Annotated in this window: 50 protein-coding genes and 2 tRNA genes (2 of these 52 cut by a window edge); 24 read left to right on the top strand and 28 right to left on the bottom strand. The window is 43.4% G+C overall.

The window, feature by feature from the left end; genetic code table 11:
• From folP to KZ793_RS08590, 15 genes are all read left to right on the top strand, one after another.
• Window positions 1-633 carry the 3' portion of a dihydropteroate synthase gene (folP, locus tag KZ793_RS08660; RefSeq protein WP_225814979.1) on the top strand. Its footprint begins 213 nt before the window's first position, so 633 of the gene's 846 nt are visible here — the last part of the coding sequence; the start codon falls outside the window, past its left edge; its stop codon occupies window positions 631-633.
• Window positions 630-1,967, top strand: coding sequence for a phosphoglucosamine mutase (gene glmM, locus KZ793_RS08655; protein ID WP_225814978.1), 1,338 nt, complete (start codon window positions 630-632; stop codon window positions 1,965-1,967). The genes folP and glmM overlap by 4 nt, the downstream gene beginning before the upstream one ends.
• A gap of 176 nt (window positions 1,968-2,143) precedes the next feature.
• Window positions 2,144-2,482, top strand: a complete 339-nt coding sequence (gene secG / locus KZ793_RS08650; RefSeq protein ID WP_225814977.1) for a preprotein translocase subunit SecG — start codon at window positions 2,144-2,146, stop codon at window positions 2,480-2,482.
• Window positions 2,483-2,539: 57 nt separating this feature from the next.
• Window positions 2,540-2,628 (top strand) — tRNA-Leu (locus tag KZ793_RS08645).
• A gap of 58 nt (window positions 2,629-2,686) precedes the next feature.
• Window positions 2,687-2,763: transfer RNA gene (locus tag KZ793_RS08640), tRNA-Met, on the top strand.
• 211 nt (window positions 2,764-2,974) lie between these two features.
• Window positions 2,975-3,427, top strand: coding sequence for a ribosome maturation factor RimP (gene rimP / locus KZ793_RS08635; RefSeq protein ID WP_023043415.1), 453 nt, complete (start codon window positions 2,975-2,977; stop codon window positions 3,425-3,427).
• Window positions 3,428-3,448: 21 nt separating this feature from the next.
• Window positions 3,449-4,957, top strand: coding sequence for a transcription termination factor NusA (gene nusA / locus KZ793_RS08630; protein ID WP_225814976.1), 1,509 nt, complete (start codon window positions 3,449-3,451; stop codon window positions 4,955-4,957).
• A 24-nt stretch (window positions 4,958-4,981) separates the two neighbouring features.
• The gene (gene infB / locus KZ793_RS08625) at window positions 4,982-7,711 is read left to right on the top strand and encodes a translation initiation factor IF-2 (RefSeq protein ID WP_225814975.1); all 2,730 of its coding nucleotides are present in this window, start codon (window positions 4,982-4,984) and stop codon (window positions 7,709-7,711) included.
• 65 nt (window positions 7,712-7,776) lie between these two features.
• Window positions 7,777-8,187, top strand: coding sequence for a 30S ribosome-binding factor RbfA (gene rbfA, locus KZ793_RS08620; RefSeq protein ID WP_118984596.1), 411 nt, complete (start codon window positions 7,777-7,779; stop codon window positions 8,185-8,187).
• Complete coding sequence (gene truB, locus KZ793_RS08615) at window positions 8,187-9,134, top strand: tRNA pseudouridine(55) synthase TruB (RefSeq protein WP_225814974.1); 948 nt, start codon at window positions 8,187-8,189, stop codon at window positions 9,132-9,134. The genes rbfA and truB overlap by 1 nt, the downstream gene beginning before the upstream one ends.
• 122 nt (window positions 9,135-9,256) lie before the next feature.
• Complete coding sequence (gene rpsO / locus KZ793_RS08610) at window positions 9,257-9,526, top strand: 30S ribosomal protein S15 (RefSeq protein ID WP_015836102.1); 270 nt, start codon at window positions 9,257-9,259, stop codon at window positions 9,524-9,526.
• Window positions 9,527-9,772: 246 nt separating this feature from the next.
• Window positions 9,773-11,902 (top strand): polyribonucleotide nucleotidyltransferase, encoded by a 2,130-nt coding sequence (gene pnp, locus KZ793_RS08605; RefSeq protein ID WP_225814973.1) that lies wholly within the window; start codon window positions 9,773-9,775, stop codon window positions 11,900-11,902.
• 122 nt (window positions 11,903-12,024) lie between these two features.
• On the top strand, window positions 12,025-12,909 hold the full coding sequence (nlpI, locus tag KZ793_RS08600) for a lipoprotein NlpI (RefSeq protein WP_021323312.1): 885 nt from the start codon (window positions 12,025-12,027) through the stop codon (window positions 12,907-12,909).
• Window positions 12,910-13,010: 101 nt separating this feature from the next.
• Window positions 13,011-13,091 (top strand): protein YrbN, encoded by an 81-nt coding sequence (yrbN, locus tag KZ793_RS22850; protein WP_110742800.1) that lies wholly within the window; start codon window positions 13,011-13,013, stop codon window positions 13,089-13,091.
• Complete coding sequence (locus KZ793_RS08590) at window positions 13,081-15,015, top strand: DEAD/DEAH family ATP-dependent RNA helicase (protein WP_225814972.1); 1,935 nt, start codon at window positions 13,081-13,083, stop codon at window positions 15,013-15,015. Before yrbN ends, KZ793_RS08590 begins: the two co-directional genes overlap by 11 nt.
• Before the next feature lie 84 nt (window positions 15,016-15,099).
• Here KZ793_RS08590 and KZ793_RS08585 read toward each other — a convergent pair whose 3' ends face one another.
• The 5 genes from KZ793_RS08585 to KZ793_RS08565 form a co-directional block, all read right to left on the bottom strand.
• On the bottom strand, window positions 15,100-15,477 hold the full coding sequence (locus tag KZ793_RS08585; protein ID WP_225814971.1) for a type II toxin-antitoxin system PemK/MazF family toxin: 378 nt from the start codon (window positions 15,475-15,477) through the stop codon (window positions 15,100-15,102).
• Window positions 15,467-15,751, bottom strand: a complete 285-nt coding sequence (locus KZ793_RS08580; protein ID WP_225814970.1) for an AbrB/MazE/SpoVT family DNA-binding domain-containing protein — start codon at window positions 15,749-15,751, stop codon at window positions 15,467-15,469. The genes KZ793_RS08585 and KZ793_RS08580 overlap by 11 nt, the downstream gene beginning before the upstream one ends.
• 120 nt (window positions 15,752-15,871) lie before the next feature.
• Complete coding sequence (locus KZ793_RS08575; RefSeq protein WP_225814969.1) at window positions 15,872-17,674, bottom strand: carbon starvation CstA family protein; 1,803 nt, start codon at window positions 17,672-17,674, stop codon at window positions 15,872-15,874.
• Window positions 17,675-17,844: 170 nt separating this feature from the next.
• Window positions 17,845-18,561, bottom strand: coding sequence for a two-component system response regulator BtsR (gene btsR / locus KZ793_RS08570; RefSeq protein ID WP_225814968.1), 717 nt, complete (start codon window positions 18,559-18,561; stop codon window positions 17,845-17,847).
• A gap of 2 nt (window positions 18,562-18,563) precedes the next feature.
• Window positions 18,564-20,261: a sensor histidine kinase gene (locus tag KZ793_RS08565; protein WP_225814967.1), complete on the bottom strand. Its 1,698-nt coding sequence runs from the start codon at window positions 20,259-20,261 to the stop codon at window positions 18,564-18,566.
• A gap of 235 nt (window positions 20,262-20,496) precedes the next feature.
• Here KZ793_RS08565 and KZ793_RS08560 point away from each other — a divergent pair, with 235 nt between their 5' ends.
• From KZ793_RS08560 to KZ793_RS08550, 3 genes are read left to right on the top strand one after another with little or no spacing between them, the layout of a single operon-like run.
• Window positions 20,497-21,468: an HlyD family secretion protein gene (locus KZ793_RS08560; RefSeq protein WP_225814966.1), complete on the top strand. Its 972-nt coding sequence runs from the start codon at window positions 20,497-20,499 to the stop codon at window positions 21,466-21,468.
• An 11-nt stretch (window positions 21,469-21,479) separates the two neighbouring features.
• Window positions 21,480-22,625 carry an ABC transporter permease gene (locus KZ793_RS08555; protein WP_225814965.1) on the top strand — a complete coding sequence of 382 codons (1,146 nt, stop codon included), beginning with the start codon at window positions 21,480-21,482 and terminating at the stop codon, window positions 22,623-22,625.
• On the top strand, window positions 22,625-23,749 hold the full coding sequence (locus KZ793_RS08550; protein WP_225815068.1) for an ABC transporter permease: 1,125 nt from the start codon (window positions 22,625-22,627) through the stop codon (window positions 23,747-23,749). Before KZ793_RS08555 ends, KZ793_RS08550 begins: the two co-directional genes overlap by 1 nt.
• 821 nt (window positions 23,750-24,570) lie before the next feature.
• Here KZ793_RS08550 and KZ793_RS08545 read toward each other — a convergent pair.
• The 8 genes from KZ793_RS08545 to KZ793_RS08510 form a co-directional block, all read right to left on the bottom strand.
• A complete protein-coding gene (locus tag KZ793_RS08545; RefSeq protein WP_225814964.1) occupies window positions 24,571-25,149 on the bottom strand; it encodes a KilA-N domain-containing protein in 579 nt (192 codons plus the stop codon).
• 333 nt (window positions 25,150-25,482) lie between these two features.
• Window positions 25,483-26,025 (bottom strand): CDP-archaeol synthase, encoded by a 543-nt coding sequence (locus KZ793_RS08540; protein ID WP_225814963.1) that lies wholly within the window; start codon window positions 26,023-26,025, stop codon window positions 25,483-25,485.
• Window positions 26,015-26,638, bottom strand: a complete 624-nt coding sequence (locus tag KZ793_RS08535; RefSeq protein WP_225814962.1) for a CDP-alcohol phosphatidyltransferase family protein — start codon at window positions 26,636-26,638, stop codon at window positions 26,015-26,017. Before KZ793_RS08535 ends, KZ793_RS08540 begins: the two co-directional genes overlap by 11 nt.
• A complete protein-coding gene (locus tag KZ793_RS08530; RefSeq protein WP_225814961.1) occupies window positions 26,635-28,221 on the bottom strand; it encodes a fatty acid CoA ligase family protein in 1,587 nt (528 codons plus the stop codon). Before KZ793_RS08530 ends, KZ793_RS08535 begins: the two co-directional genes overlap by 4 nt.
• The gene (locus KZ793_RS08525; RefSeq protein ID WP_225814960.1) at window positions 28,218-29,273 is read right to left on the bottom strand and encodes a hypothetical protein; all 1,056 of its coding nucleotides are present in this window, start codon (window positions 29,271-29,273) and stop codon (window positions 28,218-28,220) included. Before KZ793_RS08525 ends, KZ793_RS08530 begins: the two co-directional genes overlap by 4 nt.
• Window positions 29,266-32,010, bottom strand: coding sequence for a phosphoenolpyruvate synthase (locus KZ793_RS08520; RefSeq protein WP_255619243.1), 2,745 nt, complete (start codon window positions 32,008-32,010; stop codon window positions 29,266-29,268). Before KZ793_RS08520 ends, KZ793_RS08525 begins: the two co-directional genes overlap by 8 nt.
• 162 nt (window positions 32,011-32,172) lie before the next feature.
• On the bottom strand, window positions 32,173-34,701 hold the full coding sequence (locus KZ793_RS08515; RefSeq protein ID WP_225814958.1) for a phosphotransferase: 2,529 nt from the start codon (window positions 34,699-34,701) through the stop codon (window positions 32,173-32,175).
• A 20-nt stretch (window positions 34,702-34,721) separates the two neighbouring features.
• Window positions 34,722-35,666 carry a prenyltransferase gene (locus KZ793_RS08510; protein ID WP_225814957.1) on the bottom strand — a complete coding sequence of 315 codons (945 nt, stop codon included), beginning with the start codon at window positions 35,664-35,666 and terminating at the stop codon, window positions 34,722-34,724.
• A gap of 619 nt (window positions 35,667-36,285) precedes the next feature.
• Between KZ793_RS08510 and KZ793_RS08505 the strand changes: the two genes are divergently transcribed.
• Window positions 36,286-36,582 (top strand): hypothetical protein, encoded by a 297-nt coding sequence (locus tag KZ793_RS08505; RefSeq protein ID WP_225814956.1) that lies wholly within the window; start codon window positions 36,286-36,288, stop codon window positions 36,580-36,582.
• The gene (locus KZ793_RS08500; protein ID WP_225814955.1) at window positions 36,576-37,079 is read left to right on the top strand and encodes a GNAT family N-acetyltransferase; all 504 of its coding nucleotides are present in this window, start codon (window positions 36,576-36,578) and stop codon (window positions 37,077-37,079) included. Before KZ793_RS08505 ends, KZ793_RS08500 begins: the two co-directional genes overlap by 7 nt.
• On the opposite strand, the gene KZ793_RS08495 is transcribed toward KZ793_RS08500, so the two are convergent.
• Window positions 37,048-37,362 carry a GIY-YIG nuclease family protein gene (locus KZ793_RS08495; RefSeq protein ID WP_118984573.1) on the bottom strand — a complete coding sequence of 105 codons (315 nt, stop codon included), beginning with the start codon at window positions 37,360-37,362 and terminating at the stop codon, window positions 37,048-37,050. The genes KZ793_RS08500 and KZ793_RS08495 overlap by 32 nt on opposite strands.
• A gap of 274 nt (window positions 37,363-37,636) precedes the next feature.
• On the opposite strand from KZ793_RS08495, the gene bhsA reads away from it, so the two are divergent.
• Both bhsA and KZ793_RS08485 read left to right on the top strand, forming a co-directional pair.
• Window positions 37,637-37,888, top strand: a complete 252-nt coding sequence (gene bhsA / locus KZ793_RS08490; protein WP_118984572.1) for a multiple stress resistance protein BhsA — start codon at window positions 37,637-37,639, stop codon at window positions 37,886-37,888.
• 122 nt (window positions 37,889-38,010) lie between these two features.
• Window positions 38,011-38,442 (top strand): YhbP family protein, encoded by a 432-nt coding sequence (locus KZ793_RS08485; protein ID WP_225814954.1) that lies wholly within the window; start codon window positions 38,011-38,013, stop codon window positions 38,440-38,442.
• Window positions 38,443-38,444: 2 nt separating this feature from the next.
• Here KZ793_RS08485 and nrdG read toward each other — a convergent pair whose 3' ends face one another.
• The 4 genes from nrdG to pyrI form a co-directional block, all read right to left on the bottom strand.
• Complete coding sequence (nrdG, locus tag KZ793_RS08480) at window positions 38,445-38,909, bottom strand: anaerobic ribonucleoside-triphosphate reductase-activating protein (protein ID WP_225814953.1); 465 nt, start codon at window positions 38,907-38,909, stop codon at window positions 38,445-38,447.
• A gap of 19 nt (window positions 38,910-38,928) precedes the next feature.
• Window positions 38,929-41,067, bottom strand: a complete 2,139-nt coding sequence (gene nrdD / locus KZ793_RS08475; RefSeq protein WP_225814952.1) for an anaerobic ribonucleoside-triphosphate reductase — start codon at window positions 41,065-41,067, stop codon at window positions 38,929-38,931.
• Window positions 41,068-41,314: 247 nt separating this feature from the next.
• A complete protein-coding gene (ridA, locus tag KZ793_RS08470; RefSeq protein ID WP_118984568.1) occupies window positions 41,315-41,701 on the bottom strand; it encodes a 2-iminobutanoate/2-iminopropanoate deaminase in 387 nt (128 codons plus the stop codon).
• Between the two features lie 92 nt (window positions 41,702-41,793).
• Window positions 41,794-42,258, bottom strand: a complete 465-nt coding sequence (gene pyrI / locus KZ793_RS08465) for an aspartate carbamoyltransferase regulatory subunit (RefSeq protein WP_225814951.1) — start codon at window positions 42,256-42,258, stop codon at window positions 41,794-41,796.
• 708 nt (window positions 42,259-42,966) lie between these two features.
• Between pyrI and KZ793_RS08460 the strand changes: the two genes are divergently transcribed.
• Window positions 42,967-43,242 carry a DUF819 family protein gene (locus KZ793_RS08460; protein ID WP_225814950.1) on the top strand — a complete coding sequence of 92 codons (276 nt, stop codon included), beginning with the start codon at window positions 42,967-42,969 and terminating at the stop codon, window positions 43,240-43,242.
• A gap of 303 nt (window positions 43,243-43,545) precedes the next feature.
• Here KZ793_RS08460 and pyrB read toward each other — a convergent pair whose 3' ends face one another.
• The gene (gene pyrB, locus KZ793_RS08455; protein ID WP_225814949.1) at window positions 43,546-44,469 is read right to left on the bottom strand and encodes an aspartate carbamoyltransferase; all 924 of its coding nucleotides are present in this window, start codon (window positions 44,467-44,469) and stop codon (window positions 43,546-43,548) included.
• 309 nt (window positions 44,470-44,778) lie between these two features.
• Window positions 44,779-45,795 carry an ornithine carbamoyltransferase gene (argF, locus tag KZ793_RS08450; protein WP_225814948.1) on the bottom strand — a complete coding sequence of 339 codons (1,017 nt, stop codon included), beginning with the start codon at window positions 45,793-45,795 and terminating at the stop codon, window positions 44,779-44,781.
• Between the two features lie 164 nt (window positions 45,796-45,959).
• On the opposite strand from argF, the gene rraB reads away from it, so the two are divergent.
• Window positions 45,960-46,367, top strand: coding sequence for a ribonuclease E inhibitor RraB (rraB, locus tag KZ793_RS08445; protein ID WP_118984564.1), 408 nt, complete (start codon window positions 45,960-45,962; stop codon window positions 46,365-46,367).
• A gap of 115 nt (window positions 46,368-46,482) precedes the next feature.
• Here the strand turns inward: rraB and KZ793_RS08440 are convergent, their stop codons facing one another.
• The 8 genes from KZ793_RS08440 to pepA all read right to left on the bottom strand — a co-directional run.
• Window positions 46,483-49,293 (bottom strand): RHS repeat-associated core domain-containing protein, encoded by a 2,811-nt coding sequence (locus KZ793_RS08440; RefSeq protein WP_225814947.1) that lies wholly within the window; start codon window positions 49,291-49,293, stop codon window positions 46,483-46,485.
• 393 nt (window positions 49,294-49,686) lie between these two features.
• Complete coding sequence (locus KZ793_RS08435; protein ID WP_225814946.1) at window positions 49,687-50,460, bottom strand: amino acid ABC transporter substrate-binding protein; 774 nt, start codon at window positions 50,458-50,460, stop codon at window positions 49,687-49,689.
• An 87-nt stretch (window positions 50,461-50,547) separates the two neighbouring features.
• Window positions 50,548-51,312 (bottom strand): amino acid ABC transporter ATP-binding protein, encoded by a 765-nt coding sequence (locus KZ793_RS08430; protein ID WP_225814945.1) that lies wholly within the window; start codon window positions 51,310-51,312, stop codon window positions 50,548-50,550.
• Complete coding sequence (locus KZ793_RS08425) at window positions 51,290-51,991, bottom strand: amino acid ABC transporter permease (protein WP_225814944.1); 702 nt, start codon at window positions 51,989-51,991, stop codon at window positions 51,290-51,292. The genes KZ793_RS08430 and KZ793_RS08425 overlap by 23 nt, the downstream gene beginning before the upstream one ends.
• 272 nt (window positions 51,992-52,263) lie before the next feature.
• Window positions 52,264-53,037: an amino acid ABC transporter substrate-binding protein gene (locus KZ793_RS08420; protein WP_225814943.1), complete on the bottom strand. Its 774-nt coding sequence runs from the start codon at window positions 53,035-53,037 to the stop codon at window positions 52,264-52,266.
• Window positions 53,038-53,544: 507 nt separating this feature from the next.
• Window positions 53,545-56,442 (bottom strand): valine--tRNA ligase, encoded by a 2,898-nt coding sequence (locus KZ793_RS08415; protein WP_225814942.1) that lies wholly within the window; start codon window positions 56,440-56,442, stop codon window positions 53,545-53,547.
• Between the two features lie 13 nt (window positions 56,443-56,455).
• The gene (locus KZ793_RS08410; RefSeq protein WP_011148563.1) at window positions 56,456-56,905 is read right to left on the bottom strand and encodes a DNA polymerase III subunit chi; all 450 of its coding nucleotides are present in this window, start codon (window positions 56,903-56,905) and stop codon (window positions 56,456-56,458) included.
• Between the two features lie 61 nt (window positions 56,906-56,966).
• On the bottom strand, window positions 56,967-57,671 hold the 3' end of the coding sequence (pepA, locus tag KZ793_RS08405; protein WP_225814941.1) for a leucyl aminopeptidase. The gene runs 816 nt beyond the window's last position; only the last 705 of its 1,521 coding nucleotides appear in the window; its start codon lies off the right edge, out of view — the gene reads right to left on this strand; its stop codon occupies window positions 56,967-56,969.

Genomic DNA, 57,671 nt, shown 5'->3' with positions numbered 1-57,671 from the left:
CAAGAAGAAGTGGATCGTGTTGTTCCGGTTATTGAGGCTTTAGCTCAACGATTTAATATCTGGATTTCTGTTGATACCTCGAAAGCATTGGTGATGAGTGAGTCAGCAAAAGCTGGCGCCCATTTAATTAATGATATTCGTGCATTGCAAGAGCCTGGTGTTTTGGAAAGCGTAGCTAAATCTGGTTTGCCCGTTTGCTTGATGCATATGAAAGGCCAACCGAGGACGATGCAGGATGCACCGCATTATGAAAATTTGTTGGGTGAAGTGAAACAATTTTTTACTGAACAAATTGAACGTTGTATGGTGGCAGGGATAACAAAAGATAAACTTGTTCTTGATCCTGGCTTCGGGTTTGGCAAGAACTTGACGCATAATTATCAGTTACTAGCACATTTAAACCAATTTCATCAATTTGGTTTACCTGTGCTGGCAGGAATGTCACGTAAATCTATGATAGGTCAGTTGCTTCATGTGCCGCCACAAGAAAGGGTTGCCGGGAGTGTGGCTTGCGCTGTTATCGCAGCTATGCAAGGAGCGCAAATTATCCGGGTGCATGATGTCAAAGAAACCGTGCAGGCAATGCAAATTGTCGGAGCAACACTTTCAGCAAAGGAAGAAAAGAAATTATGAGTAACCGCAAATACTTTGGTACCGATGGTATCCGTGGCAAAGTGGGCGATAGCCCAATTACGCCAGATTTTGTGTTAAAGCTTGGCTGGGCTGCGGGTAAGGTACTGGCTCGTCATGGTTCTCGTAAGATCATTATCGGTAAGGATACCCGTATTTCTGGCTATATGCTGGAATCTTCTTTAGAAGCAGGTTTAGCTGCGGCTGGTTTATCTGCTTCGTTCACTGGTCCTATGCCAACACCTGCTGTTGCTTATCTGACCCGAACTTTCCGTGCTGAAGCTGGAATTGTTATCTCTGCTTCTCATAATCCTTATTATGATAATGGTATTAAATTCTTCTCTATTGATGGTACGAAACTGCCGGATGATGTGGAAGAAGCGATTGAGGCTGAAATGGAAAAGCCACTGACTTGTGTGGAATCCGCAGAGTTGGGACGCGCAAATCGTATTGTTGATGCTGCTGGTCGTTATATCGAATTCTGTAAAGGTACATTTCCAAGTGAGCAAAGTCTTAATGGTTTGAAAATTGTACTTGATTGCGCTAACGGTGCGACTTACCACATTGCTCCAAATGTACTCAGAGAACTAGGGGCTGATGTTGTGACGATTGGTTGTGAACCAAACGGTATCAATATTAATGAAAAGTGTGGTGCTACCGATGTTCGTTTGTTGCAGCAACGTGTTGTAGAAGAGAAAGCAGATGTTGGTTTGGCATTCGATGGTGATGGTGATCGCGTTATTATGGTTGACCATTTGGGGCAGAAAGTTGATGGCGACCAGATCCTTTATATTATTGCCCGTGAAGCACTGAGGCAGGGGCAACTGCGTGGTGGCGTTGTTGGTACACTGATGAGTAATATGGGATTGGAGTTAGCATTGAAGCAGCTTGGTATCCCATTTTTGCGTGCTAAAGTGGGTGACCGTTATGTGCTGGAAAAATTGCAGGAAGAAGGTTGGCGTTTAGGGGCCGAAAACTCTGGTCATGTTATTTTACTGGATAAAACAACTACGGGTGATGGCATTGTTGCTGGCCTTCAGATTCTGAGTGCTATGGTACGTAACCATATGAGTTTGCACGATCTGTGTAGTGGTATGAAACTTTTGCCGCAGGTGCTGGTAAATGTTCGTTTCTCCGGCTCACACGATCCACTTAAATCGGAAAGTGTAATTAATACTACTAAATCTGTTGAAGCTGAATTAAATGGCCGTGGACGGGTATTGTTACGTAAATCTGGTACTGAGCCATTGATTCGTGTCATGGTAGAGGGTGAAGATGATGTACAAGTCACTGCTTTGGCCCATCGTATTGCTGATGCAGTGAAATACGCTGGTTAATTTGTTGTTTTTTTCTTCAAGTGATTCTGATTATTGAAATTAACCTTGCGTATCAGATGTGGTTTGGTTAGTATTCAGACCCGCTCAGTTAGGTGATTAGCCTGTTTGAGTGGGTAGTGCGGTATAAGGTAACCATGTAAATCGTGGTAAACCCCACAAGGACATAGGTACGACATATGAATGAAGCTCTTTTAGTTGTTTTCTTGCTGGTTGCTATCGGGCTGATTGCCTTGGTTATGCTGCAGCAGGGTAAAGGTGCTGATATGGGTGCTTCCTTTGGTGCGGGTGCCTCTGCAACGCTGTTTGGTTCATCGGGCTCTGGTAACTTTATGACCCGTATGACTGCGCTTTTTGCTACTCTGTTTTTCATTATTAGTTTGGTGCTTGGCAATATGACGAGTAACCAGACTGGTACAAGCAGTAAATGGGAAAACATTGGCGAGCCGGCTAAAGTCGAGAAGTCAACGGAGATTCCGGCGGTGCCAGCAGTACCAAATAGTGATATTCCGCAGTAATCGTCACAAGAAAGAATTAAGATGAGGTTGTTTAATCAGCGATAACCTCATAGTAGTGCCGAGGTGGTGAAATTGGTAGACACGCTACCTTGAGGTGGTAGTGCCCACACTAGGGCTTACGGGTTCAAGTCCCGTCCTCGGTACCATTATTCGGATAGCTTGCGTTTTGGCAGTTATCGGCGTAATATTTGCCACGTTTTCGAACGCGGGATGGAGCAGCATGGTAGCTCGTCGGGCTCATAACCCGAAGGTCGTCGGTTCAAATCCGGCTCCCGCAACCACTTCTTAAATTAAGATGCACCTTTTTGAACGAAATAATTCAGCAATATTTGAAATATTGATTCTGAGTTAAAGGGGCATGAAGTGAGTGGTTGAAGCCACTGGCAGCAAATAGGGTCCAGTTGCATAAAGCCCCGAATTTCGGGGTTTTTTGTTATTTGACAACAGAACTACTGGGCTAATTAGCCCTTTTTTTATGTCTTGGGGGTGGGCTTGTCCACATTAGAGCAAAAATTAACAGCGATGATTTCAGCACCAGTTGAAGCTTTAGGCTTTGAATTAGTCGGCTTGGAGTTTATTCGTGCACGTGTTTCTACACTGCGGATTTATATTGATAGTGAAAATGGTATCACTGTTGATGATTGTGCTGATGTTAGCCACCAGGTCAGTGCGGTATTGGATGTCGAAGATCCTATCTCAGTGCTTTATAACCTGGAAATTTCTTCGCCTGGCTTAGAGCGTCCATTGTTCACGGCTGAACATTACCAGCGTTTTATTGGTGAGGAAGTCAGTCTGGTTTTACGTATAGCAATGCAAAACCGTCGGAAATGGCTGGGCATTATCAAAACTGTCGACGGCGAAATGATCACGGTTACGGTGGATGGAAAAGATGAAGTGTTCGCACTGAGCAACATCCAGAAAGCGAACCTGGTACCCCACTTTTAAAGTTCGGATGAGGCAACTAGGATGAATAAAGAAATTCTGGCTGTTGTGGAAGCGGTTTCCAACGAAAAATCCCTTCCACGCGAAAAGATCTTCGAGGCGCTGGAAACAGCATTGGCCACAGCCACCAAGAAAAAATATGAACAAGAGATTGATGTTCGTGTCAGCATTGACCGTAAATCTGGTGATTTTGACACTTTCCGTCGTTGGTTAGTTGTTGAAGAAGTGACCCAGCCAACTCGTGAAATTACGCTGGATGCGGCTAGATTTGAAGAGCCTGAAATTGATGTGGGTAGCTATACCGAAGATCAAATTGAATCAGTCACATTTGATCGTATTACAACGCAAACCGCTAAACAGGTTATTGTACAGAAAGTACGTGAGGCTGAGCGCGCTATGGTTGTTGACCAGTTCCGCGAACAGCAAGGTGAGATCATCACCAGTGTGGTTAAGAAAGTCAATCGTGAGAATATCACTCTTGATTTAGGCAATAATGCTGAAGCAGTTATCCTTCGCGAAGACATGTTACCAAGGGAAAATTTCCGCCCAGGTGACCGCGTGCGTGGTGTGCTGTATGATGTTCGCCCTGAAGCACGAGGTGCGCAACTGTTTGTCAGTCGTTCCCGCCCGGAAATGCTGGTTGAACTGTTCCGTATTGAGGTTCCGGAAATTGGTGAGGAGCTAATTGAAATTAAAGCTGCTGCCCGCGATCCGGGATCTCGCGCTAAGATTGCAGTAAAAACGAATGACAAGCGTATCGATCCGGTAGGTGCTTGCGTTGGCATGCGTGGTGCACGAGTACAGGCTGTTTCCAGTGAACTGGGCGGCGAACGAATTGATATTGTACTGTGGGATGATAATCCTGCTCAGTTTGTCATTAATGCTATGGCTCCGGCTGATGTTGCATCTATTGTTGTCGACGAAGACAAGTGTACGATGGATGTTGCCGTTGAAAGCAACAACTTAGCACAGGCTATCGGCCGTAATGGTCAAAATGTGCGCTTGGCTGCGCAGTTGTTGAAAAAACACCGTGGTGATGACAAATGGGAATTAAATGTCATGACTGCTGAAGAGCTACAAGCAAAACATCAGGCAGAAGCTCATGCTTCTATTGATACATTCACTAAGCATCTCGATATTGATGAAGAATTCGCTACTGTTCTAGTCGAAGAAGGGTTCTCAACTCTGGAAGAATTGGCCTATGTACCAATTAAGGAACTTCTGGAAATTGAAGGTCTTGATGAGGAAACTATCGAAGTCCTGCGTGAACGTGCGAAAGCTGCTTTAACTACTCGGGAACTGGCTCAGAAAGAAAGCCTCAGTGATAAACAACCAACTGAAGAGTTGTTAAATCTGACTGGTATGAACCGTACTCTGGCATTTGACCTGGCTGCCCGTGGCATCTGTACGCTGGAAGATCTTGCCGAGCAGGGTATCGACGACCTATCTGATATTGAAGGTTTGAATGATGAGAAAACAGGCGAGCTCATCATGGCTGCCCGAAATATCTGTTGGTTTGGCGATGATGCGTAATAAACCGTAGCAGGAAGGAACAGCATGACAGATGTAACCGTAAAATCACTGGCAGAAGAGATACAGACTTCGGTTGATCGCCTGGTACAGCAATTTGCTGATGCAGGGATTAAAAAAACCGAAACTGATTTTGTCTCCCAGAAAGAAAAAGAAGCTTTACTGGCACATTTGAACCGCGAACAAGGTGGTTCAGCTGGTAAACCCGATAAATTAACATTGCAGCGTAAGACACGTAGTACGCTGAATGTTTCAGGCACCGATGGTAAAAGCAAACCGGTAGCCGTTGAGGTCCGCAAAAAGCGTACATATGTGAACCGTGATGCCGTTGAACAGGCTAAAGCGGAAGAGCAGGCGAAGCGTGAAGCGGAAGAGCAAGCACGGCGCGAAGCAGAAGAAAAAGTGCAACGCGAAGCCGAAGCAGCAGCGAAGAAACTCGCTGAAGAGCAGGCTAAACGTGAGGCAGAAGAAAAAGCCAAACGTGAAGCAGCTGATAAAGCTAAGCGCCAGGCAGCGGAAAATGAAAAAGTGACCAATCAACATACCGAACATAAACAGAAACCAGCCCAGACTGATAAAACAGCTCAAAGTGAAAAAGCACGTCGTGAAGCAGAAGCTGCCGATCTTAAGCGTAAAGCAGAAGAAGAGATGCGTCGTAAGGTAGAGGAAGAAGCTAAACGCGTTGCTGAGGAAGCTCGTCGTATGGCTGAAGAGAATCAGGATAAGTGGTCAAGTGATTCAGATTCCATTGATAGCGACGATTATCATGTCACTACCTCCCGTCATGCCCGTGCAGCAGAAGACGAAAATGATGCTAAAGTTGAAGGTGATCGTCGAGCCCGCAGTCGTAGTGGTAAGGCGACTCGCCAGAAGAAAAATAATAAACATTCTGAATCTAAAGCAGATCGTGAAGAAGCCCGTGCAGTTGGTCGTACAAAAGGTAAGCAACGTAAAACCAGTACATTGCAGCAAAGTTTCAATAAGCCTGTAGCTGCTGTTAACCGTGATGTTGTGATCGGTGAAACTATTACTGTTGCTGAATTGGCGAATAAAATGGCTGTCAAAGGTTCTCAGGTCATCAAAGCCATGATGAAAATGGGTGCAATGGCAACCATCAACCAGGTGATTGATCAGGAAACTGCACAGCTGGTTGCTGAAGAAATGGGTCATAAAGTTATCCTGCGTCGTGAGAATGAACTGGAAGAAGCGCTGATGAGCGACCGCGATACAGGTGAAGCTGTTGCTGAGTCGCGTGCGCCGGTTGTGACTATCATGGGTCACGTTGACCACGGTAAAACTTCTCTTCTGGATTACATTCGTTCTACGAAAGTTGCTTCTGGTGAGGCGGGTGGTATTACCCAGCATATCGGTGCTTACCATGTTGAAACTGAAAGTGGCATGATTACTTTCCTGGATACCCCAGGGCATGCTGCATTTACTTCAATGCGTGCACGCGGTGCAAAAGCTACCGACATCGTGGTCCTGGTTGTTGCTGCTGATGATGGCGTGATGCCTCAGACTATCGAAGCTATTCAGCATGCAAAAGCAGCGAATGTGCCTGTAGTTGTTGCGGTTAACAAGATCGACAAACCAGAAGCTGATCCGGATCGCGTAAAGAGTGAGCTTTCTCAGCACGGTATTCAGCCTGAAGAGTGGGGTGGTGAAACTCAGTTTATCAATGTATCTGCTAAAGCGGGTATTGGTATCGATGAATTGCTGGACGCAATCTTACTTCAAGCTGAAGTTCTTGAACTAAAAGCAGTTCGTTCTGGTATGGCAAGCGGCGTTGTTATCGAATCATTCTTGGATAAAGGTCGTGGCCCGGTTGCGACAGTGTTGGTTCAGGAAGGTACTTTGAACAAAGGTGATATCGTACTTTGTGGCTTTGAATATGGACGAGTTCGTGCAATGCGTGACGAGCTAGGTCGTGAAGTGTTCTCTGCGGGGCCATCTATTCCAGTGGAAATCCTTGGCCTATCCAACGTACCGGCGGCTGGTGATGAAGCAACTGTTGTACGTGATGAGAAGAAAGCTCGTGAAGTTGCTCTGTATCGTCAGGGTAAATTCCGTGAGGTCAAATTGGCTCGTCAGCAGAAATCTAAACTGGAAAACATGTTTGCTAACATGGAAGAAGGCGAAGTTTCTGAATTGAATATTGTTCTGAAATCTGACGTTCAAGGGTCATGTGAAGCGATCCGCGAAGCATTGGAACAATTGTCTACCAATGAAGTGAAAGTGAAAATCATCGGCTCTGGCGTAGGTGGTATTACTGAAACTGACGCTACATTGGCTGCTGCTTCTAATGCAATTATTCTGGGTTTCAACGTTCGTGCCGATGCTTCTGCACGCCGGGTTGTTGAAAATGAAAGCCTGGATCTGCGTTATTACTCCGTTATCTATAGCCTGATTGATGAAGTTAAACAGGCAATGAGTGGTATGCTGGCACCTGAATATAAACAGCAGATCATGGGCCTTGCAGAAGTTCGTGATGTGTTTAAGTCACCGAAATTCGGTGCGATTGCAGGTTGTATGGTGACTGAAGGGACCATTAAGCGAAATAACCCAATCCGCGTACTGCGTGATAACGTAGTGATTTACGAAGGTGAGCTGGAATCCCTGCGCCGCTTTAAAGATGACGTTAACGAAGTCCGTAACGGTATGGAATGTGGTATTGGCGTTAAGAACTACAACGACGTTCGCGTCGGAGATATGATAGAAGTATTTGAAATTATTGAAATTAAACGTTCTATCGCTTAATTCCTACCGCTGGTTAATTTCATTGTTGGGGGGCTTATGCCCCCCAAATGTCAGGAGATATAGCAATGGCAAGAGAATTCAGCCGTACTCAGCGCGTTGCACAGGAAATGCAAAAAGAGATTGCCATCATTTTACAGAGAGAAGTAAAAGATCCTCGGATTGGTATGGCAACTGTTTCTGGTGTTGAAGTTTCCCGTGATTTGGCTTACGCCAAAGTATTTGTTACCTTTCTGAATGTGTTGACTGAAGAACATGATTCCGATGTGGTGAAAAAAGGTATTAAGGCATTGAATGAAGCTTCTGGTTTTATTCGTTCTCTGCTGGGTAAAGCAATGCGTTTGCGTGTCGTACCAGAACTGACTTTCTCCTATGATAATTCCCTGGTAGAGGGGATGCGGATGTCCAATCTGGTCACTAATGTCGTGAAGAATGATGAACAGCGCCGGGTTTCTGTGGATCACAAAGAGGAGAAGTAATGGGGCGTCGTCGTCGCGGTCGTGATATACATGGCGTGTTGTTACTGGATAAGCCGCAGGATATTTCTTCTAATGATGCGTTGCAAAAAGTAAAACGTATTTTCAACGCCAACAAAGCTGGTCACACTGGTGCGTTGGATCCACTGGCAACGGGTATGCTACCGGTTTGCTTGGGTGAAGCGACGAAGTTTTCCCAGTTCTTACTGGATTCTGACAAGCGTTATCGGGTGATAGCCCGTCTTGGTCAGCGAACTGACACATCTGATTCACATGGGCAGATCATCAGTGAAAGAGCAATCCGGATAAATCAGGCTCAGCTTAATGAAGCTTTGGATAAATTCCGTGGTGATACCATGCAAATTCCTTCCATGTATTCTGCACTGAAATATCAGGGAAAGCCATTGTATGAGTATGCTCGTCAGGGGATTGAGGTAGAACGCGAAGCACGACCAATTACAGTCTATGAATTACAGTTTATCCGTTGGGAAGATGATGAACTGGAATTGGAAATATACTGTTCGAAAGGAACTTATATTCGCACTATTATTGATGACTTAGGTGAATTATTAGGCTGTGGTGCTCATGTTATTTATTTAAGACGTTTACAGGTAGCGAATTATCCAAATGATCGCATGGTGACATTTGAGCAATTATATGAATTGCAAAAGCAGGCCAAAGCTCAGGAAATACCTGTGGGCGAATTAATTGATTCATTACTATTACCAATGGATAGCGCAATTGCTCATTTCCCAGAGGTTAATTTGATTCCAGTAGTTGCGGCTTATTTTAAACAAGGCCAGGCGGTGCGCAGTGCTAAATCCCCAGCTCTAGTTGAAAGTATGGTACGTGTAACTGAAGGTGATGACCGGAAATTCATTGGCATTGCTGTTATCAATGATGATGGGCTTGTTGCTCCTCGCCGTTTGGTTGTTGAAAGCCGGGATTAGGGTATTTGGGGCTATCTTGCGCTTAACTTATTTGCAGCGTAGAATGGCGCAGCTATATGTTGGGTGGCTGAATTAGAGATCGGCACCCGTAATTTTAATTTATGTATTTTTGGAGTTGTAATATGTCTCTAAGTACTGAAGCAAAAGCGCAAATTATTGCTGAATTTGGTCGTGATGCGAATGACAGTGGTTCTAGTGAAGTGCAGATTGCTTTGCTGACTGCGCAGATTAACCACCTGCAAGGCCATTTTTCAGAGCACAAAAAAGATCACCATAGCCGTCGTGGTCTGCTGCGCATGGTTTCTCAGCGTCGTAAATTGCTGGACTATCTGAAGCGTAAAAATGTAACAAGTTACACCGCGCTGATTGGGCGTCTTGGCTTACGTCGCTAATCAAGCAAGTTTCAGTGGAAAGGGGCCATATATGGCCCCTTTTCTTCTGAGAAGTCATCATACGTAACAGCATAAGAATGCTGATGATGATTTTTGGGTAAGGCTCTTCGGTTACAGAGGTTCGCGCGGCTAATGAGAGTGCTTAAAGGAGTGAGAGCTGTCATTAGTCGCGAGGATGTGGCATGAAGAGATCATTCATTGTTGTCTGCTGAATATAAAAGACAACGTTAACGAAAGGATATTATTTTGCTGAATCCGATTGTTCGTAAATTTCAATATGGTCAACATACTGTTACTATCGAAACGGGTATGATGGCTCGTCAGGCCACGGCTGCTGTCATGGTCAATATGGATGACACTGCTGTATTCGTAACTGTTGTTGGTCAGAAAAAAGTAAAAGCTGGTCAGGATTTCTTCCCGCTGACTGTTAACTATCAGGAGCGTACTTACGCCGCAGGCCGTATCCCAGGCAGCTTCTTCCGTCGTGAAGGCCGCCCAGGAGAAGGCGAAACGTTGGTAGCACGTTTGATTGATCGCCCTCTGCGTCCTCTGTTTCCGGAAGGTTTCCTAAACGAAGTTCAGATTGTAGCGACTGTGGTTTCTGTCAATCCACAAATTAACCCGGATATCGTTGCAATGATTGGCGCTTCTGCTGTGCTGGCATTGTCTGGTATTCCATTTAATGGCCCGATTGGCGCTGCCCGCGTTGGTTATATTAATGATCAATACGTGCTGAACCCAACCAGTGATGAACTGAAAAACAGCAGTTTGGATCTGGTGGTTTCAGGTACTGCCGGTGCTGTTTTGATGGTGGAATCTGAAGCAGATCTGCTGACTGAAGAGCAAATGCTGGGTGCGGTAGTGTTCGGCCATGATCAACAACAAGTGGTTATTGATAACATTAATGCGTTGGCTGCGGAAGCAGGCAAAGAGAAATGGGATTGGGTGCCAGAACCTGTTAACCAGGCGTTGCATGATCGTGTAGCTGAATTGGCAGAAAGCCGTTTGGGTGATGCTTACCGTATCATTGAGAAACAGGAGCGTTATGCTCAGGTTGATGCTATCAAAGATGAAGTTACAGCTGCGCTGTTGGAACAGGATGAAACTTTGGAAGAAGCGGAAATCCATGAAATTCTGGGCAGCTTAGAGAAAAATGTTGTTCGTAGCCGTGTACTGCGCGGTGAACCACGTATTGATGGCCGCGAAAAAGATATGGTTCGTGCGTTGGACGTACGTACTGGTGTTCTGCCCCGTACTCACGGTTCCGCATTGTTTACCCGCGGTGAAACTCAGGCTCTGGTTACTGCGACTTTGGGTACAGAACGTGATGCACAGATCATTGATGAACTGATGGGCGAACGTACAGATCGCTTCTTGCTGCACTATAATTTCCCTCCATATTCTGTTGGCGAAACAGGTATGATGGGTTCACCAAAGCGTCGTGAAATTGGTCATGGCCGTTTGGCTAAACGTGGTGTATTGGCAGTCATGCCAAAAGCTAACGAGTTCCCATACACAGTTCGTGTAGTTTCTGAAATTACAGAATCTAACGGTTCATCTTCAATGGCATCTGTTTGTGGTGCATCTCTTGCGTTGATGGATGCAGGTGTGCCGATTAAAGCTGCTGTTGCTGGTATTGCAATGGGCTTGGTGAAACAAGGTGATAACTTTGTTGTTCTGTCTGATATTCTGGGTGACGAAGATCATCTGGGTGACATGGACTTTAAAGTAGCGGGTAGCTGTGAAGGTATCAGTGCGCTGCAAATGGATATCAAAATTGAAGGTATCACCCGTGAAATTATGCAAGTTGCGTTGAATCAGGCAAAAGGTGCACGTTTGCATATTCTGAGCGTGATGGAGCAGGCAATTACCACTCCACGTGATGATATTTCTCAATTTGCACCACGCATTCATACTATCAAGATCAACCCGGACAAGATCAAAGATGTTATCGGTAAAGGTGGTTCGGTTATCCGTGCACTGACTGAAGAGACCGGCACTACCATTGAGATCGAAGATGATGGCACGGTGAAAATTGCTGCAACTGATGGCGAAAAAGCAAAACATGCAATCAGACGTATTGAAGAAATTACCGCCGAGATCGAAGTTGGCCGTATTTACGCCGGTAAGGTAACCCGTATCGTTGATTTCGGCGCATTTGTGGCTATCGGTGGTGGTAAAGAAGGTCTGGTACATATTTCGCAGATTGCTGATAAGCGCGTTGAGAAAGTGGCTGACTATTTGCAGGTTGGTCAGGAAGTACCAGTTAAAGTACTGGAAATTGATCGCCAGGGTCGTGTTCGCCTGAGCATCAAAGAAGCGACAGCCGGCACAGCTGTTGAGGAAGCATCACCAGCACCACAATCAGCAGAATAAATTTGATGTCATAAACGGTGTCTTGTAAAAAAGCGCCGTTTAACAGACTCAGGGCAGGAGGCCCAATAAATGCAATAGGTGATAGGGCATTCTTAATCAATGTCTGACTTTGGGAGTAGGAAATGAATTTTTTTCTGCGCTGGTGTTATGCTGTAGCAATACTTATTTTGGCAGGATGCAGCAGCAAGGATTGGCGTAAAAACGAAGTTTTTGCTATTCCATTACAACCTTCATTGCAGCAGGAAGTTATTCTGGCCCGTATGGAACAGATTCTTGCGAGTCGATCATTGACAGAAGATGAGTACGCACAGCTTTTATATGAGAGGGGTGTGCTGTATGATAGTCTCGGGCTGAGAGCCTTGGCACGGAATGATTTTTCTATTGCCTTGTCTATTCGGCCTAATATTCCAGAGATTTTTAATTATCTGGGAATTTACTTTACGCAGGCTGGCAATTTTGATGCCGCCTATGAAGCGTTTGATTCTGTATTAGAGCTTGATCCAACTTACAATTACGCGCGTCTGAACCGTGGCATCGCGTTGTATTACGGTGGCCGGTATAAGTTAGCGCAGGATGATCTGCAGGCGTTTTATCAAGACGATCCAAATGATCCCTTCCGTTCGTTGTGGTTATACCTGGTGGAAAAAGAATTTTATCCTAAAGGAGCGATGGTAAACTTGTCGCAACATTACGAAAGAGCGAACCGGGGGCAATGGGGCTGGAATATAGTTGAATTCTATTTAGGCAAAATCAGTGAATATACATTGATGGATCGCCTGAAAGAGAATGCAACGGATAACACTTCGCTCGCTGAGCATCTCAGTGAAACTGACTTCTATTTAGGTAAACATTACCTAAGTCTGGGGGACAAGGATAGCGCTTCTGCGTTATTCAAGCTGACGGTGGCTAACAATGCACATAACTTTGTTGAGCACCGCTATGCATTGTTGGAATTGGCGCTGTTAGGCCAGGAACAAGACGACCTATCAGAATCGGACCAGCAATAGCTGACGAACATTTCGAGATCGATTTGCAAAGTCCATCATCTTGACCGATGAGGGCTTGTTTGTTCGTTTAATTACATACTTTGAGCCAGTTCACATTTTAAATGAAAATGACCGAAATTTTTTTCAATGCGTTATGTAGACTGGCCGCCATAACTAATGAGGCACCATTACATGACCACTGAAACTGAAATCTCCTTTGCTGATCTGGGTTTATCAGCACCTATTCTTTCTGCACTGGAAGATCTTGGCTATGAAAAGCCATCTCCAATCCAGCAACAATGTATCCCCCATTTATTAAATGGTCGTGATGTGCTGGGTATGGCACAGACCGGCAGTGGTAAAACGGCGGCATTCAGCCTGCCTTTATTGCATAACATCAATGCTGAGCTGAAAGCTCCGCAGATCCTTGTGTTGGCACCGACCCGTGAACTGGCGGTACAGGTAGCCGAAGCGTGCGCGGATTTTTCTAAACATATGCGTAATGTGAATGTTGTTGCACTGTATGGTGGGCAACGTTATGACGTTCAGTTACGTGCTTTACGTCAAGGGCCACAAATTGTTGTGGGTACACCAGGACGTCTTCTGGACCATCTGAAGCGTGGTACGTTGGATCTGTCTAACCTGAGCGGTTTAGTTTTGGATGAAGCAGACGAAATGCTGCGTATGGGCTTTATCGAAGATGTTGAAAACATCATGAGCCAGATCCCTGCTGAACATCAGACTGCGCTGTTCTCTGCAACGATGCCAGAAGCTATCCGTCGCATTACTCGCCGTTTTATGAACGATCCGCAAGAAGTGCGTATCCAGGCGAGTGTAACTACCCGTCCTGACATCAGCCAGAGTTACTGGTCTGTTTACGGTATGCGTAAAAATGAAGCGTTGGTGCGTTTCCTGGAAGCTGAAGATTTTGATGCTGCGATTATTTTCGTGCGTACTAAAAATGCAACGCTGGAAGTGGCAGAAGCACTGGAGCGTAGTGGCTACAATAGTGCGGCCCTGAACGGTGATATGAATCAGGCACTGCGTGAGCAGACACTGGAACGTCTGAAAGATGGTCGTTTGGATATTCTGATCGCAACGGATGTTGCAGCGCGTGGTCTGGATGTTGAGCGTATCAGTTTGGTTGTTAACTATGATATTCCAATGGATGCGGAATCTTATGTTCACCGTATTGGTCGTACAGGTCGTGCGGGACGTGCGGGACGTGCATTACTGTTTGTAGAAAACCGTGAACGCCGCCTGCTGCGTAACGTTGAACGTACAATGAAGTTGACTATCCCTGAAGTTGAACTGCCGAATGCCGAGTTGCTGAGTCAGCGCCGTCTGGAAAAATTCGCAGCCAATGTGCAACAACAATTGGAAAGCAGCGATTTGGAGCAGTACCGTGCTCTGTTGTCCAAATTGCAACCTGCGGAAGATCTGGATATAGAAACACTGGCAGCGGCGTTGTTGAAAATGGCACAAGGTGAGCGTCCGTTGATTCTGCCACCAGATCCGGTTCGCCGTCCTCGTCGCGAGTTCAACGAGCGTGATGATCGTCGTCGCAATGGTTCCGATGATCGTGGTGAGCGGGGTGAACAACGTGGTGATCGTCCTCGCCGTGAGCGCCGTGATGTTGGTGACATGGAGCTGTACCGGATTGAAGTGGGTCGTGACGATGGTGTTGAAGTTCGTCATATCGTTGGTGCGATTGCTAACGAAGGCGATATCAGCAGCCGTTATATTGGTAACATTAAACTGTTTGCAACTCATTCTACAATTGAGCTGCCAAAAGGTATGCCAGGCGACTTGTTGTCTCACTTTACCCGTACTCGTATTCTGAATAAACCAATGAATATGCAGTTAATGGGGGATGCGCAACCATTTGAACGTCGTGAACGCCGTGGTGGCCCACGTAACGGTAATAGTAATGGCAATGCTCCTCGCCGTGATCGTGAGAATTTCAACGGTGGTGGCCGTCGTTTCAGCGGTGAACGCCGTAGTGGAGAAGGTCGTGGTGGTGAAAGTCGCGGTGAAGGCCAAAACCGTAGCAATTTCCGTGGTCGTAGCGATGAGAATGGTTCATCTGCTCCACGCCGTCGTTATAACAACAGTAACGCGCAGTAATTAACTGATATTTGAATGATAAAATGGCTCCTTTTTATAGGAGCCGTTTTTGTTGTCAGTTCATTGCTTCAATTGCGGTATGATTCAGTTTTCTTGGGGATCAATTAAATCAATTACTTTGCCAATGATTTCATCGAGCAATTCAGCCTCTGCATCTGTAGCATATGTAGCTTTACTTCCTTCTAAATCCAGTGCTCTGATTTGGTGACATAATACGACGCCTGTAATTTCTCCAGAAAGTGTACTACGGCCATCAACCACAACTGTTGTACCTGATGAGCGTGGCTTGTTCTCACCTGTTGTTATTGGACAACAAATTGCAGTTCCTAAAGCTTTATTTAGTATAGTTTCAGTGATAACAATGAAGTAATCCTTTCCTTTTAATTCCTGGCCAGTCACTGGATTATGATCTACAAACCAGATTTCTCCGCGTCCTGGGAATTTTTTCCTTTTAATCATCATTGTATTCCTTACCAACTGCCGGAGTTTCGTTCCAGAATGCTACTGATTGATTTAGTACTTTTATTTCCTGAGGATCGATTTCTGTAAGAAGCTGGGATAGGGTTTTTCTCCCTCTCCGTTGTCTTTTAGCAGATATTATACTGAGGCATTCCCCTTGTTTATTTAGCTCTATTTCTGTACCGGGGTGCCAACCCAATGATTGAGCTATATCGCTGGGAATAGTTAATACAACAGCTCCGCCTTGCTTTCTCAATCGAGTCAATAATGTAGCCATAACCGTTCCTTAAAAATACGCATTATGTAGCACATTATAGCACAAATTAAATGTTCATTCATGTCTATAACAGTAAAAGCTGCTCTATACAAAAGGCAGCTTTTAATATGCAGAAAGAGATCAGTTACTCAGTACTTCAACCGGATTGTTTGCACTGCGTGCACGCCATAGTTTCAGCCATTGCATAATAGAAGAAACCATAATCACTACGCCGAGGATAACCATCACAATGGAGATAGTTCCGTTGAAGATGTTGAAACCTTTTGCTGCGGAGTTGAAATAGACATTTTTCACCATCCAGTAAGCAGCGTAGTTCACCGTAACGTACAGGTAAGCCAGCGGGATCAGGCAGGTTAACATATACCAGCGTTTTTCAGACAAGCGCAGGATAATTGTTGCACCAATCATTAGGCCGATAGATGCCATTAGTTGATTGGATACACCAAATAGAGCCCAAACTGAGTTGATATCACCGGAATTCAGCAGATAACCCCACAGTAAACAGGCAACGATACTGCAACCGACTGAGCCCGGTAACCAGTCGAGGCGTTTCAGTGGTGCCCAGATATCGCCCAGAAAATCTTGCAGCAGGTAACGGGCAACACGTGTACCAGAATCAACTGCTGTCAGGATAAACACCGCTTCGAACATGACGACGAACTGGAAGAAATAGGATGCCAATTGGCTGAACCAGGGAATACGGGTGAAGATATCCGCCATACCCACTGCCAGGGTTACTGCACCACCAGTACGGCCATATAGATCCAGGCCAATTTCCTGACTGAGTGTTGGCAGGTGGACAACATCCATACCCAGTGTGGCGAAGACTTCCGGGGCGGAGTTAATAGCGAAATAGTCGGCAGGATACAGGGAAGTGGCTGCAATCAGCGCCATTACGCCAACAACGCATTCTGCCAACATTGCGCCGAAGCCAACTGGCAGAATGTCACTCCATTTATCGATCTGTTTTGGTGTCGTACCAGAACCGATAAATGCGTGGAAGCCAGAAATTGCACCACAAGCGATAGTGATAGAGATAAACGGCCATACCGGTCCAGCCAGCACAGGGCCATTACCATGAATAAATTCAGTCACTGCCGGGAATTGGATTTCTGGGTTAATAAAGATGACTCCCACAACCAGCGCACCGAATACACCAATTTTCATAAAGCTGGAGAGATAGCCACGAGGAGTCAGCAGCATCCATACTGGCAGAGCGGTTGCAAAAAACGCATAGATTGGCAGTGCCATGCTGACAGTGGATGTACGCAGACTCAGCCATTCACCGAAAGCAGATTCCTGGATATAAGGGCCGATGAGCACACAGGCCATAATAGTGATAATGCCTACCCAGGTTGCTCCGCGCATATTGCCGGTAAAGCGTTCCCACAGGCCGACCCCGATGGCCACAGGAATGGTCATAAATACTGCAAACGTTCCCCAGGGGTTACGTTCTAATGCGTGAACCCCCACCATAGACAGACCTGCCATGGTAATCGTGATGATGAACAACATTGCAAGGCCGGTACACCAGCCCGCAACTGGGCCAAGTTCTGCTTTGGCAACTTCTGATAGGGATTTACCACGATGTTTCATTGAGGCGAATAAAACAACTGTATCGTGTACAGCACCGCCGATGACACAGCCGATTAACAGCCATAACATACTGGGCAGATAACCGTATTGAGCGGCTAATACTGGGCCAACCAGAGGTCCTGCGGCTGCGATTGCCGCGAAGTGGCTACCGAAATTCACCCATTTTTTTGTGGGCACATAATCTTTGCCGTCTTCCAGTAAATGCGAAGGAGTCACTTCACTGTCATCAGCTTTCAATACTTTCTTAACGAAGAATACGCCGTACAAACGGTAGCAGATAACCAGAATACACAACGTCGCAATAACAAATGTGAGAGCGTGCTGCATTTTTCTTCTCCTGAGGGCTATAATTTTTTACTCCTATCTTGTCACAGCTAAAGGAAGCTATCAGGAAGTGTCTGAATGAGTGGTTGTATGGCGGGTTAAGTGGTTAGATTCAGCAGGTAAGCGGTGAATCAAAATTCACTAACCTGCTGAAAGTGTGATGAATGTCATGATTATTTCAATCCTAGAGCCTCTTTCAATGGCTTCAAATAACGGCGGCTGACAGGAATAGTTTTACCATTGCGTAGAATCAGTTCGGCCTGTCCGTGAGCACCAAATAGGATTTCGCGCAGATGGGTCATATTGACCAAATATTGACGATGATTTCTCATCAATGGCGTACGGGTTTCCAGTGTGCGAAGTGTCAGTTCAGTAAATCCTTCCTGCCCATTGGTACACATAACATACACTCCACTTGGGCGGGAGGTGACATAAAGTATTTCATCCAGTTGAACAAGCCAGATTCGGCTGTGGCCGGTACATGGGATATATTTCAGCGGCTCTTCTGCTTTGAGGGTAGAAATATTTTGTTTTTGATGCCCTTGCCGTAATCGTTGTAACGTTTTGGTTAGACGATTTTTTTCCAGTGGTTTTAATAGATAATCAAATGCATGCTCTTCAAACGCTTGTATTGCATATTCATCAAATGCGGTCAGAAAAACAATGTAGGGACGATGTTCTGGATCGAGCATACCAACCATTTCTAATCCGGTGAGACGTGGCATTTGGATATCCAAAAATACAACATCGGGTTTTAGATGATATATGGCACCAATGGCTTCAACGGCATTGGCGCATTCGCCAATAATTTGAATATCATGTTCTTCTTCTAGCAAACAACGTAGGTTTTCCCGTGCGAGTGGTTCGTCATCAACAATTAATATATTCATATTCACACAGTTTTATTAGCCTCTTTGATGAGTGGTAAGCGTAAAATTACGCAGGTAAATTTTTCTGGCTGGCAATCTATTTGCACACCATAATTTTCACCATAGCGAAGTCGTAGTCGTTTATCTACCAGACTCATTCCTAGTCCATCCCCCATGGAAACCGATTTATAAAGACCAGCATTATCTTCTACTTCCAGTATCAACAATTGATTCTGCTGATGAGCACGAATAGTAACCTTACCAGTTTCTAATAACTGTGATGTGCCGTGTTTGATCGCATTTTCTACTATTGGCTGGAGAGAAAAAGCGGGTAATTTGGCGTGAAGCAGAGATTCCGGTAGTTCAATGCTGATTTGCAGATGTTCACGGAAACGCGCCTTCTCAATTTGTAAGTAAGCATTCACATGCTCTATTTCATCAGACAGCGTGACAACCTCTTCTGACCGTTTCAAGTTTTTACGGAAAAAGGTTGAGAGATATTGTACTAATTGACTTGCTTGATCGCTGTCCCGTCGGATCACTGCTTGCAGGGTATTTAAGGCATTAAATAAAAAGTGAGGATTCACTTGCGCATGAAGCAGCTTAATCTCTGATTGAAGTAGTGATTGTTTGTTACGTTCATATTGTCCTGCAAGGATTTGGGCAGATAACAGGCTGGCAATACCCTCCCCTAGGGGGCGATTGATTGAGCTGAACAGACGGTTTTTGGTTTCATAAAGTTTGATTGCGCCGATAACTTGCTGATTTTCTCCCTGTAGCGGAATAACCAGGGTGGAACCCAATTTGCAGGTTGGATTGATTGAACAACGGTAAGGTATTTCATTGCCATCGGCATAAACGACTTCATTATTTTCAATTGCTCGGCGGGATTGTTCTGAAGAAATAGGTGTTCCAGGAAGGTGATGATCTGAACCGATACCAATAAATGCTAGGAGTTTTTCTCTGTCTGTAATAGCAACTGCACCGATTTCCAGTTGTTGATAAATAACTTTTGCTACTTGCATACTGTTATTTTCATTAAATCCTTTTCGCAGAATACCCTCCGTATAGACAGCGATTTTCAGGGCCTGAGCAGAAAATGCACTGGTATATTTTTCAAATATTGCGCGCCGGTCAAGTAGGATGCGTATAAACATTGCTGCGCCAATACTATTGGTGACGATCATGGGGGCTGCGATATTTTTGACCAATGCTAATGTTTCACTGTATGGACGGGCGAGCAGAAGTAAAATGCCCATCTGTATTATTTCAGCACAAAACGTGACGATAGCGGCTGTCCAGGGATTAATCAGTCGGTTTATTTGACCACGTTTCGTCAGATAGTTGTGGATAATGCCACCGATTAAACCTTCAATAATGGTCGATATCATGCAACTGAAAGCCGTCATCCCACCAAGGGAGTAGCGGTGTAGTCCACCGGTTAATCCCACCAACGCGCCGACACCTGGCCCACCTAGAAGACCGCCAAGGACTGCACCAATAGCGCGGGTATTGGCAATGGAATCACCTACATGCAGTCCAAAATAAGTTCCCATAATACAGAAAATGGAAAAAGTGACATAACACAGCAAATTATGAGGTAAACGCACAGTGACTTGTAACAGTGGAATAAATAGCGGTGTTTTACTTAGTAGCCAGGCGATAACCAAATAAACACACATCTGTTGTAGTAATAACAACACAAGATTAAATTCGTACATAGACTTTCCGGGAGGATTTATGAATGTTATTAGTTTACAGAAACAGCTAATAATATTATTAAAAGTTTAGTTTAAGTAGGTTAATATTTGACAAGAATCATAAACCACTACACTATTATAAAGACTTATTCTTTCCGTCAGTGATTATACGTACAAATATATAAGAAATTTTCCGTGAAATAATACGAATATGCTATTAGTTTCAGGTTGAGCAATTTTGAGTGTGTAAGACATAATGAAAAAAACGACACTTTTTACGATCTTACTGGTTATCCTGCTCACAGCAATGGCTGTGTTATTTCGTTCTCATAACCAATATTTATTGTTACAGGGTGAAGTTGATGCGCCGGAAGTGATTGTGGCATCTAAAGCCAAAGGCCGGGTGATCGAGCGCCACGTCGAGCGGGGAGATGATGTCAAAACAGGTCAGCTCTTGATCACACTTGAAAGCCCTGAATTACTGGCTCAAGTTGCTTCATTGGAAGCTGTCCGTGATCAGGCTAAAGCGCAGTTAGAGCAATCTTTGCATGGTACGCGTGAAGAAAGTATCCGGAATCTGGAAGCGGGTTTAGCACAGGCTCAGGCTGAATATGATAATGCGGTACGTGAATATGATCGTATTCAGAACGTAGCATCTAAAGGTTATGTTTCTCGGAACGATCTAGATAATGCCCATAGAAATAGGGATGTTTCCTATCAGAAAATGCAGAGCGCAAAAGCGGCATTGGATGAAGGTATGCATGGTGACAGGATTGAACTGCGCCAGAAATATGCAGCAGCTTTACGTCAGGCTGAACAGCAACTGATTGAGTTACAAACCCAGAGTGATGATTTGCAGGTCAAAGCACCTGTCGCGGGGGAAGTTGGGCCGATTCCGGCAGAGGTTGGTGAACTATTTAATGCTAACAGCCCGCTGGTGACATTAGTTCGCGTACCGGAAGCCTATTTTATTTATAACTTGCGGGAAGACATTCTGGTGAAAGTGCGCAAAGGGGATAAAGTCAAACTCCGTGTTCCTGCGCTGGGTGATAAAGAGATCGAAGCAGAAATACGTTATATCGCCCCGATGGGAGATTACGCAACCAAACGCGCGACGCGTGCGACCGGTGATTTTGACCTGAGAACCTTTGAAGTGCGCTTGTATCCCTTACAGACTATTGAAGGTTTACGTCCTGGTATGAGCGCCTTGTGGCGTTGGGATAAATAGGTGACTTGCTGATGAGGGGCAAGGTTGCATGGCGTGGGTTCGAACGCGCTTTTAGTCAAGAGATTCGGGCTACGATCCGTAGTCCAGTTTTTCACTGGCTAAGTTGGTTGTTCCCTTTGATGCTGTTTGTGCTAATCAGCGCTAACTTTTCAGAAGGGACGTTGCTCAATCTGCCGGTATCAGTAGTGGATAATGATCATAGCCCGTTGTCACGTAGTCTGATCCGTAATCTGGATGGCGCTTCTCATGCGCAGATTAAATCCTACGATGGCGGATTGCATGAATCTCTTGAACGGCTTGGCGATGCTAAGGATTACTCTCTGCTTTATATCCCGAATGATTTTGAGGCTGATGCTCTCCGGGGGTACCAGCCAACCGTTCGTATGTATTACAACGCATTATTTTATGGTGCCGGAAGTTATTCTATTCAGGATTTCAGTGGAGTAATGGCGGAAATCAATGCGAAATACCGTTCCATATTGGCAACTGAGATGGGGCACCAGTTACCTCCGTTAGCCAATGTCACACTCGCTTATGACAGTCTTTTCAATGCTAGTGGTAGTTACATTTATTATCAGCAGTTTGCGGCCACTATCCATTTGTTACAGCTTTTTGTTGTGACTTGCACGATTTACAGTATGTCCCGCAGCAGTACGCTGATGACAATGAAACCGTTTACCTTCGCCCTGTTGGGAAAATTGATGCCTTATACCCTGTTTTTTACTCTGTTGTTGATTGTGGAGTTGGCGGCGCTGATTGGGGTATTTGATGCAAAAGTGAATGGTAATCCAATATATATGGTGGTAGTCGGTTTCTTCTATGTGATTGCCGCTCAAAGTATTGGCCTGTTGTTATTTACTTTCACCAATAGCGCACTGACAGCGTATAGCCTTATCGGGGTGCTGGTGAGTATTGCGATGACCTTTTCAGGTATGTCAGTACCCGAATTATCAATGATATTGCCGGCGCGAATAATTGCCAATCTTGAGCCTTTGACCCATGCCTTGAATGCGATGTTTGATATTTTTCTGCGTGAGGTTTCTTTACTGGGTATTTTATCTGTTTGTGCTTCGTTACTGATCTATCCGGTCGTTTGCTCCCTGCTGGTGCGTAACCGGTTATTGAAACGGCTTAGTCTGCCACAAGGTGGTGAATGATGCAGATGTATTGGCAGACTTTTCGCCGGGTATTAATGGGTATGCTGGAAAAACCCATGTGGATGTTGATGCTGGCTTCCCTGTGTCTGATGAGTTTGGTGTATGTCCGGCCAACAGTATGGGATCTGCCCGTTGCCGTGATCGATCAGGATCACAGCTTCGCCAGTCGTGCTTTAATGCGTCAGCTTAATTCCACGGCTAAAATTGCGGTCCACAGCTATGACAATCTGGCTGATGCCCGTCACGATCTGCTATTACGTGAAATTTTTGCGATCATCATCATACCGGCGGATCTGGAGAAAAATATCCTTAATGGAAAAAATATCACCTTCCCGATTTATGGAGATGCAACGAGTCGTCTTGCCAATGGGCAAATTCAGCAAGAGTTGACCTCTGCCCACCGGCAATTGCTGAGTGAATATAACAGCAAATTACTCCTGAAATATGGTTTCAGTCCTGAACAGGTAAAGCTACTACTGATGCCAATTCGTAGTGAAACTGTTGGGTTGTTCAACCCAGGAGTTAGCTTTGCTGCAATTACCTTTCCTGGTTTGTTGGTGATGTTGTTGCAACACTCTTTGCTAATATCTTGTGTGCGGGTCAGTATTTCGATGCGCAGTACACCGAAAGGTAAACCACCATTACCCGTCTATTTAGGTGCATTGTCGGCGTTATTACCAATCTGGCTTTTCCTCTCTATCATATTTTTCGTGCTTTGGCCGTGGGTATTGGGATACCGTCAGGAAGCGTCTATTCCGCTGTTATTAATGCTGACTTTCCTGTTTATGTTGTCGGTGTTTGGATTGGGGAAGCTGGTGACAGAATGCATGCGTAGTGTGGAAATGATCTATCTGACGCTCGCCCTTAGCACAACGCCTGTGTTCTACATTTCCGGCACAATCTGGCCGGTACAGGCGATGCCTGATTGGGTGAGGGCAATCTCTTCCGCCTTACCATCCACTTGGGCGACAAAAGCGATTGCAGGTGTTAACCAGATGGGGCTGCCGTTACAGAATGTACTGGGAGATATCGCCATGATGCTGATCCTTGGCGTGGTTTATACGCTGCTGGGGATTCTGATCGGGAGGGTGCGTCATCGGATGGGGACTAATCTGTCGCGTTAAATCAAACCGTAGAAAAGGCAATGCGACTGGACGGGTTAAAACAGGGTAAAGCAAGTTTAAATTGGTATATTTAAGGTATCATGGTTTTTTATGGAAATTTTTATTTTCGATGATTTAATTGGTTTATGAAAAAGTTTATTCCCGGTTGAAAACGTTATTAAATCCTGTTCCTTTTGGAAAATATATTGCCTGATTAACCTATTTAAATTACAGTCTCTTTTAACAGTTTTTTTTACCACTTTTAATGTCTGTTTTTTGTAAGTTTAATCATCATGGGATATCGTGTTTCCAGACAGTAAATTAACTTGATAATGTAAAGATACCCTTTTATGTTTTTTCGGATAATCAACTCTTTGTTCAAGGCTTAAATCCTGCCGGATTAACCATGTTATCCTTTTTTATTGTGTTATTTTTATAGCTTTATTCGTAAAATAATAGAGATAAAGCATCTGAGTATGATCCTGTTCAGATAATATTTTTTTGCGTGATGATTTGTTTTTAATTCTCTATTAATGGTTAATGGACTTCGATTAAATGCAATTAACTGCCTCTCTAAAAAGTGTATTTATTGAGTTAGATTTGCCTTGTATATAAAAGTTTTAATATCTCTTTATTCGCGTTTTTAAATATTCATGGTAGGTTAGATAAATGTAAAAATAAACTAAGGATAGCATCGAATTTTTCATCTATTTTAAAAATATTTAATCACTTGTTTTTATCTTTATTAATTAAAGTTTTCACCTGTTTTTTCATAATACGCTTACTTTTCTTTCTGGATTTTAAAACCACGTTGGTAGGTAAAAAACGGCTTTTCTTAACTGCTATATATCGGCTTCATTGGCGTAAACGAAGTTTTTGGCTTTGGGGTTGAATTCCAGGGTTGGAATAATGTTTACTTTTATTGATTCTGTATGTATACGGTAGTTAACCTTAGCCAAGGTGCGAGAGACATTCCATTCCAGACCCTTCTGTTCACTTTCTTCTCGTTTAAGTCGCTGGAATTCTTTTAGGAGATAGAGTTTAAATTCAGCGCTGATCCAGGACGCAAATTCAAAGGCTATATCTTGATGTGCATAGGTTCCGCCATATCTCCCAGCTTTCGATATGATCCCGATCGCATTGGTTGCTGTGATCCAGCGTTTTGGTGTGAGAGAGAAACTGTTTGCTCCAGCTTCATTTTTAAACCCATCGAATTCGATGGAATTAAAATCCTGATTATGCAGTTGTTCCCAAAGACCAATAAATTCAATGGTGCTGCGATTTCTCATCCAGTTTTGTAAGATGTAATCGCTTCGTTCCCCATCTTTGTATTTAGCGATGTCAGATAGAGATAGGTAATCATCCTGTTTGTCGGAGAATACGGACACCGTTACACCCCGAACATCTATTTTCTGTGCCATGAGCCTTTTTTTCATCTTTTTGACGTGTCAATTAAATGAAAGTTTAAGTGACAGCCTTATTTTTATCGAAATATACATTGAAAGGTGTAATGTAATATGTCTATAAATAGTACTAAATAAAAGATAAAATTACACGTCTGTTGTAACTTCATCGATAAGAATAGAAGTAATGAATACCAATCAATAACGCTTGACGATACTTACTCATTCTGAGATCTAAAACTACTTTGGCATATCTACAACATATAGTGTTGATGAATTCATCAAGTCGGTTAACTTGGCGGAGCTATTTGGCTTCCTTATTGGGAAGCCAAATAGCTGTGGTATTCCCAACTAGAATCTCGTTTTTTTCAGCGAAAATAAAAACAGCATATTTTTAACGATAAAAGCGCTGATTAAAAACCAGAGGAAAATGAAAAGCGCATCAATATAAGTAAGATTAAGACAAATGAAATAGGCTATTGTGATGCCAATAGCAGAATCGAGCTGATCGAATAAAATAAACAACTGCTTATTTTGCTTCGGATGTTGTCCCGGTGGTGCGCCGAGTCTCCTTTTCAACCAGGAGTTTGGCAATTCGAAAAGAACGTAACCTAAACCCACCAAGAACCCGGTAAATAAGCAAGAGGCAATGGTCCGTGGAATAATGGTGTCCTGTGTTTCGGTACAGAGTATTAACCACAGCGGTGAAAATAGCGCGGTAATAATGGGTACGACAATAAAACCGCGCCAAGTCTTGTTACGACCAAAATAACGTTGATGTATTGGAATAGCCCAGCGGGCAAAATAGTTTTTCGTCACAATCACCATGTGTAAACAACCACCAAGGATAACGGGGATAAGTAAAATCCCCCCGTGATAAAAACTATTGAGCATAAAGACTCCAGAAATGAAGACCGGTAAATAAAACAAATCCTGCCAGTGTTGTACTGATGATAGTGTTGAGACTCTTGAATTTATAAAATGGGCGATCCCATAGCATGGCGATACTGAATGTAAGGAGCGCTAATGTTAGTAAGAGATGGCTTAACCACGGCTCGATTATTAAGCTTATCAAAGTGTAACCACTGATAATAAATAAGCTCCAGAATACGGGCATACCAAGGTAGGAGAGTTGATTTTCATTCTGAATATTCCCGACTTCATTAAATACAGATAATCGCAGACAACCGCTAATAATCATCAAGATAATAAACAGGGAATACCAAGATTGATAACCAGAGAGATAAAGGATAATGGCTGGCGAGATCAAGTAAATCAGTTGATCCATAAAGCCATCGAGATAGCGGCCAAAGGAGCGGTCAATGTGTAAATTTCTGGCTAGAATGCCATCGAGCGCGTCGCCAAGCATGGCAAGATACAAAAACGCAATAGCCAGGTAATGCCAATGTTGTAATGCGGCTGCTACGGAGAGAGCGCTAAATACCGCTCCACCGATAGTAATATAGTCTGCTCTGTTTAGCTGGATGATGAAATGGTTACTGTTCATAATTTTTCCTTATGTGGAACGGAAGATAATTGGCCTTTCCCGAGCATATTGATCAGCGCAATCCGGTTTATTTTGCTGTTATGACGAATGTCAACAGGGATAGGATTAGCATAATAAATACGGGTAACTAGTGTGAGCGCTAACTCGTCTAAAATAGCGGGTAAATTTGTCGGTAGGGTGGCGCTTTCCAGTATCAGAGCGGCTCCGCCTAAAGGATGTAATACGAATGCGTTTTGAGTGACCTCAGGTAGTTCATTGATCCTTTTTTCCAGTACGTAGGGATGAATGATACGACCATCATCTAACAGCACCTGGTCTTTTACCCGTCCAAGCAACCAGAGCTGTCCTGTGGTATCCAGATAGCCAATGTCACCGGTACAGTGCCAAATGCCTCCTTGTTTACGTGGAAGTTTGTTTTCTTTCGTTGCTTGAGGGTTATCAATATAGTCTTTGAGCACATGGGGTCCGGCAACCAAGATTTCACCGATATTACCGGCGGAGAGTGGGATAATTTGTTGGGGGTTAGCAGTTATTTCCCGGATACATATTTCTGCTTGTGTAACCGGTTTTCCGACCAGATAACCATCATGAGTTGCCCAGTGGTTTAATTGAGTCGTCATTTCAACGGTACTGATCGGTTCAACCTCGGTGGAACCATAGACCACCAAATGCCGAGCATGTGGAAAGACGGTCAGGCAGTTTTTAAGTAGAGCCTTGTTGGCAGGTGCGCCGCCCACGATGACAGTCCGCACGTTAGGGAATGACAACCCTTTACTCTTAGCATAACCAGTGATTTTGCTCATATAGGCGGGAGCGCCGCTGAGACATGTGATACCTTTGTCTTGCACTTGTTTGACGATCTTCTGCGGATCGACAGTTGCGGGATGGGCAAAGTCAAAATCAGGAAGAATACTGCTGTTGCCGCAACACAATGAGTGCAGCACCATAACGGGGAAACTGTGTAGATCTATCTCATTCTTTCCTTCGGGAAAAAGCGTTGTTATGGCATAAAGTTGTGCTAGCAGGCTGTCATGAGTGCGGTTTGCGCCTTTGGGGATGCCGGTAGAACCTGAGGTAAAGGTAATTAACCCAGTTGTATCCGGCGGTAAATCTCGGTAAATAAAGTTATTCAGAGGTAAATGTTGACTGGGCGTTTCCAGCACTTTCATGCCCCAGATACGTTGTCCGATGACAAAACGTCGCAGTCGCCACAGTTCGGGGATCAGAAACCAGAATTTTCCTAACGTAGGTTGGGTGATAACCGCCGATAATTTGCTGTGTCGTAGTGTCTCCCGGAGTTGTTTTCTGGAAAGCCCCCGTTCAAGCATAACCGGAACCAGCCCCAATCCCAGAATGGCGATAAGCAATGGATAAAGTACTAAACCTGGTTGAATAATCACTAACAAGCGATCGCCAGCGACGAACCCGGCTTGGGTTAATAGACGCTGGAAATGGGAGGCATGAGAAAAAAACTCCTGAAAGCTTAAGCCGCTACTGTGATCCAATGAATGTGGCGCTTGCAGGGCTAAATGCTCAGGGTGTTTTTGGGCTGCATCGACAATGGGCTGACAAATATTTGTCATGCGATCCTCCTGTAATAAAGCGCATATTGATGCTTGGTGGCAGCAGGTGTATTGAAAAGCCGTCCTGCGGTCTTGAGCGATGTGTTATCTTCTCGCATCAGAGCACCTCCCAGACGTGGGTGAATGCGCCTAGAGCTCTGTTCAAATGAGTGATACAGCGTGTTGTACAGCCGACTACCTCGGTATTGCGGTGCGACTGCCACAGTTTTCAACAGTCCGATGGCGGGCTTATCGTCTTGCAAGACTGACAGACTCAGAATTAACCCGGCAATTTCGTCATTGGTGGTTTTAGCCAGAAATGACGTAGGATAACGGCAAAAAGGTTTAATAAACTCCTCACCGCAATACTGCTGAAATGTGGGCCAAGACGGCGTGGTATAAGCGAAATTCTCACCAAACACCGAGTCGATAAAGGAGTAAAGTTTAACTTGCTCTTGCGTCCATAATTCTGGTGTTAATGGCAGTAATGTTGCTTGAACATCAGGAAGTTTTTGCGCACGTTGATGAGCTTGTTGAAAGTTGCCTGCTATTGCTTGGGTATCGTCGAATATCGAGGTATAGCGGTAGCGAGTTTCAAAGCCTAATCCTTCCAATAAAAGAGGGTAGTAAGGAGGGTTATAAGGCTCATGCTCAAAGGGGGGCACATCAAAATGATCAAGTCGAACGCGGTAATGCCCGAAAGTTGAAAAGTTAATCGGTCCGTAGAGATTATGTGCACCATTTTCCTTGGCCCATTGTTCTAAGGCGCTAAACAGTATGGTGTTGCTTGCTATGTCATTATCGGTTTCCCAGAAGCCGAAAAATGCGGCAGGTCGGTTATCAACGAGATGAGGTACTAAAAAGCCGGCAAGACGGGTTTTCCCTGGAATGCAGCCAATCCAGGCTTTGCTGTAATTAAACCAGGCATTTTTGGGGCTGAACTGCTGTTGCACTTTTTCCCTGTCTTCACCAGGCCAGAGCGGCCAATCGCGATAAATAATGGGAGGAAGGTCAAGAAAACCTTCAGGCAGTGGATTGGCCGGAGACCATTCTCCCATGAAGATATTAGACATGTTCACTCCTTGCTGTCTGTTCTTCTGCTGTGGTGTCGTGCAAGCGGATAACACTCCCGGTTGCGCCATCCATGCATACCCGATCGCCATCTTTTAAAATTTGGGTGATCGCCGGAATGCCGACAATGGCGGGGATCCCCAGTTCACGAGCGACGACGGCAGAATGCGAGAGGGTGGAACCGCGCTCGATTAGTAATCCGCCTGCGGTAGGAAATAACGGTGCCCAACCGGGATCGGTACGTACGGTGCACAGGATCTGACCAGCCAGCGACATTTCATCTTGTGGGTTTTTAATTAAGCGGATAGTTGTTTCAACCTGTCCTGGGTAACAACCTATGCCCTGTAGCACCCCGCTATCAGTTGGAGCTTGTTGTTCCTGATAGGGATAGCTGTAATCTTGCTGTTGATACAGTGAACCTCTAATGAAAAAGTGATGAGCAGGTTCATCCTCTGTTTCGTAGTTGGCATATTCTTGCTTGCGTATAGCAACTAAAGGCTTAAGTTGGGTCTGTATTGCTGTTCCTTCGTAGCCGCTGTAGATCTCCTCTAACGTGAGATAAAAAATATCGCGGGGTTCAGCGAGTATCCCTTCTAGTGCATATGCCTGACCAAGTTGTAGGAAGATATCCCGATACAGCCCAAACATACGAGTTCGGGTGAAACGCATATTTTCCCGGTGGCGTATCGCTTGACGTAATTTCTGCAAATTCTTTTTGAAGGCGTTCATACGTCTGGAGCCAAGTCGCTCCTGTATTTGCTGAAATGCGGTATTTTCAGCCTGAGTACGTAATTTTCTTTCCCGGCTGGATAGCGTCTCTGGAGTGAGAGTATCGATAGCAAGGTAGTTTTTTAGTATTAGAAATAGAAAACTGGGATCTTGTTTTAGGGTGATGGTTTCCAGCTTCAATTCACCCATCGTGCGATCGCCATATTTTTTAATATAATCAATGCATTGCTGGTAGAATGGCTCATCGAGTGGGCGTACTTGGGTCAGCAGGGTACGAGCATCACCGAAGGTCAACAGGTTGCACAACTCAGGGTGCTGGCGTGCATATTGGCACATCTTTAACAGCACCTTGGTCGGTTGGGTGCTTTCAATATCTTCATCCCCAGAGAGAAGATCGCCTAATAGTGCAGATGAATTCTCAATACCGGCATCAACCAGCCCTCGATGTACCCGGCCATTAAACATCATCACGTAGAAGTCGTTCAGGATCGGTGTTGTCCAGCGTCGTAGCAGATGTTCATCCAGATATTTCAATTTCTCGATCAGTTGGCCGCTGTTGCAAGTATGCAGCTCTGTTTGTTTTATGGCGGCGGCATGCCATTTAAACTGTTCTAAAAATAGTTCTACCCGTTGATCCATAGTCCTAAAGGCATATAGCAAGCGCAGGAGTGCCCATCCCATTTTTGGCAGTTTCTTTGTTTTATCGCCCAGTGAAAGTGTTTTATCCTCAATAAAATCAACCGGGTCTTCCAGCCCCATCATTCTTTCCATATCTTTTTTATTGGTTTGGAAAGAGGGAAGTAATAGTAGTCCTTTGTACCAATTGTTGATGTTGTAATAGATCCTGCCTTTAACTAAGCCGAGCATATTTTCCAGCATGGAACGATGCTGATTAACCTGCTTATCTGAGCAACCTAAAGCACGTATTGTCTGTTCATAAACGGTAGCATAACCTGCCCGGGCAAAAGAGAAAGTCAGTGGTGTTGTTATTCCACAATAAGATTCCTGAATATTGGAGTTATCGAAGATAATATGGCGTTCGCTTTTATCATCCAGACGTGGCAATCGGGTTATTGGCCGGGTCTGTAGAATAAAGATTTGGTGATTTTGAATCGTCCATTCGATATCTTGTGGACATCCCCGTGCTGCCGCGATTTCTTTGCCAATATCTCGTAATGCATAGATTTCATTATTGGGTAAGGTCGGTTCCCACTGTTTTTCTTTCGCGACGGGTATTGTTACTGTACCGCTGCCGTTGATGGTATTGAAAACAGTTGCTGTCTCTTTTTGTGTGATATGGCGTTCTATTTCAGGTGTAGTGAGATGAACTGAAAATTCGTCGGTATCGCATTCGCCGGAAACTACGCCTTCCCCGGTTCCCCAGGCGGATGAGATTAGGCAATGTTGTCTGCTACCCGTAACTGGGTGAGCAGTAAACATGACACCAGAAACCTCACCGGCAACCATGTTCTGAATGATAACAGCACTACTTATATTGCCCATCGGTAGCTGTTTGTGTAGGCGATATTGTAATGCGCGTGTGTTAAAAGCTGAGGCCATCACAGCACGTAAGCTATTGGCAAGTGCTAATTTACCCCGTTGAAATAGGTAGCTGTCCATCTGCCCGGCGAAAGAGGCATTGGCCGCGTCCTCGCCAATGGCTGATGAGCGAACAGCGAAAAATGTATCTGGGTGATTCTCTGATAAGAGAGCCAATTCATCTTCTAATTCAGTAGGCAATGGAATCGATTGTAGCCACTGACGCAATGGAGCAGCAATAGCGTCGAGTTTTTCCTGGCTAATATCATGTGGCACGGCAGCTAATTGTTCCACAATGTTAATCGCAAACGTATCGTTGATTAATAAACTGTTCAGTACCTCGCTGCTGATGACCCAATAATCAGGTACAGGGAAACCGTTTTGCGTAAGCCATAATAAATTAGCCGCTTTACCGCCTAAGGAATGTTCCGCTAATTCAATAGCGTTATCTTGCGTATAGAGATATTTCATGTTATTCCACCAATGCAGCAATAGTACACCTTGCTTACATCATGGCCCTATCTGCGCGTAATAATATTGGCGTAGGTCAATCAATAAGACACGAATGTATTACAAGCTATTGCTGCACCCTTATTTTAGAGGAAGAGTAAATTAAATAGTTTATTCGGTTGACTATTGGTTCCGCGTTAATGAAATAAGCCAGCGGAGCGTTTTCATCGTGCGCTCCATAAATGGATAACCAACAACATTGTGTGCCATCATATAAAGCGGAATCCTTCTCATCCATAAGTCATGCAGCGCTAATTCATAGCCACGATGCCAAATTATTGGATCGAGGGAAAACCCCGATTTTTGCTCAAGTTCAACCCGATGTAGTTCAATATAATAAGCTACCTTATCTGCATCACTTTGTGGGTCTAAGCTAAAGGCCAGAAGTTCTGCCAGATCGCGTTGTGGTAGATGCACAGTAGACAACTCCCAATCCCAAGCGCATAAACGTAACCCGGTTTCCTGTTGCCGGAAGGCAATATTGCGCGGGTTGAAATCACCGTGGATCAATGTCCTTGGCATCTGTTCGATTTCTTTCCACCAGGTGGCGGCATTGTCTACCCAGTACTGGAAATCTTTCTGTTCTTCGGCGGTGAACAACTCAGGGAACATTTGGTGGATAAAATTGCCCAGTTTTTGCCACAGGGGTTTCATCTGTGAAACCGTATCGGCATTCGCAATTTGCAGTTGTGGGAACTTCCACGTGAGCTCTTCTTCTTGTCCCAACCAGATAGAGTGAATATCAGCTACTCCTCGGATGGCAGCTTCAAGGTGGCGCTGCTCCCAAGGTGTTTCTAGGTTAATGTTGTTCATTAACACCATATCGTGGAGCAATTCTTCAATCAGGGCATAAGTTCCGGTTGCTTCGTTTTCAATCACACCATAGATAACGGGAATATAGCGCATCAGCCGTGGATCTTGCTGATTCATAATAGCCAGCTCACGACTATGGCTTTGGTTAAATTCAAGCTGATGTTCAAAATCCTGGAAAACGGCAAACAACTCAGGAGAACAGTGTTTGGCGATATCCAGTACCATATTAACGACCTCACTCCCCAGAGGTTTCAGTTTCAGCATCACGGGTAAATTATTCTGTGCGGATGTCGTCATGGAAAAAGGAAATAAGCCAATTAAACGTTCCGCATAATTTGAGCTCAGATGTGTCAATATGCTGTGTTCATCACCGCCAGAAAACTTGGGTTTGATTGTGGTCAAATGGGCCCCTTGCAAAACAGGGTTAAGATTTGCCTGTTGAAAGAAGGAGAGATCAAGTTCCTGTGGGGTGTGCGCAATAATATTGTTAGTGGTGACAGGGCGATAGCGGCCAAGTTTTTCGTGCGATTGAGCGAACTCATCCGCAGCAATGGCTGACAGTGTTGAAATATCAAGGGCCAGACAATAGCTGGCGATGATCTCAGCCAGGCGGGTGGTGCCGTTTTCATCGGTGCAGCCCAACATGTCCAGACATTCACGTTGGTGTGGTAAATAAGTTCCTCCACCGATGGTACCGACGATCAGAGAGGGCAGTGTAATACTGCAATAGACGCGGTTATCGGCAGTTAATGTCATGTGTAAATGGGCGACTGACGATTCATGTACGCAGGCAATATCTTGCCCTAGAGCGGTAAACATCCCAGCAATCACATTTGCGGCATTAATATTTATGCCGATCATCCCTGAGGCGATAGCTCCTTCGCAGACATGATGATAAGCCATGACAAGTTGTTGTGGCGTGACTCGCAAGAGTTGCTGGCAGGATTCAGCATCCAAATAAACCTCAGCGACTACACGTGTCCCACGCCCTTCGATGAAAGGTTGATAAGACACCTTTTTATCACTAGATGTATTACCATCGATCATAAAGTGACGCAGTGGTATAAACGCTATTTTGGCTAACTGTTGTTGGATCCATTGACATGCATACCAAGTGCAGATGGTGGTCATATTTTGGCCTGCCGCTGCTGCTGTATTATAGATGAATTGCAGATGGACGCTGCGCCCGATGATTTGTGGCTTTATTTCCAGCAATTGTGCATGTTTGGAATGGCGTCCTATTTCATACCGTAATTCGCTGATATGTTCTTTGATCCAATCACTAAACATAATGCTATGCGAGACGCTATGAAATTCAAAACGAGGAGCTCGTATCATGCGTTGACCAAGTACACGCGCGGTTGTTCCTCCCGATTGCGTAATAGCGGAAGAACCACGGGATACCGAAGCAATTAAAGCGCCTTCTGTGGTGGCAAGTGGAGCATAATATATCCCTTGAGCGTATTGTCCCTTTATCAAGATAGGGCCGGCGATTCCCACGGGGATTTCTATTGAGCCAATAAATCCCTCAATGGTTTTTGTGAGTTTGGTCGCATCCAGATGGGTATTTGCCACGTGTTCCAATGTATGCCCGGTATGTTTTGCCAAATAATCCAGACGTTTTTGTCGGGCTTCCTCGGTGTAGGTATAGAGGTGGCGGCGTGGCAATAATTTCACTTGGGTTGTTTCTGTCCGGGTGGCAGGTGCCTCTTGGTGTTTTTTGATGCTGAATATGTCACGCGACAATTCTAGAATAGAACCTCGCGCACAGTTTTCTATGTGAGCAGTGGTATTATCTAATGCATCACTTACATATGATTGGATATTCTTTTGCAACATAACTATATTTCCTTTAATACCTAAGCAAACCCAAGCTTTATTAAGATGCTGGCAGCGCAAACTGAATAACCTAGCACCATGAATATTCCCACGACAGCTTCATCTCGTTTGCGATTTTGGATGGTGGGGTTACGGAGGAATTTACTTAATTGCCATAGACACAATGCATAACAAACGACCAAGATAATTAACGCCCATAACGCTATACCATCAGTGGTGATATGGAGTAGCCAAATTTGTAATATCAACATCACGGTGAGTAACACCGCGATAATAGCGACGGCTCCTTTTCTGCCGAAAATAGATGAATAAGTCGGTATTTCCAGGCGCTCTTCATCCGGACCTTTACACTTGCGTGTAATTTCAAAACTGAATCCAGAGAAAAAGCACAACCCCATCAAAACCCATATTGGGAAAGTGAGTGCGAGGTTGGGACTGGCGATATTGCCCAACCACCAGATAATGAGTGGCATTACCAACATATGGGAAATGGCATACCAAGTCAGATGTTGGTTTAACCATTCACCGATAAAGAACTCTTTCCCCATAAGGCAGGTCCAGATGAAGACCAACAGCCAGGCAAAAGTAACTGAGCCAATTCCCCGATCTAGAAATAGACTTCCACCTAATTGCAATGCGATACAACAGATACCAAGTACCCGTAGATTTTTCAGCGTAATAATACCGCGCTGTAAAATCCGCTGTGGATGATGTTCACAATCCAGTTGGTAATCTTTATGCTCATCGAATATCCGTAATAGTAAAAAATAGGAGAAGGACATCAGGCAACCGAGCAGGATCTCCCATGACAAAACCGGCTTTTCCCCTATTGAATAAAAAGCTACGGAATAGCTGATGATATAAAAGATAAAGAAAAGCGGCGCATTTTGTAGCGGGAAACGCTCATCCATCCATAGCTTTATCCTCTTACCAATGAATTTTGAATAAATATCTTGGCCTTCCATACACTGTTCCTATTTATTGTATAAGGATTAAACTATATGCATCTGTGACAATTTAGCCCAAGGATAATCAATCAAGAAGCAAATCTTAATAAATCCTATGCGTGTTTTTTAGCATTATCTCTCTAAATAATTTAAAAAATACGTATGGACTAATGCCATACATTAAGCCAAAAGTTTGCAATCGGCTATAATCAGTATGTGTAAATTTTAATTTCAGTATGCAACTTATGTTTACATTTTTTTCTATAACTGTATGTTTATGAGATATTTTTGTTTCCATTTAGATTAAATAATCATGGGCTTTAATATCATATTTCAGACAGATATAGATAAGTTCTTCTCTGTTATCGACGACAACTTTGTTCCGTGAATAAATTTTTTTTGGGCAAAGTTACTGCATATAAAATACCGGAATAAAGTAATAAATGATTAGTAATTGTAATTGAATTAGTGATGGGATGTTTTGATTTAGCGCAGTTTATAGTCAGATATTACCCCAATAATTAAAAGGTAAAATTTACAGTTAGGTCTGTATTGGATTCTTGATGTAGGATCGGGCGAATGCCGATATATTTTGGCTAAATAGCTACGTTACTTTATCAAGTAAGGAGTCTGAGCTGTGTTAGGAAAAATCCACAATCTTACTCTGCGCTGGTTTATTACTGTCCGTGATAGTCATTTAGTTGTCAACCAGTATAAGCAGGAAGAGGTTAGTTTCAGCGACGAAGCCAATGATCTGATTCTAATAGTTATTCGTACAGAATTAGGGTTGTGTGTTAAAAATTTGGTAGATACGATAGCGTTGAAGTTCATGCTTACTGCTCTTTGTGCGGGTTTGTTCCAATTGGCTGAGTGTATAAAAGCGAGTTTGCCGGAGGGCGCGGATCAGTATGATTCTGCGCGATTATCATGTTGATCAGGGTAGAAATTCCAGTAGATGCAGCGGGAATAGATCAGTTATTACGGAAATCTTTTGATACCCCGGCAGAAGCGGAATTGGTCCAGCAATTGCGGGAAGATGGATTATTGACGTTAGGCGTGGTTGCCACAGATGACGAAGGCCAGGTAATCGGTTACGTGGCTTTTAGTCCGGTAGATATTAATGGTGAAGATCACCAATGGGTTGGTTTGGCACCGTTAGCGGTTGCTGAAGAATATCGTCGGCAGGGGATTGGTGAAAAGCTGGTGTATGAAGGTTTGGATAGCCTGAATGAATTTGGTTATGGCGTCGTCGTTGTTTTAGGTGATCCACATTACTATTGCCGGTTTGGTTTTACGCTTGCCAGTGAGCACCAGTTGCATTGCCAGTGGCCAACGTGTGAATCTTATTTTCAGGTATATGAATTAGCTGACAGTTTTTTGGCTGACCATAAGGGGTTGGTTACTTATTCCCCATACTTTGACTGTTTCTAATTAATGCTAAATATTCTGCTATACAGACGGGCTGGCAAATAACCAGCCTCTCTTTTTGCTGTTTACTTAATTGTTTTACTTGATATTCCAGTTGTGATGCGCTGGATCGGTTGCCGGCATGACTACTGAAAACTAGCTGTAACGGTCCTTTCCCCCTCAGTGATTTTGCTCCTTTCCCGTTTTCATGTTGGGCAAAACGGCGGTGAATATTTGTTGTTATCCCGGTATAAAGCATGCCTGATTTTGTTTTCAGTAAGTAAAGAACCCATTGATTTTCTGCCATATAATTTTTTTCTGAATTTTCTATTTTTGATATTTATCTTTTACTCGAACGTTTTTCTATATCATTTTTCTGAATAATTTAGTTTAAGTTATTATAATATAACAGTTTTATAAAACCTGTTACATATCAATTTGCTATACGCTGCATAGTTTATTCAAAAAAATTGAAATAAAATAGCAATAATTGCTAATTTTTATTCCGGCCTTTAGAGCATACTATGATCCACATCACAGAGAGTAACTCATTCCACTAAAAATTGATCAAGGATCATAGTATGAAAAACGTAAAATATATCGCTGTTGCTTTAGCTTTAAGTGCTATCTCTTTTGGTAGTATGGCGGCAAAAGAAGTTCAAACTTCTTCTTCTCCTAAAGCTGGTGTCGTTTCTGTAACGGGGGTTGATACTTTGGAAACCCTAAGTGCCGAATTGTCCAAAAAAGCTGACAAAGCAGGCGCATCTTCTTTCCGCATTATTTCTGCTAGTGGTAAGAATCAATTATCAGGTGTTGCTGAAATCTATAACTAATTTATAGTAGGGCATACTGAACCCTGGCCCTGTCAGGAGATATCAGAACACGCCGTAGGATGATGTTTATCCCGGCGTGGTTCTGGACTTCCGGCAGATACAATCCTGCTATTGGAGAGAGAGTGAACACCACTGAAAACTTTCAGATTATCCACAGATACCTCGCAAGACAGCATGTCCTAACGCTTTGTACAGCAACTGGTGATGATATTTGGTGCGCGAATTGCTTCTATGTTTTCAATGCCGATGAGATCGCGTTCTGGTTTATGACCGAACTTCATACTCGCCACGGTGAAATGATGCAGGTAAACCCGCAGGTTGCAGGTACCATTGCCGGGCAGATTCGAAATATTGCGCAGATAAAAGGTATTCAGTTCAAAGGGGAAGTCATTCGTCTGGAGAGTGAAAAAGATAAAGCTGCCAGAGCACGTTATTGCTGCCGTTTTCCTGTAGCAATTGCGGTTAAAACACCTATTTGGCAACTGAATCTCAGTGAAATAAAAATGACCGATAATACGCTTGGATTCGGTAAGAAAATTTGCTGGCAGCGATAAAATTACCTTAATCTATGGATAATCTGGTTGTGGCTACCACGCCATCGTAAACCGGGTTCATAGAGGTCTTGTATAAACTTGCCATCCACTAGCACATTAATATAGCTGACAACTTCCCGTTGAATTTCGCTAAGTTCCCTTAGCAGATAACCCGTCCAAAGCCAAATGTCCTTGTCTGGGCACTCTGTTGTGACCCGTTTTACCAATTTCAGGATCGCGGGTGCGTTGTCTGGATGTAAGGGATCGCCGCCAGACAAAGATAGCCCTTGCCGTTTAATGCGTTTGTCCTGTAAATCAGCAATAACGCGGTCTTCCATTTCCTGTGTAAATGGTTGGCCAGAATTTACCCGCCAGGTACTTTTGTTATAACAACCGGGGCATTGATGTTCGCACCCGGCGACAAATAGTGTGCAGCGGGTTCCGGTGCCGTTGACCACATCAACAGGGTAGTATTGGTGGTAATTCACGTTGTTAGCCTGCCTTAAATTAGTCTAATTTCCTATTTGTCAGATGTTTTACTCTGCGTTTCACTTCTTCCTGCTTGCCTGCATTGAATGGGCGGGCATCGGGGCTTCCCAGATAACCACAGACGCGGCGGATGACTGATACTCTGGAAGGTTCATGATTGCCACAACGTGGACAGGTAAACCCTTTACTGGTACAGGAGAATTCACCGGTAAATTCACAGTCATAGCACTCGTCGATAGGGGTATTGGTACCGTAATAAGGAACGCGTGAGTAGCTGTAATCCCAGACATCTTCCAGTGCTTTCAGATTATGTTGCAGATTAGGATACTCGCCGTAACAGATAAAACCGCCGTTTGTGAGTGGTGGATAAGGGGCTTCAAAATCCAATTTGTCATAAGGATTGACCTTCTTTTCAACGTCAAGATGGAAACTGTTGGTGTAATAGCCTTTGTCTGTTACCCCTTTGATAACACCAAACTCAGCGGTATCAAGGCGGCAGAAACGGTCACATAGGTTTTCACTTGGTGTGCTGTACAAACTGAAACCATAACCCGTTTCTTTTTTCCATTGAGCAGTGGCTTTTTGCAGATGATCAACAATTGAGAGTGCTTTTACACGCAATTGTTGATCATCAAATAGATGAACCTGATTGCCATACAATGCATTAATGGTTTCATGAATACCAATATAGCCCAGAGAAATAGAAGCCCGACCATGTTTAAAGATTTCCGCGATATTATCATCGGCTTTTAAACGAACCCCACAGGCACCTTCCATATAAAGGATTGGTGCAACTCGTGCTTTGACACTTTCCACGCGGGTAATACGGGTCATTAGTGCTTGCTTTGCCAGTGCCAGACGCTTGTCCAGTAGTTGCCAGAAATATTTTTCATCTCCTTTGGCTTCGATAGCAATCCGAGGCAGATTCAAACTGATCACCCCTAAGTTATTGCGTCCTTCATGAATTTGCTCACCCTTTTCCTCATAAACACCGAGGAAACTGCGACAGCCCATTGGGGTTTTAAAGGAGCCTGTGACTTTAACTACTTGATCATAGTTAAGAATATCAGGATACATGCGCTTACTGGCACATTTGAGAGCCAGTTGCTTGATATCGTAGTTAGGATCACCAAGCTTGTGATTCAGGCCATCACGGATAGCAAATACCAGTTTGGGGAATACCGCTGTTTTATGATTCTTACCTAAACCAGCAATGCGGTTACGTAGAATAGATTGCTGGATTAGGCGGGATTCTTTTGACGTACCCAGACCAAAGCCAAAAGTAACAAAAGGAGTCTGTCCATTGGCGGTATGCAGTGTATTAACTTCATATTCCAGTGATTGGAAAGCGTTGTAACACTCTTTTTCTGTTTGTGCTTCGGCATAAGATTTTTTATCGGTGATATCCCACTGTTCGGCAATTGCCAAGTGTTTTTCATAGCTGGCTTTAACGAAGGGCGCCAATACTTCATCTATACGATTGATAGTGGTACCGCCATAAATATGGCTGGCAACCTGCGCGATAATTTGAGCCGTTACCGCTGTTGCGGTTGAAATGGATTTTGGTGGTTCTATTTCAGCATTACCCATTTTGAACCCATTGGTTAGCATGCCTTTCAGGTCGATTAGCATACAGTTAAACATTGGGAAAAAGGGGGAATAATCGAGATCATGATAGTGGATTTCTCCTCTTTCGTGAGCCAATACCACACTGCGGGGCAGAATATGTTGTTTGACATAATTTTTAGCAACAATCCCGGCTAACAGATCCCGTTGAGTTGGAATCACTTTGCTGTCTTTATTTGCGTTCTCATTGAGCAGGGAAACGTTACTCTGTTCAACTAAGCCACGGATTTCTTGATTAAGTCGGCTGTGTAATTCTCGGACAGTATCCCTGTCATGACGATATTGAATATAGTCGCGGGCAAGATGCTTATAGTTGTCTGCTATCAATTGCTTTTCTACTGCGTTCTGAATATCTTGCACATCAACTTGCCTGTAGACAGCCATTAATTGCGTTACTGTGGATGCAACTTGGATACAATACTCATCATCTGTCATTCCAATGGCAGAAGCAGCTCGTTTTACGGCATCTCTGATACGGCTCTTATCAAATGGTTCCTGACGGCCATCCCGTTTTATCACAACAGTTTCCACAATATGACTCCTTGAGAATGTTGCCCAAAAGGGCAAACCATTCTCGTTCTGATATTCAGCTTAAAGATAGATGTTGCTATATATAGTGATATTTTTATATTTAAACACAATATATGGTTATTTTGAGTGAGATAATCACGATCTCATTTGATCTGAAACAAAGAATAGAGACTTATATTTGAGGTTTAGTGAGAAGTAAAACCCCTTGGTTAGTAACTAACCAGGGGGATAGAAAATAAGACAGGGATTATTTACGAATCGCGATAGCTTCGATTTCGATTTTAACGTCTTTTGGCAGACGGGCTACTTCAACGCAAGAACGTGCTGGGAAAGATGCATTGTGTTCTTTGAAGAATGCTTCATAAGTTGCGTTAACAGTGCCGAAGTCATTCAGGTCTTTAACGAAGACTGTTGTTTTAACAATGTCACCGACAGTGAGACCTGCTCTCTCAACGATAGCTTTAACATTTTCCAGTGATTGGCGAGCTTGAGCGGCGATATCTTCTGCGACATCACCTGTTGCTGGATCGACTGGGATCTGTCCGGAAGTGATGACCATATTGCCTAGATCAACACCCTGAACATATGGACCAATTGCAGCAGGGGCTTTATTGGTATTAATCTCGTATGACATAGGTTCTCCTGTTAATGTGATAACTTAATGAATATTTCATCAAGGATACTATTATAGTATCCGCTTCTGCCTCAGCAACTGACATAGCTCGTTTAATCGTTGAGTATTACTACGTTGCGGTCAAACTCTTTCTCGCAGTATTTACAGGTCAGCACCACATCTTCTATTGTCACTTTGACTCGAAAACTGCTTTCTACGGGTTCATTGTGGCTGATACAGTTGCTGTTAGGGCAGACTAATACACTGTCGATACGCTCAGGCAAGTTAATGGGGAGTTTCTTCACAACCTCATAGTCTTCAATACAGTTCACCGTTGCATTTGGCGCATACATAGCAAGCTGATTAGCCTGTTGTTCTGTCAGAAATGTGTTTTCGATTTTGATGAGATCTTTTTTTCCTAACTGATTGGAAGGCAGGTTCAGGCCGATGGTAATGCGTTGATCGGTTTCAGTCAGCTTAAATAGAGAGAGTAACTTGAAACCGACCTGAGCTGGGATATGGTCAATCACCGTACCGCATCTAATGGCTTCGACTTGTAGTTTATGATCGTGGGTCATAGTGTTTTGTATGAATACATTTTAGTGACAACTTTCTGTATTCATCCTCCAGATATATTGTTAAGAATCGACACGCCTTCCATTTTAGGCGGTGTTATCCTGTTTATCCAGATAAGACGTAGATAAATCAATATTATCTTACCGTTGTTATTCCATATATTTAGCTTTAGCCATCATTGTTATAAGATCACTATGTTGAGTTTATTTATTTTGGCTATTTTGTTTTAATTATTTATCTTATTGTAAACTGTTGTTTTTAAATTAAAAGGCAATTTAATATCTTAAAATTAATGGTTAATAATAGATTGATTTTAAAGAACTTTATTTAATTAATGTTTGTTGGTAATTTAAAGGTTAATAGATTATTTATGTCAAGGATTTAGTTTTAAATTAATATGTTTATTTTATAAAGTCATTATTAATAATATGATTTATTCCATTAGATAAAATGAAGAATAAAACTTTAAAATATTTATTTAAATAATGAGCGCGTAAATATATTGTTTGCTTTTTTTATTGAAAAAATGTTTTGGTCGGAAAATCATTAATGGAACTTTAATAAATGATTGTTATGAACATTTAGACATTATTTTGATAATGTATAGATTCAAGCAACAATCAAACTTTTAACCTTAGAATAAATGGTTTTACTAAACTCTGAGTGGTTAGAAAAAGTATTATTTAAAATTAATTTACATAACCTTATTAATGAAAATTGGAAAGTTTCTTTTATTTGTATTCATTATCGTAATGATTAACTTATTATTAACCCTTAGTTTTGGTAAGTTATTTAAATTTAACCTTGAGGAAATTATACTTGCATGTAATGCAAATATTGGTGGCTCAACAACCGCCGCAGCGGTAGCGATTAGTAGAGGTTGGATAGGCTTAGTTGGTCCTATTATGGTTATTGGAACGGGAGGATATGTGATTGGCAACTATATTGGGTCGATTGTTTATTTTGTTGTTACAGAGATTTTGTGAAATTAATCATAATATTTTCAGGCGAATATTAAAAAATTATAATTTCATTAGGCTATTTTATTTTCCCGCCTTTGTCGTCAAAGGAGGGGACCGGGCAGCGTGTAGACAAAAGTGATGGTTTTTGTGCGCACTTTAACTGCCCGGAGATACTGTCTTGCTCACGGAATGGACAAGACATATTTTGGTACCACATTCGGTTTGTCTTCTATACCGAAGGTGGTAAACAAACTGATTAATTGCTATTCCAGAAGAAAATAATAACCCATTATATTTGTGGATAAAAAAGTACTTTCTCTGCTTTAATCATTCATTTAAAACTAAAGATAATAGAGCCTGGCGAGCATAAATACCATTCTCTGCCTGTTGGAAATAATAAGCATAGGGCGTTTTATCTACATCGACAGTAATTTCATCAATACGTGGCAACGGGTGCAGAACTTTGAGGTTCTCTTTCGCTCCGATCAGATCAGAGGCGCGCAGAACAAATTGTGCTTTTACGTTGGCATATTCGGAGGGATCGAGACGCTCTTTCTGTACACGAGTCATATAAAGAATATCTAGCTCCGGTAATACTTCTTCAATATTAGCGTGTTGGCTGTAGGTTGCACCTTTTTCATTTAGCATATGAAGAATGTGGTTTGGCATTGCCAATGCTTCCGGGGCGATAAAATAAAAGTGATTGCCATTAAATTTCGCCAGCGCTTGTGATAGCGAATGGACAGTGCGGCCATATTTTAGGTCACCAACCATAGCGATATTCAGACTGTCCAGCCGTTGCTGAGTTTCCTGGATAGTGAACAGATCCAGCAAGGTTTGAGTTGGATGTTGGTTAGCGCCATCACCGGCATTGATAATCGGAGTGTCGCTGGAAAATTCAGAAGCCAGACGTGGGGCACCTTCTTGCGGATGGCGTATCACGATGGCGTCAACATATTGGCTAATAACGGAAATAGTATCGGCTAGCGTTTCACCTTTCTTGCCCAGAGAGGTGTTGCTGCTGTCCGAGAAACCGACAACTGAAGCGCCAAGGCGGTGGATTGCTGTTTCAAAAGAGAGGCGAGTGCGGGTGGAAGCTTCGAAGAAACAACTAGCGATAACCTTGGGTTTCAGCAATTCAGGTTGTGGTCTGGCTTTCAGTGCGGCAGCAGTCTGCAACACCAATTCCAGATCTTCGCGGCTCAGATCATTTATTGAGATGATATGTTTGCGATATAACGGATTAGCCATTTTTCACTCTCCTCTAATGCTGACATCCGGGGTGGCGATCATGAATTGATTACCAGGCAAAAAAAAGCCCCTCAATGAGGGGCGTTAAATGATTGGTTTAGCAACGGGAAAACAATGATGATTGGCTGCCTTCCTTCAGGCAGTTGCACTTTGGCTTGACAAAAATAAGCGCTGTCTTTCATGATTTCTCCCGGCAAATTGTGGCGCATTATACTCGTGAAAAATCTTACAGCAAGCATTTGGCCGAAGAAAAATAATATTGGCAGGATCACATCTTTAAAGACATAATCCTGCGGATATCCCAACTAATTAGATTTTAAGATCATTTGCTAGAGTTGCTACCATTACTGCTTTAATGGTATGTAGGCGATTTTCTCCTTGATCAAACACAATGCTGTGTTCTGATTCAAAAACTTCATTAGTAACTTCCAGCCCTCCATACATATTAAATTCAGCAGCGAGTTGTTTGCCTAATGTTGTTTCTTCATTATGAAATGCTGGCAGACAGTGCAGGAATTTTACCTGTGGATTGCCTGTCATGTTCACCACATTCATATTCACTTGATAGGGTTTCAGTAGGTTAATTCGTTGTTGCCAAACTTCTTTTGGCTCGCCCATAGAAACCCAGACATCGGTATAAAGAAAATCGGCATTTTTAACCCCTTCGGCGATATTTTCCGTCAGAGTAATTTTACCTCCTGTTTTTTCAGCCAGTTTCTGACATTCAGTCACCAGAGCGGCATTGGGCCAGTACTTTTCAGGGGCAATCAACCGAACATCCATGCCCGTTAGTGCCGCGGCTTCTAGCATGGTGTTACCCATATTGTTACGGGCATCCCCTAAGTAGGCGAATTTGATTTCTGACAATGGTTTTTCTGGTTGATGTTCCTGAATAGTTAGCAGATCTGCCAGTAGCTGAGTTGGGTGAAATTCGTCTGTTAGCCCATTCCATACCGGAACACCTGCATATTTTGCCAGTGATTCAACGATTGTCTGGGCATAGCCGCGATATTGAATACCATCATACATACGGCCAAGTATATGGGCGGTATCTTTGATCGATTCTTTATGGCCAATTTGGTTGCCACTGGAACCGAGGTAGGTGATATTTGCTCCTTGATCGTAAGCTGCCACTTCAAATGAGCAGCGGGTACGGGTGGAATCTTTTTCAAAAATCAGCACAATATTTTTGCCTGTTAACAGGGCTTTTTCTGTACCAGATTTTTTAGTCGATTTTAATTCAGCAGCTAGCTTTAGCAAGGCATGAATTTCTGCTGAGGAAAAATCAAGTAGCCTTAGAAAATGACGCTGATGGAACGGATTCATTGTTTGGTGTCTCCGCATTTATTGTTTGCATTTAAATTCAATCTATATCTATAAAAATGCAATTTCAACTCCGTATTAGATTTCTTTGATGTAAACAGTGGTTAGCCCGCCTGTGGTGTGGGAGAATGAATATTGGGACGGCCAACTGCTTGAGGATATTAGGTATGGCAAATCAAAGAGACTTAGAAGAACAACGTGAAGAAACGCGCCTTATTATTGAAGAGTTACTGGAAGATGGTAGTGATCCAGATGCACTTTATGCCATTGAGCATCACTTTTCTGCTGAGGACTTTAATCTGTTGGAAAAGGCAGCGGTTGAAGCCTTTAAACTGGGTTATGAAGTGACTGATGCGGAAGAATTGGAAGTCGAAGATGGGACTATTCTGATGTGTTGTGATGTTATCAGTGAGTGTGGATTGAATGCAGAATTGATTGATGCCCAGGTTGAACAGTTGGTGAATCTGGCTGAAAAAATCGGCATTAATTATGACGGCTGGGGCACTTACTTCGAAGATCCTGATGAGCAAGATGAAGATGATTTGCCGGAGCAGGGTGAGAGTAGACTTCATTAGTATAATCAGTATGTTAAGAATCCTGTGTTAGCTCTGGTCGTGACTGATACATGTGATTCAAAACAAAATAGTCCTTATCTGCTTTGGCGAATAAGGACTATTGCATTTTAATAGACTATTTTATCAAACCATGTTCTCTGACTTTTGAGAGTATGGTTCCCTTCCTGATTTGGTTTGCCTCGGTGATTTCCCTTTTTAATTCTTGTCCTAGCTCATTAGAAACCAGATCATTATGTTTTTCTGCCAGCTCGCCTAATTCTTCTGCGGTGTGAACAATGCCGGTGACTTTCCATGCCAGTGACAGACCTTTTAAGGCTACCTTAGCTACCGGATGTGGCGCGATCGCGGCGGCTGTGTCCAGTGTGGCACCGACAGTCGCCCCCAGTGATGCTCCGGTAATTAGCGTATCTGTTGCGACCTCTTTTAAATCATCAGTTGCTCTTTGCAGCTCTTCCAGCTTTTCTGGGGTGACGGTAGCAGTGGCAGCACCTGCCTTAAATACCTTTTTTATACCCTCAAAAGTGAGGCTAAAATTGTTAATTGCATCGGTACCTGCGGCTTTCGTTAGCGCGGTTTTGTTGAGTTCACCGACATTGCCAGCCGCGGCAAATTCTCCGGCAGCCGCCACTAAACTTGCCCCTTCTTTTATTGCTTGAGCGCCAGGGATTTGTCCTTGTGCAAGGTGTTCTGCGGCTTCTTTACGTCCAGCTATGTTATGGGCCATTTGCTTAATGGGGTCATAACTTTCTTTTAAAGCACTCGCTTTTTGGGTGATTTTGCTGACTTGTTGATCACCATAGGATTCAGAGGCAGGAGAGGGCATCTGAGGCTTTTCAGCCTGTTGATTTCTGTGCTTGTAAAGTTCGTATGCCATACCGCCAACGCCTAATGCACCTGTTGCTACGGTTTTAAATATACGCCCATCTTCATCTATGCCAGTCATTGGATTATTTCTTACCATACGGTACAAATTTAGGCCATCCACTGTTCCAGCAGGGTCAGCGCTTAACCATCTACCAGCCCACGGTTGATAATAACGGTAGCCATAATAGTACAGTCCCGTTGCATCACGCTCTTTGCCTGAATAACGAATGGTTTTGTAACCGGCTTCAAGCTGATTTCTTGCTGCCCATACCGCAGTACCGCCATAGGGGTAATATTCTTCCCAACTGATAATTTCTCCGTCCATATCCAGTTCTAGTTCGCTGCTATGCGTAAGATTATCGTAGTTGTATCTGACTTGATCGTTATTTATGCCAGTGGGTTGGCCTTTTTCCCAGTGTAGCACGCGTACTTGTGCTCTCCCTGCTTGCCCGACAGTAATAACTTGCAGCTCTTCGGTGATATTGGCGCCGCTTTGTGTGGTGTGTAATTCTAATCCTGGCAGGTAAGTGACGCGTTGTTGTTGCGTGGCATTGGATGTTTGCTGTTCATTTATTTTCAGTAGCCGTATTCCGTCACTGTCATAGCGGTACCACTCACGCGCGGTGTTACCACTTTGGTTCACTTGTTGTAGTTCTCCTCGTGATGTCCAGTTTAGCGATTGTCCTGATAACAGACTGGTTTGATGACCACCTGCATCAAAGAATGTGTCAACGAGATTAGGATCGTTGGTTAGGGTACTAAGGACACCACGGTTATTACAGTTTGAGAGGGTGATATTTGTGGTGTAGTTATTGTTACTTACCGGCGCGCTATGCCGGATTTGTGTCAGGTTGCCGCTATCGTCGTAGGTGTAAGTGCGAGTGTAGTTAGTATAGGTATTGTCATCGGTAGGAAGAGGGGTAATTAAAGGGGGGAGCTGGCTTCCTTGCTGACCAATGTTAGCCATTTCACGGCCGGTTGCTTTGATGAGTTGGTACAGAGAATCATAGGCATACGCATTTTCTGGTACTATTTTCTGATTACGCCAGAACCGGGTTGCTTCTGCATCATTACGAATACTGATTACATTGCCAACCGGATCATATTCATAACGTAAATCCTGTAGTGGTTTTGTACTATCTTTCGTCCGGCGGGTTGTAATGTTAATTAACCGTTGGGTTTCTGGTTCATAGGTATATTCCGTAATAACGCCGTTACCGTGTTCTTCTTGTAATTTTTGTCCGGCTGCTGACCAGGTAATCGACTGCACAATAACTTTTTCGGATTGGCCTTTTAGTGTTAACCAGCTACCTTTCAATTGACCTGCTACATCATAGGCCAGCCGCTGTATATTTCCCTTGGCATCGATTTGGGTTAGCAGAGTACCAACGGCATCAGTTTGATTTTGAGTAGTGAATATGTTGTCGTTCAGTTTTGTACGCCAACTATTTTCGTCATCACTAAGCCAATTAGCTTCCAGATCGTCGGCTATTAATTGACGAGATTGCGATAAAACCGATCCTGTTAAGGACAGGCTTGCCAATTGTATCAACCCCGCCGTGTCATAATGGCGTATACATTGTCCGGCGAGATTCTGGTTTTTCTCTGCATTTGTATTACTTGCCCAAATAAGGCGCTCCGTGGTTTTCTCGTTCTTTTGTATTAACTCGGTGACAGCCAGCAAGCGGCCGGGCAAGGTATTACCTTCATAGTGATGGGTCTGACGAGCGCCGATTGCATTGATAGTCAGCATTGGGCGTCCTTCGATATCGTTCAAGGTAATCGTTCGGCCAGCATCGATACTTTCTTCACGCAGTGTATTTCCAGCAAGGTTAAAGACACGAGAGAAGTTTGAGTCACTCTGATTTTTATATCTACGTGGGTCCGTGCTTTTTACTTGAAATCCTTGAGTATTAAATTCATGACGAGTGAGCAATTCGCTGCTATTGGTTTCATCAGCCTGAGTACGCAGGTATTCCAGCGTACGTATATTCAACCCTCGATTATCTAGTACGCTGACAGATGGGGTATTTCGGTTAATTGCAGAATTGTAACGACTCATATTGCAGCTCCTTATGCTGTTTTAATCTGTTAGTCGGCTTAATAGTAACGACTTGAGACTTTACTACGGAATGAATAAAATCTTTAACAGAATAGTATGATAATTTTTGAGATTGACAGTATGAGAATTAATATTCCAATAGATAGGAATAGAATGCTAAAGGGGAAAGAAATTATTTCTATTAAATGATGTTTTTACACCGAAATAGATATTTTAATTATTTAATTGTGATTAAGAAAAAATTAATTAATAACTTTCTTGAATATATTTTTAAAGTAACAATTAACGAGAAAATATTAATTTAATAATGATTAAAATTTTTTGAATGTAAAAAGAGAAATAATTAATTGATAAATAGATAATCACCTCTTGCAAGAAGAGGTGGTTATTTTCTTATTTAGAAACATCGGTACCGAAATACTGAGTGGAAATGCGTAGATAAGTACCATCGGCTTTGATATCGGCTAGTGCCTTATCGATAGCGGCTTGTAGTTCCGGTTCACCTTTACGAATTAGCACACCGACTGGATCGCCATTGGGTTCGGTCGCGACAACTTTTACCGGGGCTTTGGGTTTGTGTTTCCTAAAATCGAGATAGGACAGATTATCGTTGATCGTGGCATCGGCTCTGCCTGTAGCAACCAAATCGATTGCCTGATTAAATCCTTCGGTAGGGACGATTTCCGCACCGAAATGTTTTGCTAACTGGGCGTAATTGCTGGTTAAGCTATGGCTTGAGGTTTTACCTTTCAGATCGCTGAACGTTTTTATATTGTCATTATTTTGCCGGGTGATAAGTACAGCTTTAGATATGATATACGGCGCGGAAAAGTCATATTTCTTTTTGCGTTCTGGCGTAATAGCGACCTGATTAAGTACCGCGTCATAGCGTTTGGCATCAAGCCCGGCAATAAGCCCATCCCACTTGCCTTCGGTAAATTGGGCTTTAACATTCAGACGTCGAGCGATTTCGCGGCCAATGTCAATATCAAATCCAGTTAAGGCTCCGGAAGCATCGTGATAAGTAAATGGTGGATAGGTTCCTTCGGTAGCGATTTTGAATACACCTGTTGATTTAATATTATCAAGGCCAGACTCTGCATGCGCAGAATATGCAATGCCGAATTGAATAGCACCCGCTAATAATGCGGTAAGCAACACTTTCATTTTATTTCTCCAAACTGTTAAGAAATTTATTTGATGGTAATGAACTGATTCTCAGATCAATTACGGCAAGGTTATTTTAACGGTGGGTTATATCTCCCAATCCGGTAAAGTATGGGTTAAAGTTGAAATAAATTCCACAGTACGTTGTTTAAGGGCACGAGTAAAAATCGTTTTCGACGTTCCCGATTCGACAATTTCCCCGGATTCTAAAAATATGACGTCGTGGGCAAGGTTTGCTGCCAGACGCAGATCATGAGTAGCCATTAACATTGTGGTTCCTTCTTTAGCCAACTGCTTTAATACGGCAACAACTTCCTGCGATAATTCTGGATCAAGTGCGGAAGTTGGTTCGTCGCATAATAACACTTTGGGTGAAGGTGCCAGTGCCCGGGCAATTGCTACACGCTGTTGCTGACCGCCGGATAGTGTGGTTGGAAAGACATCGGCCTTGTGTGACATGTCAACCTTTTCCAGTAGTTCAAGCGCTCGCTGTTTAGCCTGTTCACGTGACCATTTCTGAACCCAGATTAACCCTTCCATAATGTTTTCAATGACGGTGAGATGGGGGAAAAGCTGAAAGTTTTGAAACACCATGCCGGTTTGTTGGCGAATCCGTTGTATATCCTTGTGGGCAATCCGCCCTTTGCCGGTGAAGGCCATGCTTTCATTGCCGATCTGGAGCTTCCCGGCCTGGGGAATTTCTAATAAGTTGATGCAGCGTAATAGCGTGCTTTTGCCACTTCCGGACGGGCCAATCAGTGCGGTCAGGCTGCCTTCCTCAATGGTAAGATCGATTTTTTTCAGGACCTTTTGCCCGTTAAAACTTTTTTCAATGCCGGAGAGTTGGATCATCTTTTAATTCCTGTGTGTCACTCTTTTGCGAAAACTTCTTTTCCAGACGGGCTTGTAGTGATGACAACACTGAACTGATTATCAGATAAAGTATTGCCGCTTCAGTATAAAGAATGAGTGGTTGATAGGTCACCGCAGCAATACGTTGTGCGGCAAGGAAAAGTTCCGGTACGGTGATGACTGAGGCCAGTGAAGTATCTTTCACCAGTGAAATAAACGTGTTTGAGAGTGGTGGAATAGCGATTCTTGCAGCCTGAGGCAGAATGATCCGACGCAGTGATTGTGTCCAGCTCATACTGATAGAATAAGCCGCTTCCCACTGCCCTTTTGGTACAGACAATAAAGTGGCGCGAATTATCTCAGAGGTATAGGCGCCAATATTTAAAGTGAAACCAATCACTGCCGAGGTAAATGCGCCTAACGTAATGCCGACGCTAGGTAAGGCATAAAAAATAAGAAACAGTTGTACCAGCAACGGTGTGCCACGGATCAGCCAGACGTAGAATTTGGCGATAGCAATAAGCGGTTTTGGCCCGTAAAGCCGGATAAGTGCTACGATAAAGCCCAGTATAATACCGAGAGTAAAGGTAATCAGCGTTAGTGGAATAGTGAAAGTAAAGCCCGCATAAAGCATAGGCCAAAAAGAATCAAGTACTAGATTAAACCAAGAGGGCTCCATATATTTTCCCTATCGTGTGTAATGTAACAATATATTTATATGTGATTTTTTTGAATATCATATGGCAAGCTGTCAATTTATATATATAAAATAAAGTTATATCATATTGTCATTTTAGATATATAAAAGAATTTATATAAATTAATATAGTTGATATTTGGTCAAATATTCTATGATTATTCGATTCAACAGGATTAATGATAAAGTTCCCAGGTCAGAATTTGTCTTTAACTTCCAGGGAACTGTATATCTGAATTAAGGAAATATTTCACTTATTCGGAAGGATTATCGCCAAAATAGTAAGCCCAGATACGCTGATAGGTACCATCGGCTTTGATGTCAGTTATTGCTTGATCAATAGCAACTTTTAGTTCTGATTCCCCCTGACGAAGTAAAACGGCTGTCTGCCCTGCATTGGGGCTCGTTGCAACAATTTTTACCGGTGCGTTTGGTTTGTGTTTCTTATAGTCCAGATAAGATAGGTTATCATTAATAGTGGCATCGGCTCTGCCGGTACTAACCAGTTCGATTTCCTGACTAAATCCATTCGTGCCAATAATTTCTGCACCGTTATCTCTTGCTATTTGGGCAAAGTTGTTGGTCAGGGTATGTGCTGAGGTTTTGCCTTGTAAATCACTGAATGTTCTTATGTTGTTGTTATCTTTATTAATGATAAGTACCGCTTGCGATGTGATATAGGGGATGGAGAAGTCATATTTTTTCTTGCGTTCAGGTGTAATCGAAATTTGATTAATTACTGCATCAGAACGTCCAGCATTCAGTCCGGCAATAAGTCCGTCCCATTTTCCTTCAATAAATGTTGGTTTGACATTCAATCGGTGTGCAATTTCACGGCCAATGTCGACGTCGAAACCGGTTAAAGTACCTGAGGCGTCGTGATAAGTAAATGGTGGATAAGCTCCTTCAGTAGCTATTCTGAATGTGCCGGTGGATTTAATCTTATCAAGGGTTGATTCTGCATTAGCTGAATGTACGAGACCGAGTTGGATAGTACTTGCCAATAATAGGGTAAGAATTGTTTTCATTTTGTTTCTCCGAGTTGTTATAAATTAGTGAATTAATACGTTGGAAATGAGTGATCCTATGGACTTTATGTGTGCTTTGGCTTCTGTTTGCTCTCTGTATTGACTATTTATTGCTACCTTAATAATCCCTACTGAAATAAATTATTTGGAACAATAAATAATTGAATGTTGAGTTAAACTATATTTTAATTATTGTTCACCTTTTTACTTGTAATAATATATTTATATGATTTTATTCTCTATATAATATGCGAAATCTAATGGTTTATATATAAAATAAAATTATATTATATTGTCATTTAAGATATATAAATATGGAAATGAATGAAATAGACGATTATTTATGTTAATAGAATCGATATTGTTATTTTCAATATTTTTGATGATGTTTATATATAATCGGTTGAATTTACACTTTATTATTAATTTTATCGTTTACTATTTAAATTAAAAAGCCACTGACAATAAATTGTAGTGGCTTTGGTAGAAATTTATTTTTTGAGAATATTACAATGCGGCAATCGTTTCCTTCTGAGCCAGCAGCTTCTCTTTTGATGTATTGCAGCTTGCCAGACGTTCGCGCTCTTTGGCTACAACAGCTTCGGGTGCACGGCTGACGAAGCCTTCATTTGATAGCTTGCCTTCAATGCTACCAATCTCTTTATCCAACTTCTCAATCTCTTTATTCAAACGGCTTAGTTCAGCCTCTTTATCCACTAAGCCAGCCATTGGGATTAATACTTCTGCGCCATTAATCAGTTTAGTGACAGAAATTGGCGCTTCTTCACCCGCAGACAGAAGCGTAACAGAAGATAAGCGGCCCATTGCCTGAATAAAATTCAGGTTTTCCGCTACACGACGTTGTGCATCAGCATCGGCATTACGCAGCAGAACTTCCAGCGGTTTACCTGGTGCGATGTTCATTTCAGCACGAATATTACGTACCGCAATAATCGCTTCTTTAATCCATTCCAGATCGTTCAGCGCTAGCTCATCAGTTTTCGCTAGATCAAATGCAGGGAACGGTTGCAGCATAATGGTATCTGCCTCAATTCCTTTAACCACTTTCACCCGTTGCCAGATGGTTTCGGTGATAAATGGAATAATTGGGTGAGCCAGGCGCAATAATCCTTCCAGAACTTCGATCAGAGTATGACGGGCGCCACGAACTTCTGCCTCTGAACCTTTGTTAATTGCCGGTTTAGAGAGCTCTAGATACCAGTCACAGAACTGGTTCCAGGTGAATTCATAAAGAATATTGGCAGCCATATCGAAACGATAGGTATCCAGTGCTTCACGGTAAGCTTTTACTGTTTGGTTAAATTCAGCCAGAATCCAACGATCAGCCAACGATAGCACCATTTCTCCGCCATGTTGGCCGCAATCCTGACCTTCTGTATTCATGAGAACAAAACGGCTGGCATTCCACAATTTGTTACAGAAATTACGGTAACCTTGTAGACGTTTCATATCCCAGTTGATATCACGACCTGTTGAGGCCAGCGCTGCTAACGTAAAGCGCAGGGCATCGGTACCATGCGCTTCAATACCTGCCGGGAATTGTTTCTCAGTACGTTTGCAGATTTTTTCAGCCAACTGGGGCTGCATCATATTGCCAGTACGTTTTTCTAGCAGATCTTCCAGAGAAATACCGTCAACCATGTCCAATGGGTCAATGACATTCCCTTTGGATTTGGACATCTTCTGACCTTCTTCATCCCGGATAAGACCGGTCATGTAAACAGTCTTAAATGGAACCTGAGGTTTGCCATTTTCATCTTTGATGAAATGCATGGTCATCATGATCATACGGGCAATCCAGAAAAAGATAATATCAAAACCACTCACCAACACATCGGTTGGGTGGAAAGTTTTCAACGCCTCAGTTTGTTCAGGCCAGCCAAGGGTAGAGAAAGTCCATAAACCGGAAGAGAACCAGGTATCCAGTACATCTTCATCTTGGTTTAAAGAGATATCTGTGCCCAGATTATTTTCACGACGTACTTCTTCTTCACTGCGACCAACATAGACATTACCGTTGGCGTCATACCATGCCGGGATGCGGTGGCCCCACCATAATTGACGAGAGATACACCAATCCTGAATATCGCGCATCCAAGAGTAATACATATTTTCATACTGCTTAGGTACAAACTGGATATCGCCATTTTCAACGGCTTCGATAGCCACTTTTGCCAGAGGCGCAGTACGGACATACCATTGATCAGTCAGCATGGGTTCAATAACCACACCGCCGCGATCGCCATAAGGAACGGTCAGAGCATGAGCTTTAATTTCAACCAGCAGGCCCAGTCTTTCGAACTCAGCCACGATAACTTTACGGGCGGCAAAACGCTCTATGCCTTGATATTCGGCTGGAATATCAGAACTGTAACTATCAGAAATTTCGCCATGAGTATCGAAAACTTCTGCTTCATGACGGATGTTGCCATCAAATGTCATGATATTGATCATCGGCAGGGTATGACGTTTACCGACTTCATAGTCATTGAAGTCATGGGCTGGTGTAATTTTTACGCAACCGGTACCTTTTTCCATATCCGCATGTTCATCACCAATAATAGGAATGCGGCGGTTAACTAATGGCAGAATAATTTCTTTGCCGATTAAATCCTTATAACGCGGATCTTCCGGGTTAACGGCTACGCCGGTATCGCCTAGCATGGTTTCAGGCCGGGTAGTTGCAACAATCAGGTAATCTTTCCCTTCTGCGGTCGTGACACCATCGGCCAATGGATAACGCAGATGCCACATGGAACCTTTAACTTCACGGTTCTCAACTTCCAGATCAGAAATTGCAGTGTGCAATTTCGGGTCCCAGTTAACCAGACGTTTACCCCGATAAATGAGATTTTCTTTATATAAACGGACAAAGGCTTCTTTTACGGCGTTGGATAGACCTTCATCCATAGTGAAACGCTCGCGCTCCCAATCAACGGAGTTACCCAGACGACGCATCTGATTGGTAATCGTGCCGCCGGATTCTGCTTTCCACTGCCAGATCTTATCGATAAACGCATCACGGCCATAATCGTGACGGGTTTTGCCTTCTTCTGCTGCGATCTTGCGCTCAACTACCATTTGAGTAGCAATACCTGCGTGGTCAGTACCGGACTGCCACAAAGTATTTTTACCCTGCATTCGCTGATAACGGGTCATGGTATCCATAATGGTTTGCTGAAACGCATGGCCCATATGCAGGCTGCCGGTCACGTTTGGTGGCGGGATAACAATACAGAAACTCTCACGGCTGGTATCGCCGTTAGGTTTGAAGTAACCACTTTTCTCCCAATGGTTATAAAGAGGTTGCTCAATTTCTTTAGGATTGTACGTTTTATCGAGAGATGGCTCGGCTTGCGTTTGAGTTGCGGGTGTTTTTTCCATTTTATCTTGATACTTAGTATGTTGGCGGCGTTGCCATGGTCAAATTAAAGCCGACGCTGCGATATGATTTATATCGTTCACGCGCCAACTGTTTCAAATTTTCATCTATAGGAACGAAGTCTATCACTTCATGGAAAGCGGTGGCAAAGTCTGCAAATTGCGGCAACAGATTTATTAGGATATCACGGGGGGCATTTCCCCGTTTTTGTGGCCAACATAACTCAACTGGCGCGCCATATCTTGGCCCTTCACCAGCAAGATTATGTGGCACGAACTGATGAGGCTCCCGTTGCCATAAGGCTTCATCTAATTTTTCTGCCTGTTGCTGATTTTCACAGGCAATTAGCACCCGTTTTCCTGCTCGCCATTGGTCAGCGGCAAATTGACACGCTAGCCATTCGTGAGCCTGCAAATCTGCCTGAGGTGATGGCTGTTCCAGTAAATAAAACGTGGCACTTTTCATAATGTCTCTGTTACGAAAAAAGGGCATTGTAAATGCCCTTTAATAAGCGGGGGAGATCAAATCAATCGTCGTTATTGATACCGGCATTGCCTGCACGATTTAACAGGAATTGCGACAGTAATGCAACCGGGCGGCCTGTGGCGCCTTTTGCTTTACCTGAACGCCATGCAGTACCGGCGATATCCAGATGTGCCCAGTGATATTTTGTGGCGAAGCGAGATAGGAAGCAGGCTGCGGTAATCGCGCCACCTCCACTGCCACCGGTATTTGCCAGATCAGCGAAATTAGAATCGATTTGCTCAAAAAACTCATCGGTCATTGGCAGACGCCATGCGCGATCACCTGATTGTTCAGAAGCATTGAGTAGCTCATGAGCCAGGGGATTATGGTTGGATAGCAATCCACTGTAATGATTACCAAGAGCCGTGATGCAAGCACCAGTCAGCGTGGCGATATCAATGACCAGTTCCGGATCAAAACGTTCAACGTAAGTTAATGTATCGCACAGAACCAGACGGCCTTCGGCATCCGTATTGAGTACTTCGACAGTTTGACCAGATAGGGTGGTTAAAATATCTCCAGGTCGGTAAGCGCGACCTCCTGGCATATTCTCACAGCCTGCCATGACACCGATGACATTGAGCGGTAGTTGTAACTCAGAAACTACACGCATCACGCCATAAACTGTTGCAGCCCCACACATATCGTATTTCATCTCATCCATGCTACCCGCAGGTTTGATTGAAATACCTCCGGAGTCAAAAGT

It is taken from the genome of Photorhabdus antumapuensis (assembly GCF_020387775.1).
Taxonomy (GTDB): Bacteria; Pseudomonadota; Gammaproteobacteria; order Enterobacterales; family Enterobacteriaceae; genus Photorhabdus; species Photorhabdus antumapuensis.
Note: the sequence above shows the minus strand (reverse complement) of the source record. Positions and strands in the feature narration are given on the sequence as shown.

What these genes read in the sequence shown, in the direction of transcription:
- glmM (WP_225814978.1), top strand. Translation starts at nt 630, where the DNA reads ATGAGTAACCGCAAATACTTTGGTACCGATGGTATCCGTGGCAAAGTG.
- secG (WP_225814977.1), top strand. Translation starts at nt 2,144, where the DNA reads ATGAATGAAGCTCTTTTAGTTGTTTTCTTGCTGGTTGCTATCGGGCTG.
- nusA (WP_225814976.1), top strand. Translation starts at nt 3,449, where the DNA reads ATGAATAAAGAAATTCTGGCTGTTGTGGAAGCGGTTTCCAACGAAAAA.
- infB (WP_225814975.1), top strand. Translation starts at nt 4,982, where the DNA reads ATGACAGATGTAACCGTAAAATCACTGGCAGAAGAGATACAGACTTCG.
- rbfA (WP_118984596.1), top strand. Translation starts at nt 7,777, where the DNA reads ATGGCAAGAGAATTCAGCCGTACTCAGCGCGTTGCACAGGAAATGCAA.
- truB (WP_225814974.1), top strand. Translation starts at nt 8,187, where the DNA reads ATGGGGCGTCGTCGTCGCGGTCGTGATATACATGGCGTGTTGTTACTG.
- rpsO (WP_015836102.1), top strand. Translation starts at nt 9,257, where the DNA reads ATGTCTCTAAGTACTGAAGCAAAAGCGCAAATTATTGCTGAATTTGGT.
- nlpI (WP_021323312.1), top strand. Translation starts at nt 12,025, where the DNA reads ATGAATTTTTTTCTGCGCTGGTGTTATGCTGTAGCAATACTTATTTTG.
- yrbN (WP_110742800.1), top strand. Translation starts at nt 13,011, where the DNA reads ATGAAAATGACCGAAATTTTTTTCAATGCGTTATGTAGACTGGCCGCC.
- KZ793_RS08590 (WP_225814972.1), top strand. Translation starts at nt 13,081, where the DNA reads ATGACCACTGAAACTGAAATCTCCTTTGCTGATCTGGGTTTATCAGCA.
- KZ793_RS08585 (WP_225814971.1), bottom strand. Translation starts at nt 15,477, where the DNA reads ATGATGATTAAAAGGAAAAAATTCCCAGGACGCGGAGAAATCTGGTTT.
- KZ793_RS08580 (WP_225814970.1), bottom strand. Translation starts at nt 15,751, where the DNA reads ATGGCTACATTATTGACTCGATTGAGAAAGCAAGGCGGAGCTGTTGTA.
- KZ793_RS08575 (WP_225814969.1), bottom strand. Translation starts at nt 17,674, where the DNA reads ATGCAGCACGCTCTCACATTTGTTATTGCGACGTTGTGTATTCTGGTT.
- btsR (WP_225814968.1), bottom strand. Translation starts at nt 18,561, where the DNA reads ATGAATATATTAATTGTTGATGACGAACCACTCGCACGGGAAAACCTA.
- KZ793_RS08565 (WP_225814967.1), bottom strand. Translation starts at nt 20,261, where the DNA reads ATGTACGAATTTAATCTTGTGTTGTTATTACTACAACAGATGTGTGTT.
- KZ793_RS08560 (WP_225814966.1), top strand. Translation starts at nt 20,497, where the DNA reads ATGAAAAAAACGACACTTTTTACGATCTTACTGGTTATCCTGCTCACA.
- KZ793_RS08555 (WP_225814965.1), top strand. Translation starts at nt 21,480, where the DNA reads ATGAGGGGCAAGGTTGCATGGCGTGGGTTCGAACGCGCTTTTAGTCAA.
- KZ793_RS08550 (WP_225815068.1), top strand. Translation starts at nt 22,625, where the DNA reads ATGCAGATGTATTGGCAGACTTTTCGCCGGGTATTAATGGGTATGCTG.
- KZ793_RS08545 (WP_225814964.1), bottom strand. Translation starts at nt 25,149, where the DNA reads ATGGCACAGAAAATAGATGTTCGGGGTGTAACGGTGTCCGTATTCTCC.
- KZ793_RS08540 (WP_225814963.1), bottom strand. Translation starts at nt 26,025, where the DNA reads ATGCTCAATAGTTTTTATCACGGGGGGATTTTACTTATCCCCGTTATC.
- KZ793_RS08535 (WP_225814962.1), bottom strand. Translation starts at nt 26,638, where the DNA reads ATGAACAGTAACCATTTCATCATCCAGCTAAACAGAGCAGACTATATT.
- KZ793_RS08530 (WP_225814961.1), bottom strand. Translation starts at nt 28,221, where the DNA reads ATGACAAATATTTGTCAGCCCATTGTCGATGCAGCCCAAAAACACCCT.
- KZ793_RS08525 (WP_225814960.1), bottom strand. Translation starts at nt 29,273, where the DNA reads ATGTCTAATATCTTCATGGGAGAATGGTCTCCGGCCAATCCACTGCCT.
- KZ793_RS08520 (WP_255619243.1), bottom strand. Translation starts at nt 32,010, where the DNA reads ATGAAATATCTCTATACGCAAGATAACGCTATTGAATTAGCGGAACAT.
- KZ793_RS08515 (WP_225814958.1), bottom strand. Translation starts at nt 34,701, where the DNA reads ATGTTGCAAAAGAATATCCAATCATATGTAAGTGATGCATTAGATAAT.
- KZ793_RS08510 (WP_225814957.1), bottom strand. Translation starts at nt 35,666, where the DNA reads ATGGAAGGCCAAGATATTTATTCAAAATTCATTGGTAAGAGGATAAAG.
- KZ793_RS08500 (WP_225814955.1), top strand. Translation starts at nt 36,576, where the DNA reads ATGTTGATCAGGGTAGAAATTCCAGTAGATGCAGCGGGAATAGATCAG.
- KZ793_RS08495 (WP_118984573.1), bottom strand. Translation starts at nt 37,362, where the DNA reads ATGGCAGAAAATCAATGGGTTCTTTACTTACTGAAAACAAAATCAGGC.
- bhsA (WP_118984572.1), top strand. Translation starts at nt 37,637, where the DNA reads ATGAAAAACGTAAAATATATCGCTGTTGCTTTAGCTTTAAGTGCTATC.
- ridA (WP_118984568.1), bottom strand. Translation starts at nt 41,701, where the DNA reads ATGTCATACGAGATTAATACCAATAAAGCCCCTGCTGCAATTGGTCCA.
- pyrI (WP_225814951.1), bottom strand. Translation starts at nt 42,258, where the DNA reads ATGACCCACGATCATAAACTACAAGTCGAAGCCATTAGATGCGGTACG.
- KZ793_RS08460 (WP_225814950.1), top strand. Translation starts at nt 42,967, where the DNA reads ATGAAAATTGGAAAGTTTCTTTTATTTGTATTCATTATCGTAATGATT.
- pyrB (WP_225814949.1), bottom strand. Translation starts at nt 44,469, where the DNA reads ATGGCTAATCCGTTATATCGCAAACATATCATCTCAATAAATGATCTG.
- argF (WP_225814948.1), bottom strand. Translation starts at nt 45,795, where the DNA reads ATGAATCCGTTCCATCAGCGTCATTTTCTAAGGCTACTTGATTTTTCC.
- rraB (WP_118984564.1), top strand. Translation starts at nt 45,960, where the DNA reads ATGGCAAATCAAAGAGACTTAGAAGAACAACGTGAAGAAACGCGCCTT.
- KZ793_RS08440 (WP_225814947.1), bottom strand. Translation starts at nt 49,293, where the DNA reads ATGAGTCGTTACAATTCTGCAATTAACCGAAATACCCCATCTGTCAGC.
- KZ793_RS08435 (WP_225814946.1), bottom strand. Translation starts at nt 50,460, where the DNA reads ATGAAAGTGTTGCTTACCGCATTATTAGCGGGTGCTATTCAATTCGGC.
- KZ793_RS08430 (WP_225814945.1), bottom strand. Translation starts at nt 51,312, where the DNA reads ATGATCCAACTCTCCGGCATTGAAAAAAGTTTTAACGGGCAAAAGGTC.
- KZ793_RS08425 (WP_225814944.1), bottom strand. Translation starts at nt 51,991, where the DNA reads ATGGAGCCCTCTTGGTTTAATCTAGTACTTGATTCTTTTTGGCCTATG.
- KZ793_RS08420 (WP_225814943.1), bottom strand. Translation starts at nt 53,037, where the DNA reads ATGAAAACAATTCTTACCCTATTATTGGCAAGTACTATCCAACTCGGT.
- KZ793_RS08415 (WP_225814942.1), bottom strand. Translation starts at nt 56,442, where the DNA reads ATGGAAAAAACACCCGCAACTCAAACGCAAGCCGAGCCATCTCTCGAT.
- KZ793_RS08410 (WP_011148563.1), bottom strand. Translation starts at nt 56,905, where the DNA reads ATGAAAAGTGCCACGTTTTATTTACTGGAACAGCCATCACCTCAGGCA.